The organism is Streptomyces sp. Tue6028 (assembly GCF_002300165.1).
Lineage (GTDB): Bacteria > Actinomycetota > Actinomycetes > Streptomycetales > Streptomycetaceae > Streptomyces > Streptomyces siamensis.
In genome coordinates this window covers 128,463-169,952 of record NZ_MLCE01000004.1, presented here as the reverse complement: position 1 = coordinate 169,952, position 41,490 = coordinate 128,463, and the positions used below count along the sequence as shown (strand labels likewise).

General features: G+C 71.1%; 33 protein-coding genes (1 of these 33 cut by a window edge). 19 read left to right on the top strand and 14 right to left on the bottom strand.

Annotated elements, in window-relative coordinates; translation table 11 throughout:
* Window positions 1-239: 239 nt before the first annotated feature.
* The 4 genes from BKI49_RS03750 to BKI49_RS03735 all read left to right on the top strand — a co-directional run bounded on the left by BKI49_RS03750 (window position 240) and on the right by BKI49_RS03735 (window position 3,397).
* Entirely contained in the window at window positions 240-911 is a 672-nt protein-coding gene (locus tag BKI49_RS03750) for an HdeD family acid-resistance protein (protein ID WP_095932733.1), read from the top strand.
* 143 nt (window positions 912-1,054) lie between these two features.
* Window positions 1,055-1,537: an SHOCT domain-containing protein gene (locus BKI49_RS03745; RefSeq protein WP_095932732.1), complete on the top strand. Its 483-nt coding sequence runs from the start codon at window positions 1,055-1,057 to the stop codon at window positions 1,535-1,537.
* Window positions 1,538-1,569: 32 nt separating this feature from the next.
* Window positions 1,570-1,992 (top strand): DUF7144 family membrane protein, encoded by a 423-nt coding sequence (locus BKI49_RS03740; RefSeq protein WP_028800339.1) that lies wholly within the window; start codon window positions 1,570-1,572, stop codon window positions 1,990-1,992.
* Window positions 1,993-2,071: 79 nt separating this feature from the next.
* Window positions 2,072-3,397 (top strand): diacylglycerol/lipid kinase family protein, encoded by a 1,326-nt coding sequence (locus BKI49_RS03735; RefSeq protein ID WP_257004606.1) that lies wholly within the window; start codon window positions 2,072-2,074, stop codon window positions 3,395-3,397.
* A 19-nt stretch (window positions 3,398-3,416) separates the two neighbouring features.
* Here BKI49_RS03735 and BKI49_RS03730 read toward each other — a convergent pair whose 3' ends face one another.
* From BKI49_RS03730 to BKI49_RS03715, 4 genes are all read right to left on the bottom strand, one after another.
* Window positions 3,417-5,177 carry a SulP family inorganic anion transporter gene (locus BKI49_RS03730; protein WP_095932731.1) on the bottom strand — a complete coding sequence of 587 codons (1,761 nt, stop codon included), beginning with the start codon at window positions 5,175-5,177 and terminating at the stop codon, window positions 3,417-3,419.
* A 179-nt stretch (window positions 5,178-5,356) separates the two neighbouring features.
* A complete protein-coding gene (locus tag BKI49_RS03725; protein WP_095932730.1) occupies window positions 5,357-6,163 on the bottom strand; it encodes a thioesterase family protein in 807 nt (268 codons plus the stop codon).
* Between the two features lie 22 nt (window positions 6,164-6,185).
* The gene (locus BKI49_RS03720; RefSeq protein ID WP_095932729.1) at window positions 6,186-6,512 is read right to left on the bottom strand and encodes a branched-chain amino acid transporter permease; all 327 of its coding nucleotides are present in this window, start codon (window positions 6,510-6,512) and stop codon (window positions 6,186-6,188) included.
* A complete protein-coding gene (locus BKI49_RS03715) occupies window positions 6,505-7,260 on the bottom strand; it encodes an AzlC family ABC transporter permease (protein WP_095932728.1) in 756 nt (251 codons plus the stop codon). The genes BKI49_RS03720 and BKI49_RS03715 overlap by 8 nt, the downstream gene beginning before the upstream one ends.
* A gap of 79 nt (window positions 7,261-7,339) precedes the next feature.
* Here BKI49_RS03715 and BKI49_RS03710 point away from each other — a divergent pair, with 79 nt between their 5' ends.
* Window positions 7,340-7,780 carry an Lrp/AsnC family transcriptional regulator gene (locus BKI49_RS03710; RefSeq protein WP_095932727.1) on the top strand — a complete coding sequence of 147 codons (441 nt, stop codon included), beginning with the start codon at window positions 7,340-7,342 and terminating at the stop codon, window positions 7,778-7,780.
* 88 nt (window positions 7,781-7,868) lie between these two features.
* Here BKI49_RS03710 and BKI49_RS03705 read toward each other — a convergent pair whose 3' ends face one another.
* On the bottom strand, window positions 7,869-9,242 hold the full coding sequence (locus BKI49_RS03705; RefSeq protein WP_257004602.1) for a carboxypeptidase regulatory-like domain-containing protein: 1,374 nt from the start codon (window positions 9,240-9,242) through the stop codon (window positions 7,869-7,871).
* Window positions 9,243-9,473: 231 nt separating this feature from the next.
* On the bottom strand, window positions 9,474-9,896 hold the full coding sequence (locus BKI49_RS03700) for an SRPBCC family protein (protein ID WP_095932725.1): 423 nt from the start codon (window positions 9,894-9,896) through the stop codon (window positions 9,474-9,476).
* A gap of 172 nt (window positions 9,897-10,068) precedes the next feature.
* Between BKI49_RS03700 and BKI49_RS03695 the strand changes: the two genes are divergently transcribed.
* Together BKI49_RS03695 and BKI49_RS03690 are read left to right on the top strand one after the other, a co-directional pair.
* A complete protein-coding gene (locus tag BKI49_RS03695) occupies window positions 10,069-10,827 on the top strand; it encodes an IclR family transcriptional regulator (RefSeq protein ID WP_095932724.1) in 759 nt (252 codons plus the stop codon).
* 99 nt (window positions 10,828-10,926) lie between these two features.
* Complete coding sequence (locus BKI49_RS03690) at window positions 10,927-12,171, top strand: PP2C family protein-serine/threonine phosphatase (protein WP_179332326.1); 1,245 nt, start codon at window positions 10,927-10,929, stop codon at window positions 12,169-12,171.
* 54 nt (window positions 12,172-12,225) lie between these two features.
* Here BKI49_RS03690 and BKI49_RS03685 read toward each other — a convergent pair whose 3' ends face one another.
* Window positions 12,226-12,651, bottom strand: coding sequence for an ATP-binding protein (locus BKI49_RS03685; protein ID WP_095932723.1), 426 nt, complete (start codon window positions 12,649-12,651; stop codon window positions 12,226-12,228).
* Between the two features lie 197 nt (window positions 12,652-12,848).
* Between BKI49_RS03685 and BKI49_RS03680 the strand changes: the two genes are divergently transcribed.
* The 11 genes from BKI49_RS03680 (at window position 12,849) to BKI49_RS03630 (ending at window position 29,140) form a co-directional block, all read left to right on the top strand.
* A complete protein-coding gene (locus BKI49_RS03680; protein WP_095932722.1) occupies window positions 12,849-13,616 on the top strand; it encodes an IclR family transcriptional regulator in 768 nt (255 codons plus the stop codon).
* Between the two features lie 77 nt (window positions 13,617-13,693).
* A complete protein-coding gene (gene glpK, locus BKI49_RS03675; RefSeq protein ID WP_257004601.1) occupies window positions 13,694-15,190 on the top strand; it encodes a glycerol kinase GlpK in 1,497 nt (498 codons plus the stop codon).
* 81 nt (window positions 15,191-15,271) lie between these two features.
* Window positions 15,272-16,444, top strand: a complete 1,173-nt coding sequence (locus BKI49_RS03670; RefSeq protein WP_095932720.1) for an AI-2E family transporter — start codon at window positions 15,272-15,274, stop codon at window positions 16,442-16,444.
* A gap of 98 nt (window positions 16,445-16,542) precedes the next feature.
* Window positions 16,543-17,109, top strand: a complete 567-nt coding sequence (locus tag BKI49_RS03665) for a PadR family transcriptional regulator (RefSeq protein ID WP_095932719.1) — start codon at window positions 16,543-16,545, stop codon at window positions 17,107-17,109.
* 51 nt (window positions 17,110-17,160) lie between these two features.
* Complete coding sequence (locus BKI49_RS03660; RefSeq protein ID WP_095932718.1) at window positions 17,161-18,879, top strand: acyl-CoA dehydrogenase family protein; 1,719 nt, start codon at window positions 17,161-17,163, stop codon at window positions 18,877-18,879.
* A gap of 182 nt (window positions 18,880-19,061) precedes the next feature.
* Window positions 19,062-20,669, top strand: a complete 1,608-nt coding sequence (locus tag BKI49_RS03655; protein WP_257004599.1) for a sialidase/neuraminidase family protein — start codon at window positions 19,062-19,064, stop codon at window positions 20,667-20,669.
* Window positions 20,670-20,926: 257 nt separating this feature from the next.
* Complete coding sequence (locus tag BKI49_RS03650) at window positions 20,927-21,577, top strand: hypothetical protein (protein ID WP_143658378.1); 651 nt, start codon at window positions 20,927-20,929, stop codon at window positions 21,575-21,577.
* A 5-nt stretch (window positions 21,578-21,582) separates the two neighbouring features.
* Complete coding sequence (locus BKI49_RS03645; RefSeq protein WP_218835026.1) at window positions 21,583-22,236, top strand: DUF5987 family protein; 654 nt, start codon at window positions 21,583-21,585, stop codon at window positions 22,234-22,236.
* Window positions 22,233-23,822 carry a GMC family oxidoreductase N-terminal domain-containing protein gene (locus BKI49_RS03640; protein ID WP_095932716.1) on the top strand — a complete coding sequence of 530 codons (1,590 nt, stop codon included), beginning with the start codon at window positions 22,233-22,235 and terminating at the stop codon, window positions 23,820-23,822. Before BKI49_RS03645 ends, BKI49_RS03640 begins: the two co-directional genes overlap by 4 nt.
* A gap of 125 nt (window positions 23,823-23,947) precedes the next feature.
* Window positions 23,948-26,752, top strand: a complete 2,805-nt coding sequence (locus tag BKI49_RS03635) for a TIGR03767 family metallophosphoesterase (protein WP_218835025.1) — start codon at window positions 23,948-23,950, stop codon at window positions 26,750-26,752.
* A 165-nt stretch (window positions 26,753-26,917) separates the two neighbouring features.
* Entirely contained in the window at window positions 26,918-29,140 is a 2,223-nt protein-coding gene (locus tag BKI49_RS03630) for a TIGR03767 family metallophosphoesterase (protein WP_179332325.1), read from the top strand.
* Between the two features lie 353 nt (window positions 29,141-29,493).
* On the opposite strand, the gene BKI49_RS03625 is transcribed toward BKI49_RS03630, so the two are convergent.
* Window positions 29,494-31,461 (bottom strand): hypothetical protein, encoded by a 1,968-nt coding sequence (locus BKI49_RS03625; protein ID WP_107469313.1) that lies wholly within the window; start codon window positions 31,459-31,461, stop codon window positions 29,494-29,496.
* 293 nt (window positions 31,462-31,754) lie between these two features.
* Between BKI49_RS03625 and BKI49_RS03620 the strand changes: the two genes are divergently transcribed.
* Complete coding sequence (locus tag BKI49_RS03620) at window positions 31,755-33,089, top strand: FG-GAP repeat domain-containing protein (RefSeq protein ID WP_143658374.1); 1,335 nt, start codon at window positions 31,755-31,757, stop codon at window positions 33,087-33,089.
* A gap of 309 nt (window positions 33,090-33,398) precedes the next feature.
* Here the strand turns inward: BKI49_RS03620 and exaC are convergent, their stop codons facing one another.
* The 6 genes from exaC to BKI49_RS03590 all read right to left on the bottom strand — a co-directional run.
* Entirely contained in the window at window positions 33,399-34,922 is a 1,524-nt protein-coding gene (exaC, locus tag BKI49_RS03615; protein WP_095932712.1) for an acetaldehyde dehydrogenase ExaC, read from the bottom strand.
* Between the two features lie 56 nt (window positions 34,923-34,978).
* Window positions 34,979-36,283: a helix-turn-helix domain-containing protein gene (locus BKI49_RS03610; RefSeq protein ID WP_179332324.1), complete on the bottom strand. Its 1,305-nt coding sequence runs from the start codon at window positions 36,281-36,283 to the stop codon at window positions 34,979-34,981.
* A gap of 544 nt (window positions 36,284-36,827) precedes the next feature.
* Window positions 36,828-37,424, bottom strand: a complete 597-nt coding sequence (locus BKI49_RS03605) for an N-acetylmuramoyl-L-alanine amidase (protein WP_095932711.1) — start codon at window positions 37,422-37,424, stop codon at window positions 36,828-36,830.
* Window positions 37,425-37,507: 83 nt separating this feature from the next.
* Window positions 37,508-38,521 (bottom strand): acetamidase/formamidase family protein, encoded by a 1,014-nt coding sequence (locus tag BKI49_RS03600; RefSeq protein WP_095932710.1) that lies wholly within the window; start codon window positions 38,519-38,521, stop codon window positions 37,508-37,510.
* Entirely contained in the window at window positions 38,518-40,002 is a 1,485-nt protein-coding gene (locus BKI49_RS03595) for an APC family permease (protein ID WP_095932709.1), read from the bottom strand. Before BKI49_RS03595 ends, BKI49_RS03600 begins: the two co-directional genes overlap by 4 nt.
* A gap of 388 nt (window positions 40,003-40,390) precedes the next feature.
* On the bottom strand, window positions 40,391-41,490 hold the 3' portion of the coding sequence (locus tag BKI49_RS03590) for an ROK family transcriptional regulator (protein WP_095932708.1). 109 nt of this gene lie beyond the right edge of the window; the window shows 1,100 of its 1,209 coding nt (coding positions 110-1,209); the start codon falls outside the window, past its right edge; its stop codon occupies window positions 40,391-40,393.

Below are 41,490 nucleotides of genomic sequence, written 5' to 3'. Positions count from 1 at the left end.
CTCCAGCCCCGGAGGACCCGGGAGCAGGGCGGTGATTCCGGGCTCGGACCCGGAAACCCGGCGGTGGTTCGCGCCCGGGCACCGGGAGCGGGCAGTGCCCCTCTTCGGTGCCTCCCACAGATCACCCGTCGAGGGTGATCCGGAAGCCGGTGGCCCGCGGGACGCTGGCTCGGCGAGGTCTCCGCACACCGCCCCGTCGGCGGTCCGGAACGACCCGTTCGATCGCGCGAGGAGGAGCCATGACCGTTTCGCGTGGCCCGGCACCGCAGACCGGACCGGAACACATGCCCGACGGGGCGGAGTCCGACTCGACCGCGGACGCGGCGGAACTGCTTGCGGGACTGGGCAGTTCGTGGACCTGGATCCTGGGCTCGGCGATCACCACGCTGGTGCCGGGCGTCCTGATCCTCGTCTGGCCCGAGGAGACCCTGCACATCCTGGCGGTGCTCCTCGGTCTCTACCTGCTCGTCACCGGAGGGTTCCGCTTCGTGTCGGCCTTCTCCCGGCACGAACACGGCGAACGGCTCCCGGGACTGCTCCTGGCGGTGCTGTTCGTGCTCGCCGGAGTGCTCTGTCTGCGGAACCCGATGCAGACCATCGCCGCGCTCTCGCTGATCGTCGGGATCGTCTGGCTGGTGTCCGGCATGCTGACCGCGTACACGGCCATCGCCACCAAGGACCTGCCGCACCGCGGGTTCGTCATCGGCGCCGCGGTCCTCGGCATCGTCGCGGGCATCGTCGTCCTCGCCCTGCCGACCGAGTCGGCCCGCGCCCTGACCCGGCTGCTCGGACTGTGGATGGTGCTGCTCGGCGTGGCCGAGCTGATCCTCGCCTTCGCCTGGCGGGCGGCGCTGCGCAAGACGCTCACCGACTACCCGACCGGACCCACCGGTCCGACCGCGACGGTCTGAGACCCCGGAGCGACGCACCCCCCGTCACCCGTCGTGGAACCCAAGATCACCCGCCTGGGGTGAGGCCGCCCGGTCCTGCCCTCGGCACGCTGAGAACGGCACAGAACGCCTGCCGGGCGAACGCCCGGGACGGAGGAGAGACCATGACCGCCCAGACGTATCTCGCGTACGACTACCCGCTGCTGAGCGCCTTCTGGACCATGCTCTGGTTCTTCCTGTGGATCATGTGGTTCATCCTGCTCTTCAGGATCATCGGCGACATCTTCCGCGACGACACCCTGGGCGGCTGGGGCAAGGCCGGCTGGCTGGTGGGCGTCATCATCGTGCCGTTCCTGGGCGTCCTGGTCTATCTGATCGCCCGCGGCAAGAGCATGGGCCATCGGGAGCTGGAGTCGGCGAAGGCCCAGCAGGGCGCCTTCGACGCCTACATCCGTGAGACCGCCGGCGGCGGCACCAGCAGCGTCGACGAACTCGCCAAGCTGTCCGAGATCCGCGCCCGCGGCGACATCACGGACGAGGAGTTCCGCCGCGCCAAGGAACTGGTCCTCAGCGGCCACGGCGCATCCGCCGGTACGGGTTCGGCAACCCCCACCTCCACCTCCTCCACCTCCGCCTCCGGCCGCTGAGCGGGCCGGACGAGACGAAACGAGGCAGCAGGATGACCGCCACACACACCGCACACGTACACACGGCCAAGCATCAGTGGGCCACGGGGCTCGTGGTCTTCGGAGCCGTCCTGCTGGCGATCGCCGGGATCCTCGACATCCTCCGGGGCATCAGCGCGATCGCCGAGGACGACGTCTACCTCACCACGCGCAACTACGTGTTCCAGTTCGACCTGACCGGATGGGGCTGGATCCACGTCATCCTCGGAGCGATCGCCGTGATCGTCAGCATCGGGCTCTTCCAGGACGCGATGTGGGGACGTGTCCTGGGCGTGGCCGTCGCCGGGCTGATCATCATCTCCAACTTCCTGTCCCTGCCGTACTTCCCTGTGTGGTCGATCGTGATGATCGCCTTCTCGGGGTTCATCATCTGGGCCCTGTGCGTGGCACGCCCCGACGAGAGCGCGAAGGTCTGAGGGACCGGAGTGCCGTCGGCGCGCCGCGGTGAGCGGAGCGGACGGACAGGTGCGACGACACCGAAGGAACGCGAGCGCGCTGGACGCGTGCTCCACCACGGCCGTCCGCAGAGGGCGTGCCGGGTGGGCGCGTCTGGCGCTGCTCGCTCTGACGGCCGGCGTGCTGATCCCGCTCGTCGCGGCGGGCCTGCGGAGCGTGTTCTGGGTACTGATCGGCGTCGCCGGGCTGGCCCTGGCCGCCGTCGGTGTGTGGTGGACCCTCGCCCACACCGGCGTCGTGCGCGTCCTCGGAGTCGCCCTGTCCGTCCTGGCGCCGCTGACCGTCCTGGTGCTCTACGCCGTCTTCGGACTGCTGGCCCCGGCCTTCGTCGCCCTGGCCCTGTGGGTGCTGGCCGTCACGGCGGCCCGTACGGCGCTGGCACCGCTGCACACCGCCCATGTCCGCGAACGCACCCGCGTCGAGCCGCCGCGGCGCCCCTGGATCCTCATGAACCCCCGCTCCGGCGGCGGCAAGGTGGACCGGTTCCAGCTGGCGGAGAAGGCGCGGGCGGCGGGTGCCCACGTCGTCCTGCTCGGTGCCGGACACGAGGACGTGAGCGAACTGGCCCGGCAGGCCGTGTCCGACGGAGCCGACCTCCTCGCCGTCGCGGGCGGCGACGGCACCCAGGCCCTGGTGGCCGAGGTGGCGGCGCGGCACGGCCTGCCCTTCCTGGTGATCCCGGCCGGTACCCGCAACCACTTCGCCCTCGACCTCGGCCTCGACCGCGACGATCCCGCGGCCGCCCTGGACGCCCTGACCGACGGCGTCGAGATCCGCGCCGACCTGGGGTTCGCCGCCGACCGCGTCTTCGTCAACAACGCGTCCTTCGGGACGTACGCGGCCGTCGTCGGCGACCCCGCCTACCGGGACGCGAAGACGCAGACGATCCTGGAGACGCTGCCGGGTCTCCTCACGGGCGACGACGCACCCCGGCTGCGGATGCGCGCCGGCGACACCCGGGCCGAGGGACTCCAGGCGCTGCTCGTCAGCAACAACCCCTACCGGCGCGCCGTCGACGCGGCGCGTCCGGGGCGCCGGGAGCGCCTGGACTCCGGACTGCTCGGGGTGCTGGGCGTGTGCGTCGAGAACTCCGCGCAGGCGGCACGGATGGTGAGCGGGGCGCGTTCCCCGAGCTTCCTGCGGCTGACGGCCCCGGAGGTCGTCGTCGAGGCCGACACCGACACCGTCCCGGCGGGCATCGACGGCGAGCACGTCGTGCTGCCCGCACCCGTGGTGTGCCGGATCGCTCCGGGGGCACTGCGGGTCCGGGTGCCGCGCCACCGCCCCGGCACACCGGTGAACAGACCGGCGGTCGACTGGCCGCGGGTGGTCCGCATCGCCCTGCGACCGCTGCTTCCCGGCTGACCGGGCCCGCTGTGCCCGCTCACCGGTCCCGGATCCGTCCGGCGGAGGGGACGGAGGCCCACTCCGCGCCCGTGCGCCGGCGATAGGCGGCGAGTGCGGCCTCCACCGTGGGGAAGAAATGGCGCGGATCGATCGTGCGGGTGAGTCCGTATCGTTCGATCTTGCGCCGCACCGGGTCCTTGAGCTCCGCGAACACCAGATGGACGTCTTCGGAGTTGAGGGCCTCGTCGAGCTCTTCGAGGATGTCGGCGGCAGTCGTGTCGACATCGGTCACGGGCTCGGCCGCGATCACGATCCAGCTCGGCCGCGGCTCCGTGCGGGCCATGCGCAGGACCTCGTCGCGGAAGGTCTTGGCGTTGGCGAAGAAGAGCGGTGCGTCGAACCGGTACATCACCAGTCCGGGCAGCTGCCGGGCGGCGGGGTAGGAGCGGATGTCGTGGTAGCCCTCCAGCCCCTCCACCCGTCCGAGCACGGTGTCGTAGGGCCACCACGCGCGCCGGAAGACGTTCAGCACGGACAGTCCGACGGCGACGGCGATGCCGGGCAGCACGCCGAGCAGGGCGACTCCGGCGAAGGCGGCGATCGACAGCAGGAACTCGACGCGGCGCTGGCGCCACAGCCGTACGGTCCCGGGCAGGTCGGCGAGGGAGAGCGACGCCGTGATCACCACCGCGGCGAGCGCGGGCTGCGGGAGGTTGCGGAACAGCCCCGGGACCAGCACGAGCATGAGCACGATCAGCAGCGCGCCCACCACGCCCGTCAGCTGGCTCCGGGCGCCCGCGCGCTCCGCGACCGCCGTACGGGATCCGCTGGTGCTGACCGGGAAGCCCTGGAAGAGCCCGGCCGCCAGATTCGCCACGCCGACGCCCAGCATCTCCTGGTTGCCCCGGATCTCCTGTCCGCTGCGGGCGGCGAACGCCGAGGCGTTGGAGATCGTGTCGGCCAGCGACACCACGGCGATGCCCAGCGCCCCCGCGAACAGCGGCGCCAGGTCGTCGAACCGCACATCGGGGATCGTCAGCGGCGGGAAGCCCTCGGGCAGCACACCGACCAGACCGACCCCGTGCGCACCCAGGTCGAAGACCGTGGCCGCGGCGATGGCCAGCACCACCATCACGAGCACCGCGGGGACCTTCGGCAGCAGGCGCTGGAGCACCACGATCAGGACGATCCCGCTGATGCCGACAGCGGCCGAGGCGGGCACCACGGCTCCCTCGGCCAGCTTCCGGACCACCTCGACGCATTCGCCGATCAGGTGGTCCGCGTCGACCTTGAAGCCGAGCAGCTTGGGCAATTGGCCGACGAAGATGGTCAGGGCCAGACCGTTCATGTAGCCGATCATGGTCGGCTTGGAGATCAGGTCGGCGACGAAGCCGAGCTTGGCCACCGACGCCAGGATCATGACGGCCGCGACCATGATCGAGAGCATCGACGCCAGGGCGACCGCACGCGCCGGATCGCCCTCCGCCGCGATCAGGGGCAGGACGGTGGCGGCGATCATCGGTCCGAGCGAGGAGTCCGGACCCAGCACCAGGATCCGGGACGGGCCGCACACCGCGTAGCCGAGAAGGCAGAGGATCGTCGTGTAGAGCCCGGTGATCGGCGGCAGGCCCGCGAGCTCGGCGTACGCCATGCCCTGCGGTACCAGCAGCGTGGTCAGGACGACCCCGGCCACCACGTCCTTGGCCAGCCACTCCCGCCGGTAGGACGCCACCGCGCGGACCCCGGGGACGGCCCGCAGCCAGGCGGACGCTCTCGTGGTGCGGTGCCGGATCGTCATGGACCACACTCCCGCCGCGCTCGGCCGCCCCGGCTCGCAGCATCCGCCCGGCGCGCCCGCGACGGTTCACCCTCCGCGGGTGACTGTCGGCCCGGGCCCCGCACGCCGGACGGCGCCCGCCCCGACCCGAGGGACCGGGCGAGCGCTGCCGGGGCCTGGCCGGCTGTTCACGGGCGTGATCAGCCGGCGGTGATCGGCCGGACGGTGAGGATCTGCTGGGCGTGACCCACCGGCCCCCGCACGTCGTGCAGGACGGTGCTGGTGACCCCCTGGCCCGTCGGCCCGAACGTGACGGTGGTGTCCAGACCGGTCCAGCCGCCCTCGGGACGGCGGTGGAGGTGGACGGTCAGGTCGACGTTGGGGTACATCCAGGCCGTGGGCGGCTGCCGTACGGCGATGCCGTTGGCCGTGTCCACCAGCGCGAGGTAGGAGGCGAGCGGGCTGCTGGGCTCGCCGGCGACGAGGTCGAGGGGCGTGGAGATCCAGGCGGTCGCCCGGCCCGGCCGGGGCGTGGTGACCGCGCGCACGTCGAGGGAGGCGATGTAGCCGCCCGGCCACATGCCGGACAGCCGCCGCCGGGGGAGGCTCTCGGGCGGGGCGAGGCGCTCGTCGGCACCGCCCGCGACGCCGCCGGTGTCGAGGGCCGCGAGGAGCCAGGCGCGGGCACGGACCACCGGGCGGTCGGCGATCAGCACGACGGCTTCGAGCAGTTCGATGGTGCGGCCGGGCCGGACCGTCTCCACGCGGATCTCGCACTCGTCGAGAGCGAGCCGCCCGAGGATGTCGTAGCTGATCCGGGACAGCAGCAGTCCGGAGTCCGCACGCGTGGCCGTGTGGCGGTCCAGGGCGTGCGCGACGAGACCGCCGAGCGGGCTGAAGTGCAGCTCGTCGGGGTCCCAGGCGCCGCCCGCGTGGGCGGTGGGCTTGTAGCGGTGCTCGTCGATGCGCTCGTAGTAGCTGCCGGGGGCCGGGGTGCCGGTGGTCAACGGACGTCTCTCCTTGTACGGGTCACAGGGTGTTGAGCAGGACGACGTAGAGGGCGGTGCCGATGCCGACGCTCAGGACGGTGCGGCGGCCGAACGCCAGATGGACGCCGACGGTGACGGCGACCGCGAGCAGCGCGTACCCCGCGCCGTGCCGGTCGGTCGCCATGGTGCCGTGCAGAGCCGTCACCGCGAGGATCACGAGGATGCCCACGGGCATCCACACCGCCAGCTGCCGCACCATTGCCGAGCCGCGCAGCCGGCCGAGCACCGCGAAGGGCAGGGCGCGCAGCGCCAGCGTGATGCCGAAGACGATGGCCAGGACGGCCACGAGATACGAGGTGCTAGGCACCGGCGGCCTCCTGGGCGGGACGGCGGGCGGTCACGGCGTGGCGCGCCAGCAGCAGGGCGACGAACAGCAGCAGCGCGGTGAACATCGCGAGGCCCGGGGTGAGCACGAGGGCGACGGCGACGCTCGCGCCCGCGAGGAGGACCGAGGGGACCTCCCTGCGGGACCGGAACGCGTCCAGGGTCAGCACGGTGAACAGGGCGCACAGGGCGAACTCCAGGCCCTCGACCGGTGCGGGCAGGGCCGCGCCGAGAGCGACGCCGACCAGGCCGCCGCCGACCCAGTAGGTCTCGCAGGCGATCTGCAGGGCGAGGAGCCGCGGCCCCGAGCGCTCCGCCTCGGGAAGCGAGGCGTTGACGGCGTAGGCCTCGTCGATCATCGCGTAGACGGCGTACGCCTTCCCGACCGGGTGCCTGACCAGGTGGAGGGGGAAGGAGAAGGCGTAGAAGACATGCCGGAAGTTGACCACGAGCACGGTCAGCGCGATCGCGGCGAGCGGGGTGACGGCGGCCATCATGCCCACCAGCAGCAGTTCCAGGGAGCCGGCGAAGGCGGCCAGGGACAGGGCGGGGGTCAGCCACCAGGGCAGGCCGGCCTGGAGGATCAGCAGTCCGAGGGCTATGCCGAGGGGGAAGATCCCGAGGCCCGCGGAGAAGGAGTCGCGGAAGCCCTGGCGGATCTGCTGACGCCGGGAGGCCGGGGCCGGGACGGCTTCCGGTGCTGCCGGGAGGGTCGGAACATCTCGTTGCACGGTTCAATCATCCCGGAAAACGCGCGACACATGGTTGCGAAAATTGCTCGTTCGCCAGGGCAGGGTGCAATATTTTCGCGTGGATACGATCGACCGAGCAATCATCGCCGAGCTGGAGCGGGACGGGCGGATCAGCAACGTGGATCTGGCCCAGCGCGTGGGGCTGACCACCGGACCGTGCCTGCGGCGCGTGCAGCGCCTCGAGAACGAGGGGGTGATCCAGGGCTATCGCGCCGTCGTCGACCCCGCCGCCGTGGGCCGCTCCTTCGAGGTCCTGATCGATCTCGGCCTGGAATCGCAGGACGCCGAGACCGTCGAACACTTCGAGCGCACGCTGGCGCAGGCCGACGAGGTCGTCGAGTTGCGCAGGCTCTTCGGCAACCCGGACTACTTCGTGCGGGTGGCGGTCGCCGACCTGGCTGCCTACGAGGAGTTCCTCAGCCGCCATGTGATGGCCATCCCCCGCATCAAGAACATCACCTCCCACTTCACGATGAAGACCCTGAAGGCGAGCCCCTAGGACCCGTGGACTCCAGGCGGCGGGCCGACGGCTCGCGCGGGCGGGTCCATGAGCGGGAGTCCGCACGTCGCTGCCCGTCCGCCGACGACTACTCGCCGACCGTCCGCCGCGGAGCCGTCTCGCGCTCGTGCAACGCGAAGTCGGTGCGGAGGACGGCGCCGGCGCCGAGCAGATCCCGGTGGACCACCGGCCCGCGGCCCGCCGAGGACGCGACGACGCTGAGACACCCCTCGGGCAGCCCGGCCACGGCGTACTCGCCCTGCGCGTTCGTCGTCGTGGACACCAGCCTCCGGCCGCGGGCGTCCATGACGGTCACCACGGCACGGTGCACGGGCCGCTGCAGGGAGTCCAGGACGGTGCCCACCAGGACGGGCTCAGGATCACCGAAGTGGTGGGCGTGCACGGGAAGCGCGGTGGGCAGCGGCACCTCCAGCGACGCGTCCTCCCGCGGCGGCTCCTCGACGTCCGAGGGCTCGCCGTCCGCACCCCGTCGCGCCGCTCGGCGGTGCCGCAGGGCGTCGAGGCCCAGCAGCGCGGCGCCCGCCGCGGTCCACGCGCACAGCACCAGCACGGGCTTGAGCACGCCGGCCCCGTCGAAGTAGAGCGCTCCGCGCAGGGCGTCCACCGCGTTGGCGAGGGGCATGACGGCGTGCACGTACTGGAAGAACGTCGGCAGCAGCGGTGCCGGTGCCACGCCGCCGCTGGTCGGGATGCTCAGCACGATGAACAGACCCATGCCGGCGGCGGGGAAGTACTGCTTGGCGAACGGCGCCAGTCCGGAGGCGAACGTGGCGACGGCCGCGGTGAGCAGGAACGCGATCGCCATGGTCGAGGGGGCGTGCGGGAGGTACCCGAGTCCCACCCCGACCGCGTAGCCGATCACGCTGAACAGCGCCGCGGTGCCCGCGATCGTCGACAGCTTCCTGCGCCGGTCGAAGGCCACCGCCCGCAGCAGGGTCGTCGAGAGGATGTAGCCGGGGATGCTCCAGGCGATGCCGAAGTAGACCAGGGTCGTGCCCATCAGGTCCTTGTGCGTGGTCGCAGCCACGTCCACGACCGTCAGCTTCTCCCTGTGCCCGTGCTTCGCCGCGACCGGGGTGAAGGCCCTGGTCAGCGCCTGTTCGAGGGACATGCCGTTGGCCTTGGCCACGTAGAGGACCGGCCGGTCGCCCTCGGCGTACCCGGCCACGGCCTCCCGGTCCAGCACGGCCTCGCGGGCCTTTCGGGCATCGGTCACGGAGGTGACGTCGAACCCGCCGGGCTGCTGCCGCCGCAGTGCGGCGTCGACCCGGCTCTCCGTGGCCGCGCCCGCCACCACGACCTTCGCGTGGTGCGGCTGCGGCGCGTGCAGTGCCGGGGCGAAGCAGAACAGGAAGCCGAGGAAGAGGGCCGCCGGGAACCAGAGCGCTTCGGCGAGGGCGGTGGCGAGCGGTGCTCTGGAAAGCGTCGTCGAGGCCGTCACCGGGCCGCCTCGGCGGAGGGGCGGACGGCTGATCGGCACATGTGCATTGATGTGCGGTACATCTAACCGGTCGGTGGTCATACCCGGGCCCGGCGCCCCGCTGCCGGCGTGCGTCCGCCGGGCCCGTCACCGCGACCGGCGCCTCAGAGCGCCGACGAGAACCGACGACCACGGCCGCCGCGGGGGCGACGGCCTTCCGCAGCAGCACCGGCAGGACGGCCGCGCCCAGGTTCACCGCGTCGCCCTCGACGGCTGCCGGGAGCGGCGTCGCGGAGATCCCGCCGGTCGCGGTCGAACGGTTCGGGGAGCGCAGCGGCTCCTCCCGCCGGGCGGCGAACTGCTGGACGGTACGGTCGCCGATCTCCGCCATGACGCCCCGGCCGAACTGGCGGGCCTGCCGGTGACGTCGAGCTCCGTGGGGATCCGGGCCAAGGTCCCGGCCGGATCGGCGGCGAGTGCGGCGACGACGCGGGCCGCCGCCGTGCCGGCGCCGCGTGTCTCGCTGCCGGTGAGGTCGAGGATCATCGAACGGTCCGCCTCGTCGCGCGTGACGGTGCCCTCGCACCGGTAACTCATCTGCACCGCGCCGACCTTGGCCTTCACCCGGCCGGTGAACGCGTCGCCGTCGAGGGTGTCGAGTGTCGCGCCCGGCATGGAGGGAGCGACGTGGCGCAGGTCTGGAGGAGCTTCCAGGCCTTGGGGGAAGCGGAAAGGGGCCGGAGGCGCTGTCCGGGGGCCGTCGCCACGCGGTGCCGCGAGGTCGCCCGGCACGGCGCGGGCCGTGCACACGTTTGCCTGCGCGAGGGACCCGGCGCACGCTGGTCTCATGGGTGCTCAGGACGGCCCCACGCTCATCGCCTCGGTGCAGCGGGCCTTTCGCCTGCTGGAAGCGGTGGGGGCGCACGAGAACGGCGCGCCCGCGAAGCAGTTGGCGCGCGAGACGGGTCTGCCCCTGGCCACCGCCTATCACCTGCTCCGCACGCTGACCCACGACGGATACGTGCGCAAGCTCGCCGACGGAGGGTTCGTCCTCGGCGACAAGGTGCAGGCGCTGAACACCCGGGGCCGCGAACAGGCGCTCCTCAGCCGTGTCCGTCCCACGCTCGCCGCGCTGCGCGACGGCCTCGCGGCAGCCACCTACCTCACCTTCTACGAGGAGGGCGAGATCCGGGTCGCCGAGATCGTCGACGGCCCCCGCGCGCCGCGTGTCGACCTCTGGGTGGGCTTCGAGGACGCGGGACACGCCACCGCGCTGGGCAAGTCCGTCCTGCGCGAACTGGACGAGGAGTCCCGCAACGACTACCTCGCCCGGCACCACCTCGCCGACCTCACGCCGCGGACCATCACCAGCACCCCGGAACTGCTCCGGCAGATCGACTCCTCGCCGATGGCCCCCGCCGTCACGGACCTGGAGGAGTACGCCCTCGGCACGGTCTGTGTCGCGGTGCCCGTCTACTGCGGCGAGATGCTCGGCTCGCTCGGTGTGTCGCTCCCGGCGGACCGGCTCTCCCGGCTCGCCGAGGCCCGGGAGCGGCTGATCCCGACCGCCGACCGCGTCACCAGGAGCCTGTCGCTCACTATCTGAAATCCGAGTCCTTGTGGCACCCCCGCCTGAACGTATTACCTAGATAAAACGGACATGTCGGGAGTGTGCCTGCCTACGGAAGAGGACTGCGGACGGAACATGAGACATTCCCGAGACCACGGAGGTGGGCACGGACCGGTGCGGCCGATCAGCAACCCGGGGCCTTGGCTGCGAGCCACGTCCCGCAGGAGCGCCGCCCTGCAGGTGGCCGCCGGCACGCCGGTGTTGCCCCTGATGCTCGTCTGCGTCGTCGCGCTCGTCGACCTGCTCGGCGGGGCAGGCGTGATCTGGCTGCCGCTGCTCGCGGCGGGGCCCGCGCTGGCGGCGACCACGAACGGACCCCGCGGGGTCCTGTGCGTCGGTCTGGTCGCCGCGCTGGTGGGCGCGACGCTCGGCGTCCGGGACGGCGTTCCGGGGCGTGAACTGGCGGTCGTCCTGTCCGCGGTCGGCGCCGTCACCGTGGCGAACGGCCTCACGAGCGCCCTGCGCGGGCGTCGTGAACGAGTGCTCGCCGCCGTCCGCTCGGTCGCGGAGGCCGCGCAGCACGCGCTGCTCAAGCCCGTGCCGGAGACCGTCGGCCCCTTCCGGGTGGCGGTCCGCTACAGCGCGGCGGCCGCGGAGGCCCGTATCGGCGGGGACCTCTACGCCCTGGTGCCGACCCCGTACGGGATCCGGCTGATCGTCGGCGACGTGCGCGGCAAGGGTCTGCCGGCCGTGTCGACGGCCGCCCTGGTGCTCGGTGTCTTCCGTGAGGCCGCCTACGACGAGCCCGACCTCCTCGATGTCGTCGGCAGGATCGAGCGGAGCCTGGCGCGCAACCTCGGACACGACGACTTCGTCACCGCCGTCGTCGCCGGATATCCGCGGTCGGGTCATCTGGAGCTGGTCAACTGCGGACACGCGCCCCCGCTGCTGGCACGCGAATCCGGGGATGTCGTGGCGGTGGAGCCCACGAACCCGGCGCCGCCCCTCGGGCTGCGCGCGTTCTCCGGAGAGGACCCCAGCCTCCAGGTGATGCCCTTCGCCGACGGAGACCAGCTGCTGCTCTACACCGACGGCGTCACCGAGGCGCGCAACCAGAGCCGGGAGTTCTATCCGCTGGCCGAGGGGCTGGCCCGCCACCTGTCCGACGAGCCGGCACGCACGCTGACCGCCCTCCACGACGAGCTGCTGGACCACGTGGGCGGCAGGTTGCACGACGACGCGGCGCTGCTGCTGCTCCGCAAACCGGCCCTGTCCGAGCCGATGGCCGACGGCCCGGAGATCTCCGGGCCGGGGGAGTCGGTGTCGGGCGGTCCCGGGTCGGGGCTGTCCCGAACGGTGGTCACGGAGGTGAATGCGTGATGACCCGGTACCAGGCGTGGGAGGTGGATGGACGTCAGGTGGGGCCGTGCCTCGTCACACGGCGACGAGCTCGGCCCAGCGGGCGATCCGGCCCTGATGGACGCGCATGCCGTGCCGGGCCGCCAGCGCGTGCACGATCTCCTCGCCTCGTCCGTGCTCGTCCGGGTCGCTTCCCGCCTGGCGCTGTCCCGGCGGGCGCGCCGGTCCGGCGTCGCTGACCTCGATGTGCAGGGTGTCGAGACCGCAGCCCCGGCTCCAGGAGAGCCGCAGCTCCGCCGGAGGCAGCGCGTGCATGATCGCGTTGGTGAGCAGTTCCGACACCACGAGGAGGCAGTCGTCGACGATCGCCGGGTCTATGTTCCACTCGGCGAGCACCGTGCCCACCTGTCGGCGCAGGGCGGGAACGGCCCCGGGGACGGGCGGCAGCGGACATACGTGTTCCAGAGTTTCCGGAAGCATCGTGTTGAGCTGTAGTGCCATCTGCTCTCCTCCCGCGGGCGCAGTCGGCCGGACGCCGGATCCCGGCGCGCGTTGCCGGGCCTGAAAGCAAGGTAAGGAGCAGGACAAAGCAGGTCAATGAACACGGGTCGGCATTACCGAACGGGGACGTCCGGCGCATACCGGACCGGCGACCTGCACGAAAAGCGGACCGCCCACAGCGGGACTACGCTCGATTCATGGCCGGCCCAGTCCAGTCGATCGAACGGGCGGCGGCGATCCTGCGTCTGCTCGCCGGCGGGCCCCGCCGACTCGGTCTGGGGGAGGTTGCTTCCTCACTCGGGTTGGCGAAGGGCACCGCCCACGGCATCCTGCGCACCCTTCAGCACGTGGATTTCGTCGAGCAGGACGAGGCGACCGGAAAGTACCAGCTCGGGGCCGCTCTGCTGCACCTCGGCACCAGTTATCTCGATGTCAACGATCTGCGGTCCCGTTCGATCAACTGGGCCGACGCCCTGGCCGCCCGCAGTGGTGAAGCGGTCCGCCTCGGCACGCCTCTGGAGGGCAGGGTTCTTGTCATCCACCATGTGTTCCGCCCGGACGACACCCTTCAGACCCTCGACGTGGGTTCGCTGCTGCCCCTGCACGCCTCCTCGCTCGGCAAGGTGCTGCTGGCCTACGGGACCGCCGCCCTGGAACCGGTGCTGGAGTCCGAACTCGAGGCGTACACCCGGCACACCCTGGTCACCGCGGAGCAGCTCACCCGCGCGCTCGGCGAGGTCCGTGAGCTCGGCTGGGCCGCGGAGGTCCAGGAGATGAGCATGGGCGAAGCCGGCGTGGCCGCGCCGATCCGGGGCCACGGCGGTCTCGTGGTGGGTGCCATCGGGCTCTCCGGACCCGTCGAGAGGATCTGCGACAGCCAGGGCCGCCCCCGGCCGAGCCTGATCACCCTGCTCCGCGAGGCCGCACGGGCGATCTCCAGAGACCTGGGCGCGACCCGCTGGTGAACCCGCCTCGGCACACCGGAAGGCAGACCCGATCATGACATCGGAAGGCAGACCCGATCATGGCTGAACGGTACGTAATGTCCATCGATCAGGGGACCAACTCCACCCGATGCATTCTGTTCGACAACCACGGGCGGCTGGTGTCGGTCGTCCAGCGGGAGCACGAGCAGCACTTTCCCAAGCCGGGGTGGGTCGAGCACGATGCCGTCGAGATCTGGCGGAATCTTCAGCGGATCGTGCCCGAGGCCCTGTCCGACGTGGGGGTCGGAGCCGAGAACATCGCCGCGATCGGGCTCGCGAACCAGCGGGAGACGACGGTGCTCTGGGACCGCCGCACCGGTGAGCCCCTCGGCAGGGCGATCGTCTGGCAGGACACCCGTACGGCACCGCTCGTGGACGAGCTCAATCTCCGGCCCGGCGAGACCTTCTTTCTCGACCGGTGCGCCCTGCCGCCGTCGACCTACTTCTCCGCGCTGCGCATCCGCTGGCTGTTCGACCACGTCAGCGGACTGGAGCAGCGCGCCATCGACGGCGAGGTGCTGTTCGGCACGATCGAGACCTGGCTGATCTGGAACATGACGGGTGGAGCGGACGGCGGCCTGCACATCACCGACGCCACCAACGCCAGCCGCACCATGCTGATGAACATCCACACGCTGGCCTGGGACGACGAACTGCTGTCGTTCTTCGGAGTGCCCCGCGTGATGCTTCCCGAGATCCGCTCCTCCGCCGAGGACTACGGCGAGGCCGGCGGCCTGCTGCCGGGCGTCCGCATCACGGCCGCCCTCGGCGACCAGCAGGCCGCCCTGTTCGGCCAGACCTGCTTCTCCCCGGGCGAGGCGAAGTGCACGTACGGGACGGGCAGCTTCCTCCTCCTCAACACCGGCAACGAGGTCGTGCGGTCGCGGCACGGACTCCTCGCGACCGTGGCCTACAAGATCGGGGAGCAGCCCCCCGTCTACGCCCTGGAAGGATCGATCGCCGTCACCGGCTCCCTGGTCCAGTGGTTCCGCGACCGGCTGGGCCTGATCAACAACGCTCCGGAGATCGAGACGCTGGCGCGGACGGTGGAGGACAACGGCGGCTGCTACATCGTTCCCGCGTTCTCCGGTCTCTTCGCGCCCCGCTGGCGCAGCGACGCACGCGGGGTCATCGTCGGCCTCACCTCGTACATCACCAAGGGGCACCTGGCCCGCGCCGTCCTGGAAGCCACCGGATGGCAGACGCGGGAGGTCGTCGACGCCATGAACGCCGACTTCCCGGTCCCCTTGAAGCAGCTCAAGGTGGACGGCGGCATGACGGCGGACAACCTGCTCATGCAGTTCGTCGCCGACGTGCTGGACGTGCCGGTGGTGCGGCCCATGGTCGCCGAGACGGTCTCCCTCGGCGCGGCCTACGCCGCCGGACTCGCCGCCGGCTACTGGTCGGACCTGGAAGTCCTGCGCCGCCACTGGCACCGGGCCGGACAGTGGATGCCGGACATGGACCCCGAGCACCGCGAGTCGGAGTACGACAACTGGCAGCGCGCCGTCGAACGTTCGCTGGGCTGGATCAGGCCGCCCGCGACCTCCTGACGCGGAACGCCACACCAGGCCGGTTGCCCGGAATGCGCCTAATGTTCTCGACGTGACGGGCAGTCGGCAGCGGGAGGCGCAGTGGCGGACGGGGGCGCATCGGCGGCGGGCCGCGGCCGAGGTCCACGGACGCCCGGCGTCACGTCCGGCAGCCGGCCGGCGCCGGCCGCGCGGCCCCCACGACGCTCCCGCGGCCGATACCCCGTCCCGGCCCACGAGCGGGTGGTGCCCTGGCTCCGTGTCTCCGCCGCCTACGCCTGGCGCCTCATCCTGGTCGGCGTCGTCGTCTACGGCGTCTTCACCATCCTGGGCCGCTTCCAGCTCATCGCCGTCGCGCTCTTCCTGGCCCTGGTCATCACCACGGTCCTGCGTCCGCTCGCCGATCTGCTCGGCCGGTGGCTGCCGAGGGCGCTGGCGGTCACCGTCTCCGTCGTAGGCAGCGCGTTCGCGGTACTCGGCCTGTTGGCCCTCGTCGGCACTGCCGTGGCGGGTGAGTCGGGCAAGCTGGCCGGCGAGTTCCGCGGCGGCGTTCACCGGATCGAACTCTGGCTCCAGCAACCTCCGTTCAGGCTCGGCCCGGGCGCGCTGTCCCGACTTCAGGAACAGATCGTCGCCTACTTCACCGCACATCGCGGCAGCCTGCTCAGCAGCGCCCTCAGCGGCTTCGGCCGGTTCGTGGAGATCGTCGCGGGGGCCGCGCTCGCGCTCTTCGCCTCCGTCTTCTTCATCCACTCCGGGGAACGCCTGTGGGCCTGGGCACGCGACCAGCTGCTGCCCAAGGGGGCCCGCCCGGCGTGGGACCGGGCGGGACGCGCGGCATGGCGGACGTTCGCGGGCTACACGCGCGGCATCATCATCGTGGCCGCCACCAACGCCGTACTCGTCGGCATCGCCCTGTACGTGCTGCGGGTGCCGCTCGCGCTGCCGCTGACCCTGCTGGAGTTCTTCGCCGCGTTCGTGCCGCTGGTGGGATCGCCGGTGGCACTCGGTGTGGCCACCGTGGTCGCCCTGGCCGGTCGCGGGCCGCTGACGGCGGCGGCCGTCGTCGTCCTCATCGTCGTCATCGGCCAACTCGAAGGCCACGTCCTGCACCCGCTCGTGATGAGCTGGGCGGTCCGGCTCCATCCGCTCGTCGTCGCCGTCTCCGTCATCGCGGGCAGCATCGTCGCGGGCGTGATCGGCGCCGTCGTGGCCGTCCCCTTCGTCTCGGTCGTCTGGGCGGTGCTCAACGTGCTGCGCCCCAGACCGCCGTAGCGGGCGAAGGCCCGCACATCCCCGCCGCCCGGGTGAGCCGTGTCTCACCCGGGCGGCGGCGCTTGTCTATGCAACGAGTTGCATAGCAAGATCGCGGCATGGCGCTCGACCACGCGATCCTCGTCTCCCTGCTGGAGAAGCCGGGCTCCGGCTATGAGCTGGCGCGCCGGTTCGAGCGGTCCATCGGCTACTTCTGGACCGCCACGCACCAACAGATCTACCGCGTGCTCAAGCGCATGGAGAGCGAGGGCCTGCTCGCCGTGCGCGACGTGCCGCAGCACGGCCGGCCGGACAAGAAGGAGTACTCCGTCGCCGCCCCCGGCCGCGCGGCCCTCTCCCTGTGGCTTCACGAGCCGATCGAACCGGAGAGCATGCGTCACGACCTCGCCGTGAAGATTCGCGGCGCGGCCTTCGACGACCCGGCCGCCCTCGTCCGCGAGGTCGAACGCCACCACCAGGTGCACAGCGACCGGCTCGCGCACTACCTCGCCGGAGAGCTGCGCGACTTCACCGGACCCGACGCCCCCGCACCGCTCGACGCCGGCCAGGAACTTCAGCACGTCGTGCTGCGCGGCGGCATCGCGTACGAGCGCATGACCATCGCCTGGCTCGACGACGTCCTCGCCACGCTCCACCGTCTCGGCGCGCCCCCGCCGTCCGCCTGAGGAACACCGCACCCCCTCCCGAACCCACCCACCGCCCAGAAGGTGAACGCCATGGCCGACCCCCTGCTGTTCCACCCGCACACCTACGACCCGGCGCACTTCGACCCCGAGACGCGCAGGCTCCTCCGCGCCACCGTCGACTGGTTCGAGGAGCGCGGCAAGCGGCGGCTGATCGAGGACTACCGCTCCCGCGCCTGGCTCGGGGACTTCCTCGAGTTCGCCGCCGAGGAGCGCCTGTTCGCCACCTTCCTCACCCCGGCGTCCGCCGCCGGACAGGAGGACCAGCGCTGGGACACCGCCCGGATCGCCGCCCTCAACGAGATATTCGGGTTCTACGGGCTCGACTACTGGTACGCGTGGCAGGTCACCATCCTCGGTCTCGGCCCGGTCTGGCAGAGCGACAACGCCGCCGCCCGCAGCCGCGCGGCGCAACTCCTCTCCCAGGGAGAGGTCTTCGCCTTCGGCCTGTCCGAGAAGACCCACGGCGCCGACATCTACTCCACCGACATGCTGCTGGAGCCCGACGGCGACGGCGGCTTCCGGGCCAACGGCTCCAAGTACTACATCGGCAACGGCAACGCCGCCGGACTCGTCTCGGTCTTCGGCCGCCGCACCGACGTCGAGGGCCCCGACGGGTACGTCTTCTTCGCGGCCGACAGCCGCCACCCCTCGTACCACCTCGTGAAGAACGTGGTCGACTCCTCCAAGTACGTCAGCGAGTTCCGCCTGGAGGACTACCCGGTCGCCCCCGAGGACGTCCTGCACACCGGCCGCGCCGCCTTCGACGCGGCCCTCAACACCGTCAACGTCGGCAAGTTCAACCTCTGCACCGCCTCCATCGGCATCTGCGAGCACGCGATGTACGAGGCCGTCACCCATGCGCACGGCCGCATCCTGTACGGCCGCCCGGTCACCGCCTTCCCGCACGTGCGCCGGGAACTGGCCGACGCGTACGTCCGCCTGGTCGGCATGAAGCTGTTCAGCGACCGCGCCGTCGACTACTTCCGTTCGGCCGGTCCCGAGGACCGCCGCTACCTCCTCTTCAACCCGATGACGAAGATGAAGGTGACCACCGAGGGCGAGAAGGTCATCGACCTCATGTGGGACGTCATCGCCGCCAAGGGCTTCGAGAAGGACAACTACTTCTCCCAGGCCGCCGTCGAGATCCGCGGACTGCCCAAGCTGGAGGGCACGGTCCACGTCAACCTCGCGCTGATCCTCAAGTTCATGCGCAACCACCTGCTGGAGCCGGTGGAGCACCCCGCCGTGCCGACCCGCCTCGACGCGGCCGACGACACCTTCCTGTTCCGGCAGGGACCCGCCCGCGGTCTGGGTTCCGTACGCTTCCACGACTGGCGCGCCGCCTACGACGCGTACGCCGAGCTGCCGAACGTCGCCCGCTTCCGCGAGCAGGCCGACGCCCTGTGCGCGTTCGTGGCCACCGTCGCCCCCGACGAGAAGCAGAGCCGCGACCTCGACTTCCTCCTCTCCGTCGGCCAGCTGTTCGCCCTGGTGGTGCACGGACAGCTGATCCTGGAACAGGCCCGCCTGACGGACCTGGACGAGTCCGTGCTCGACGAGCTGTTCTCCGTGCTCGTCCGCGACTTCTCCGGACACGCCGTCGAACTGCACGGCAAGGACTCCGCCACCGAGGAGCAGCAGCGCTGGGCGCTGGGCGCGGTCCGGCGTCCCGTGGTCGACGAAGCACGCTCGGCACGTGTCTGGGAACGCGTCGAGGCGCTGGCCGGGACCTATGAGATGAAGCCCTGATCCAGGCCTGAACGGGACCACCTCGGCGACTCCGCCGTCCGGCCCATCAAGGGGACCGGCCATGAGGCCGAAAAGGATCGAGCGGAGTCGTGCCCGGCCCCGGCCGGACGGCTCCGCGCCCCACGCAGCCCCGATGCCGCGGGTGCCGTGCCCCGGGCGCCGCGGCGCAGAGGAGATCCTTGATGCGCGTCCGCCTGCCCCTGACCGCCGCCACCGCCGCCGCGTTCCTGCTCACGGCGGGCGCCGGGGCCCCTCCCGCAGCGGCCGACCGGAATCCCGACGGCCGGCCGCTGCGCAAGGTGTCCTTCGGAGACCCGTACGCCGAGTGCACCATCGGCGCACGGTCCCCGGACAGCGTCGTGTACCCGGGTACGGAGGTCGAGCCCTACCTCTCCGTCGACCCTCGTCACCCGAAGCGCGTCGTCACCGTGTTCCAGCAGGACCGCTGGTCGGACGGTGCCGCGCGGGGTCTGGTGGCCAGCTGGACCGAGGACGGCCAGACCTTCCAGGAGAGCACGCTTCCCTTCAGCGCCTGCGCGCCGGGCGGCGCGGACTTCGAGCGGGCCTCCGACCCCTGGGTGAGCACCGGACCGGACGGCACCGTCTACGCGAGCGGGGAGGGCGTCGACTTCACCAGGAGCACCCGCAGCGCCCTGCTGGCCGCCACCTCCCGGGACGGCGGCCGTACCTGGCGGAACCTCACCACCACGCACGTCGATGAGCAGCCGTTCTTCAACGACAAGCCCTCGCTCACCGCCGACCCGACCCGCAAGGGCACCGCCTACCAGGTCTGGGACCGTCTGGACAACGACCCTCCCGGGCCGTCCTCCCTCGACGGCCCCGGCTACATCTCGCTCACCCGCGACGGGGGACGCACCTGGAGCGAGGCCCGGCTGTTCGTCGCCACCGACGACGTGCCGAACTCGCAGACCATCGGACACGTCATCGTCGTCGACCCGCGCAACGGCACCCTCTACGACTTCTTCGACCGGATCACCTACTCCGACGACCAGAGCACCGTCGTCGACGCCCACTTCGACGTGGTGACGTCGACCGACGCCGGCGAGACGTGGAGCGCCGCGACCACCGTGGCCCGGGACACCTCCGTACCCGAGGTCGACCCGAACGACCCCGCCAAGCTGCTCCGCGCCGCGGCCACCCTGCCCAGCCCGGCCATCGACCCGAAGAGCGGCACGCTCTACATGGCCTACCAGGGCTCGGACTTCTCCGGAGGCGCACACAACTCCGTCCAGCTGGTGCGCTCCGGCGACGGTGGACGCACCTGGAGCAGGACCCCGACGCTCATCAGCCCGAAGGACGTCCCCGCCTTCTCCCCGTCCATCGCCGTCGACAAGCGGGGCACGGTCGCGCTCACGTACTACGACCTGCGCTTCCTGCGTCCGGGCGACACCACCACGCTGCCCACCGCCTACCAGCTGGCCACCCTGACGCACGGCGATCCGCGACGCCTGACCGAACGGCGGATCTCCAGGGTCTTCGACTGGCTGCAGGCGCCGTACGCCGGAGGCTACTTCCTCGGCGACTACCAGGGCCTGGTCAGCGACGGCCAGGGGGTGCGGCCGGTGCTCACCGAGGCCGGCTCCGGCGCTCGCCGGAGCCGTACGGACGTGTACACCGGTGTCTTCCGCGTCCCGGTGACCGGCCCGGGCCGCCCGGGGCCCGACGGCCCCCGCGAGCCGAGGGCCTCGAAGAGCCGGCCGGGACACCCGCACCCGGTGAAGGTGCCGCAGCGCTTCCTCGACATGAACGCGCCGACGACCGGGCGCTGAGAACGGGGCCGGCGCGGCGGCGGGGGCGCCCACGTCAGGATGCGATGGGCGGTCGAGAGACCAACAACCTTGACGCACTGCCTAGTTGACGGCAGTTCATTTCACAGGATCAGTGGCTCAGTCACTGACCCACCTCTTGTACTGGCCGGTCGGTGTGCCCCATCCTCGGTATGCCGATCGCCCCGCCCAGCGCGCCGTGGCGGCCGGCCCTGCGTGACATTCACCCTGCTGCGTTTACGGGAGGTCCCGTGTTTCCCTTGCGCCTTCGTGTCTCGGCAGCCGGCTGCGTGCTGGCTCTGGGAGCGTCCGCGGCGCTGCTCGCGAGCAGCGCCGCCGTCGCAGCACCGTCGAAGCCGGTCGTCCGCGAGAGCCCGGCTCGGCAGCCGACCCGCTCCGCAGAGGTCGCCGACACGTCCGTCGGTCCGTTCACGGAACCGGGGTTCGCCGCCGACTGCACCTGGCACGAGTTCGGGGAGGGGGAGCAGCCGCCGTGGTGGCTGACGTTCGCCGACCCGCTGTGCGTGGAGTACAGCAAGCGGGACATCACCATCGACGACGGAGGGGCCCTGCGGTTCCTGGTGGCCGAGCCCTCCCGGTTCGCCATCGCCATGGTGACCTGCCACTACTACCAGAAGGACCACTGGAGCGTGCAGTCCACTCACGGCGCGACGCCGTGGGTGGCGTGGGACGGTCAGTACTGGTGGGACAAGGCCGCGAGACGGGCCGGAGCCCGCCTGGCCAACTTCCGCATCGACGGACACCCCGTGGGCGTCGGAGACGCGGTCACCGCCCTCGAACCGGTCTTCCCCGACGTCGCCCGCGCGCTGAGCGACTACGGTCAGGCCGCGGGTGAGACCGGACTGACCGTGTCACTGCCCTACGACCTGCGCTGCGCACTGGCCGGGTGATCACCATGACCGAGTCCGACCGGAGATCCATCCTCAAGGCACTGGTCGCCACGCTCGCAGGACTGTCCGTCGGCGGTCTGGACACACCTGAGGCCGCCGCGGCCGACGCCTCCGAGAGCTGGACGACACAGACGATCGAGGCGTTCGCCGACACCCTGATCCCGGGCCAGCGCCGCTTTCCCGGTGACGTGGTGGTCGCCGGGGCGGTCACCGGCCCCGGTGCGGTACAGGCCGGTGCCGTCGGCCTCCTCGAGTCGCCCGAACTGCCGGTGGCGCCGCTGCTGCCGGCGATCGCGGCGCTGCTGGACGCCCGCGCCGTCGCCTATGCCGCCCTCCGGCTGATCTGGCTGCCACCGACCCTCCCGCCTTTCGTGGGCCTGTCCTTCTCCGACCGCACCGCCCTGGTCGGCGGCCTGTTCGACCCCGACGACCTGGACCGGCCGATCTGGCAGGTGATGAGCCTGCTGGTGGGGCTGGCGTTCGACACCGCCGGACAGCAGGACACCGGCGAGGCCCTCGGCCAGGGCCATCCCGGACTGACGTGGCTGCGCTTCCCCGAGCCGGACCCGGACGGCCTCTGGCGCTTCCCCGATTTCTCCTACGGCCGCCCGCTCGCGGCACTCCATCCGAACACGACCGCTTCGGGGAGTCCGGCATGACGGCGCAGACCACGGACGTCCTGGTGATCGGCAGCGGCTTCGGCGGCGCGATCCCGGCCTACTACCTTGCGGCGGGCGGAGCCCGCGTCACTGTTCTGGAGCGCGGCCCCCGTGCGGCCGCCGCCGACTTCACCCAGTCGATGCGCCTGGGCACATACAACAAGATCGTGGATGTGATCCGCGGCGACGGAGTCGCGGTGGTCGCCGGCAACTGCGTCGGCGGCGGGAGCGTCGTCTACTTCGCCGCCTCACTGCGCGCACCGTCCTTCGTCTTCGAGCGCCACGGCAGCCTCGGCCGCCAGCTGTGGCCGGCCGCCCTGACCCGGGCTGCCCTCGACCCCTGGTACGACCGGGTCGAGGAGGCGCTGCCGGTCACCCGGACCGACTGGCCGGACGTGTCCTACGCGGGCGGGGTCCTGGCCGCAGCCTGCCGGCGGGCCGGACGCACCTGCAATCCCGTGCCGGTGGCGGTCGACACCAACGCCTGCACCAACTGCAACTGGATGCTCTCCGGCTGCCGCTTCGACGCCAAACGCTCCCTGCTGCTCAACTATCTGCCGGCGGCGGAGGCCCACGGCGCGGACATCCGCCCGCTGCACGAGGTGCAGACCGTCACCCCGTCGTCGCTGTCCGGCTATCGCTACGCCGTCGGCTACACAGTCCTGGACCCCGACGACTACAGCTGCACCGCGCAGGCCGGCGTCATCCACGCCAAGGTCGTCGTACTCGCCGCCGGTGCCGTGGGCACGCCCGTGATCCTCCAGCGCTCCGCTCTCCTCCTCGGGGGCATCCCGGCCGCTGTGGGGCGCTACTTCTCCGGCAACGGCGACCGCGTCAGTGTCGCCGACATCGTCGAGGACAAGGTGCGCTCACTGCTGGGGCTGTCACGTCCCGATGGTTCCGCCTACCAGGGGCTGCCCGTGGGCCGGCCCATCACTGCCGCCACCTACGACCACCTGGACCCGACCGCCCCGGAGTACAGCCGCTTCACCCTCCAGCAGATCTACTTCCCCCCGCTGACCAACCTGCTGGCCCAGGCCGCTGGGTCACCCGCCTGGTTCGGCATCGAGAAGCGGAACATGCGGGCCCGGTGGCGCTCCTGGCTCACCCTGCTGGCCATGGTCGAGGACGACAACGAAGGCACCTTCGGGGTCGTCCCGCTCACCGGCAGTTTCACCCGGCTGGCGCCAGGGCTCGGGCAGGGCACGATGACCTACCACCCCACCTCCCGTACCCGCCGGGCATTTGAGCGGGCCGACGCTGCACTGCGGGAAATCCTGGAGAAGGACGGCCTCTCCCGGGTCCGCCCGTGGAGCGAGGACGTCGCCGGCGCCGTCACGGCCCATCCGCTCGGCTCGGCGCGGATCGGCGACGATCCCGCCACCAGCGCGCTCACCGACGGCCATGAACTACGCGGCCACAGCGGACTGTTCGTCACCGACGGCGCCGCCGTCCCCACCTCCCTCACCGTCAACCCCTCACTGACCATCGCGGCCCTCGCCGAACGCGCCGTCGCCACGATCGTCACCCGTGCCGCCGACGCCGGGGTCACGCTCCGCCGCGACGTTCCGCTGCCCGGGCGCTGACGGGCCTGTGGAACGAGGCGGAACGGAATGGAACGCCGGAGGAGGAGACGAGTTCGACCTTTCCTGGGAGACATGGCGTGGGTATCTCGCGAAGAAGGTTACTGACGACGACCGGAGTGGGTGTGGTGGCGGCGGCCATCGACGCCGGCGGCTTCTGTGCCGCCGCCGAAGCCGCCACCTCGGTACGCGGCGGCAAGACGGCGGCGGCCTCCGCATCGGACGCGCGGATGGTCACCACGTGGGACCAGACGGTGCAGCGTGCGAGTTACGCACAAGGCGCGGGATATCAGCGGCTGGTCGCCGGGCCGGGGGAGCCGCACGCCATCCGCACCGACCTCTGGTCCCGTTTCGGCCCCCCGACGATGGCATTGGCCGCGTTCGCGCAGATGACCGACCTGCACATCGTGGACGACCAGTCGCCGGCCCGCCTGGAGTTCATGGACCGCTACGCCGACGCCGGCGCCCCGCACTACGCCTCGTATCCCACCGACTCGGCCTACCGGGGCCACGAGTTCCTGTCGACGCAGGTCGTCGACGCGATGTGTCAAGCCGTCGCCGGCGTCGGCAAGGGCCCGCGGAGCAACAAGCCGCTGCAGTTCACCATTGTCACCGGCGACGCGATCGACAACTGCCAGCACAACGAGAACCGCTGGTACATCGACTTGCTCGACGGTGGCCAGACCATCGTGCCGGACTCCGGCAACATCGGCCTGGACCAGAGTTTCTCCAGCGGTGCCCTGACCAACGGCGGCACCGGGGACAACCACTACTACTACCCGTCCGTACCTCCGCAGCAGGTGCCGGGCAACCAGTACACCGGCACCTCCGGCCTCGGATTCCCCTACGTCCCGGGACTGCTGGACGCGAGCGGCGTGGTCGGAGCGGCCCGCCGGCCGTTCGTCTCCCACGGCCTCGGCATGCCCTGGTACGCGGCGTACGGCAACCACGACGGCCTGTGGCAGGGCAACGAGCCCATCGACAACAACCTCGTCGACGTGCAGGGTATGACGGTCGGCTCGTCCAAGACCTCCGGCACCTCCGCGGACCTGCCGGACGACTACAGCGACCTCGGTACCTTCGGCAAGCTGATGGTCGCCTGGGAGCTGGAGGGGACCCGGGTCGTCGCAGACCCCAACCGGCGGCTGCTGTCGCGCAAGGCCTTCATCCAGGACCACTTCAACACCGCAGGCCTGCCGGTCGGTCACGGATTCCAGGGCGTCGGGATCGACAAGGCCTACTACGCGATCCCGTCCGGCTCCGGCGACCTGATCCGCTACATCACCCTGGACTCCACCAACACCAACACCGACGGCTTCGGCTCCGGCGCCGCGGGCGGCTCGATCGACACCGACCAGCTCAACTGGCTGGAACAGCAGCTCAGGGCCAACAGCTCACGGTACATCGACACCCACAACCGCATCGTCACGCGGAGCGGTGTGCAGGACAAGATGTACGTCCTCTTCTGCCACCACACGCTGGGCACCATGGACAACCTCGACGACGGCATCTTCGGCGGCATCTTCGGGGACCGGCACACCGGCGACGAACTCAAGGCGCTGCTGCTGCGCTACCCGAACGTCATCGCCATGGTCAACGGACACACTCACGCCAACAAGATCGTCCCCCATCCGACGCCGGCCTCCAGCCCGATCTCCGGTGGCTTCTGGGAGATCTCCACGGCCTCGCACATCGACTGGCCGATCCAGAGCCGCATCATCGAGATCATGGTGAGCCCCGACGCACAGAACGCAGGGGAGTTCGGCTCGGCCGCCGGGCCCGCCACCCTCTCGATCTTCACGACCATGGTGGACCCCGCCGTACCCCTCTCCTTCGGGGGCGACACCAGCACGCCCGCACAACTGGCGTCCCTGGCCAGGGAACTGGCCACCAACGACCCGCAGGAGGTGAGCCGCGGCATCACCAGACGCATGGGCGTCAACCAGGACCGCAACACGCAACTGCTCCTGCCGGCCCCCTTCCCGCTGCACGCCCCGCACCCGCTCGGCTCCCCGATCGCCGCGGCCCGCAACGAGGACGGGTGCCTTGAGCTGTTCGGCACGGACGCGCAGGGCAATCTGTGGAACACCGGCCAGCAGACCGTCGGCGGCAACCTACGGCCCTGGACGAAGCTCGCGAGTGGGCCGGGGTGGCAGTCCGTCACCGCCAGCAGCCACCAGGACGGCCGGGTCGAGGTGTTCGCCATCGATCAGAACGGCTACGTGACCCGTCGCGCGCAGACCAGCGCGGGTAGCAGCACCTACACGGCGCCCCAGCAGTTCGATTCCGGCTTCACCTCGGCGACCGCGGTCCAGGACCAGTGGGGCGGCATGCAGGTCTATGCGACCCGCGGCGACAACACCATCCGCCACCGCTGGCAGGACTTCCTGAACGACGACACCGCTTCGAACGGCTGGTTCACCCCCTGGACCCAGCTCGGCGGCACCGCGATCCAACTCGCCGTCGAGACCGGCTCCGACGGGCGCGCGATGTTGGTCGCCATCAAGGAGGACGGCCTCCTCATCCAGCGCAGGATGAACGTCGCCAACGCGCAGACGGAGAGCGAATGGGGCGGCGTGCTGCCGCTCGACGGCATCCTCGACTCCATCGACATGGCCCGCAACCTCGACGGACGCCTGGCGATCTTCGGCACCAATCCCGACGGGCAGCTCTTCCGCCGCTTCGAGACCGTCCCGGCCGGCGGCACGTGGCAGTCCTGGGTCCAGATGTCGACGCAGCTCAGTTCCACCACGCTGCGGATGCGCCACGTCTCCGCCGAGCGGAACGGGGCCGGCAAGATCGAACTGTTCGCCGTCGACGACACGGGCACGCTGTACCACTGCACGCAGACCGACCCCAGCGGCACCATCTGGTCGGCCTGGGAGTCCTACCAGTTCCAACTGCGCGCCACGCATACCTCCGCCGGTCTGTGACAGGCCCGGCGACACCTGATCCGTCCCGGCACCCGCGCGGGCTTCCGCCACCCCCCCGCATCCGTCCGTCATCGACCCCTCGGGACTCCACCGCGGTCAACGGGGGTGCAGGACGGGCGAACGACTCCTCGCAGCATGTCACGCCCCCACACCGAAGGAATCGACATGGCAATCTCCCGTCGCAGGATCCTGACAGCTGCCGGAGTGGCTGTGGTGGCCGCGGCCATCGATGTCGGAAGTCTGCGCGCCGCCGCCAGTGCAGCATCGCCGCCCCTCGGCACCGGTGCCGCATTCGGGCGCACCACTCTGGACCAGACGGTGCAGATCGGCCCCGACCTGGGCATGGGATACCACGGTGTGGCCGCCGGCCCCGGCGAACCGCACATCACCCGCAACGACTTCACCCTCGCCACCTCGCCACAGATCACCCGATCGCTGATCGCCTTCGCCCAGATGTCCGACCTGCACATCGTCGACGACCAGTCCCCGCTGCGCGTCGAGTGCCTCGACCGGCTCGCGGACTACGGACCTCCGCACTACAACTCGTACCCGACCGAATCGGCGTACCGCGCGCACGAATTCCTTTCGACACAGACGACCGACGCGATGTGCCGAGCCGTCCGGCAGGTCCTCCGGAGCCCGCGGACGAGCCAACCGCTGGCCTTCACCGTCGTCACGGGCGACGCGGTCGACAACTGCCAGTACAACGAGTCGCGGTGGTACATCGACCTGCTCGACGGCAACACGGTGCGCCCGGACTCCGGGGACCTCACCAAGGACGAGAGCGTGGCAAGCGGCCAGTTCGGGACGGAAACCCACTACTGGCATCCGGAAGCACGGCAGACTCCACCCGACAACAACACCCTCCACGGCTTTCCGGTCGTGAGCGGGCTGCTGAAGGGCGCCCGAAGACCGTTCACGGCGACCGGGCTGGGCATGCCCTGGTACGCGGCCTACGGCAACCACGACGCGCTCGTCCAGGGCAACGTCCCGATCGACATCCTCCCCTTCGACCCGCTCAAGAGCATCGCCACCGGCTCCACCAAGCTGACAGAGGTCGAGGGAGTCCCGGACGTCTTCGACAACACGGCGGCGTACTACGTGGAGCTGCTGAAGGACATACTGACGGGTGCTTTCACCCTCCAGACCGCCCACGTGACGGGGGACCCGTCCCGGCGGCTGCTCGCGCGCAGCGAATTCATCGGCGAGCACTTCAACACCACCGGAACCCCTCGCGGGCACGGCTTCACGTCCGGCGGCGACCAGGCCTACTATGCGATTCCCTCGGGACCGAACGACATATTCCAGTTTCTGGTGCTGGACACGACCAACATCAGCGGGGGTGCCGACGGCGCCATCGACCAGGACCAGTGGAACTGGCTGAACGCCCAGCTCAAGGCCAACAGTTCACGCTACGAACTCGACGACTCCGACGGCACCCGGGCCCGCACGGTCGTCAACCAGCCCGGCGTGACCGACAAACTCATCGTCATCTGCTGCCACCACACGCTCGACTCGATGGACAACACGGACAGCGAGTCCCCGTACGGCGGTACGGAACTGCGCAACCTTCTGCTGCGCTTCCCGAACGTGATCCTGATGGTCGACGGCCACACGCACACCAACAACATCTGGGCCCACAAGACTTCTTGGCCGTCCGTCATCGGCAACGGCTTCTGGGAGGTGAACACCGCCTCGCACATCGACTGGCCCATCCAGAGCCGGATCCTCGAGATCGCCGAAGGCGGCGGCATCCTGTCGATCTTCACGACCATGGTCGACTCCGACGCACCGCTGTCGTGCAACGGGGACACCAGCACCCCCGTCGCACTCGCCTCGTTGGGACGTGAGCTGGCGGCCAACGACCTTCAGGCGGTGGCGGCCGGCATCGGCAAGCGCCGTGGAACAGCCGACGCCCGCAACACACAACTGCTCCTTCCCGTTCCCTTCTCGCTGCCCGCCGGACGCGGCACGCCGCTGCCGAGCGCCGGCTGGCCGGTGGTTCAGCAGGGGGCGAGCGGTGAGCGGGTCAGGACCGCGCAGTACCTGCTCAACGCCCAGGGGGGCACGCTGAGCGTGGACGGCTCGTTCGGCCCGTCCACCAGTAGCGCGGTGCGGTCCTTCCAGTCCAGCCGCGGTCTGTCCGCCGACGGGATCGTCGGACCCGCGACCTGGCGGGCCCTCGCCGTTGTGGTGCAGCAGGGCAGCAGCGGGTTCGCGGTGACGGCGTTGCAGCGCCAGCTCAACGCCCACGGGACCGCGCTGAGCGTGGACGGCTCGTTCGGTTCGGCCACCGGCAGCGCGGTGCGGTCCTTCCAGTCCGCGCACAGCCTGTCGGCCGACGGAGTCGTCGCGTCCACGACCTGGCAGATGCTGACCGCCCTGTGAGGGGGCCGTCCACGGGACCGCCGACCCGCCGATGCCGACCCGCTGGTGCCGTGGCGTGCGAACGCGGCACCGCGCGGGCGTCTGACCGGGAGCGGTGCGGTACCGCCGGCGGGTCCAACGGGTTCGTCACCCGCGACAGGGCCGGCCGGCGGCCCGCACGACCGGGCCGAGCCGGCCCGTCCGCATGCGCACGGGACGGTGCCGGTGGTACGCCACGTGGGCCGGTAGGAGCACCGTAGCCCGGTCCGCCGCACCTGAAGCGCCCTGCTCGACTTCGCAGGCCCTGCCGGCGCCGCGGCGGGGTGCCGGGCGGGCGGCCCTTCGATCCGGGCGGAAGCGCGGCCTGACACGCGTCAGGCGGGCCAGTACGAGCACCGCACCCCGGTGTGCACCGCGTGCCGCAGGTGTTCACCGATCACCGGATCGGCTGCCGCGATCCGGTCCAGCGCCCGGCGGATGGCCTTGCTCACCGCGACCCGGGAGCGTTCCTCGCCCTCGGGGAAGCGGCGGGCGCGTCCGCTCAGGCCGGTGGCACCCGCCAGCTGGCTCATCAGCCAGTCGTGTTCGACCTGGGCCACGGCGGCGCGCTCATGGTCGTCGGCCGCCTGGAACTCGTCCAGTTCGGTGCGCAGCCGGGCCAGACGATTGCGGTACTCCTGCGCCGCCACCCGGTCCAGTACCGGCTGCCCGGACAGGGCCGTGTGCTCGGCGGCCTCGTTGAGCGCGGTCAGCCCCGCCACGAGGTCGACGGACCGGATCTCCTGGCGCGGGTTGGCGATCAGTACCACCAGATGCAGCATCCCCACGCTGTGCTCCACCAGGACGCTGCGCCCGCCGAACTCGATCCGCCACTTACGGCCCAGCCGGGTACAGAACGCCGCGGGCTGGCCCTGCCCGTCCTCGCCATGCGGATCCGCGCCGCCATGTCCGTCCTTCTGCGGCGGCGCCGCCGCGGCCTCCTCGGCGGCCGCGGCCATCTCGCGCCGGACGGCGTCGGCCTCCGCCTGCCGGCCTGCCCGTACGAGCGCCACCGCGAGACGGTCCCAGGAGGCCGTGACCGCGGGCCAGTGCGCGAGGGCGAGGTTTTGCTGTACCGCGTCCCGCAGATGGGTCACGGCCCGGTCGACGTCTCCCATGGTCAATGCGGCGACCCCCAGCGCGTGGTGGGCCGAGCCGAAGCAGGCGACGGCAAGACTGCCCACTATCGGCAGGTGACCGTACGGACTCAGCAGCTCGTAGACCCGCGCCGCCGTGGCGGTGTCGTCAAGGAGATAGGCGGCCTCCGCGACACCGTGCATCGTCACCATCCAACTGCTCGACCGAGGCAGGTCACCGAGGTCGCGGCCGCACAGCGTGGCCAGCGCGCTGACGGCTTTTCGCCGGTCCCCGGCCGTCACCGTGGCCACCGCCAGCGCGGCCAGGGCGTGATCGTCCACAGCGCTCAGCGTCGGGGAGTTGACCATTTCGCTGAGCAGCGGCACGAGCTCGACCACCCGGCCCTGGTACCAGCGGATGGTCACCAGCTGTGCGGCCTGCCACACCGTGGCGTTGACGTCACCGGCGGCGATCCCGCGCTCAGTACAGGCCCTGGCCAGCGCCTCTGCCTCGTCGAGGCGGCCGGCGCGGACGGCGAGCATGACCTCCATCGCGCTCACGACGAAGCCCACCGCGAGATGGTCCTGCTCGGCCAGCAGGCCGCGCAGCTCCGCCAGGCAGCGTTCCGCGTGCGGGTCGCCGTCCAGGAACATGTCGACCGTCTGCCACAGCAGGCCCATCAGCAGATCGCTGCGGCGGGAGGTACGGAAGCTCTCCGCGACCAGTTCGGCGGCCAGTTCCCGGCGCAGTGCGCCGTGCTCCGGGCCGATCAGGCAGTGATGGGCCAGGCTCAAGGCCTCCGCACGCGCCATCGGATTCTGTCGTGCCCTCGCCTGCTTGAGCAGCGCCAGTATCGCCGTGTTGTCGCTGTTGCGGTAGTCGCCCTCCCCGGCCAGCCGGATCCGCAGCCGCAGCGCCAACGAGGACTCGGGGTCCAGCAGCTCCAGCGCCCGTCGTAACTGCGATTCCAGGAGTACCGAGCCGGCGACCGTGCGGTGCTCGTGCACCCACAGGCCACCGAAGCCGAGGGCGGCCGCCGCCATTAACCGTTCCTCGCCCACCGACTCGGCGATCCGGTAGGCGCGTTCGAAGCGGTCCCGGCCGGTGCGCAGATCGCCGTCGTCGACGACGGCACGGGTGCCCTCGTCGAGCAGGGTCTGAAGTTCACCGGGCCGCCGGGCGTCCGACCCGGACGCGTCCCGAACGGGCGCATCGGCATTGTTCACGGCTGATTTCTCTCCTGGGTGCACTCGACAACGCCAGGTGAAGCCGGCCGGACCGCCGTGTGGGTCGTGATCGGTGGCCTTGCCACAGGCGGGGGACGACGAGTGAGCCTAGCGCAGAGGCCGCAGCGGGGGAACAGGCCCAAGTTGTAGGGCAGGTGGACAGCGCATGAGGCCCGGAGTCCGGGACCCGCGGCGGACGACGGGGGAACGGGAGGGCACGGGAGGGCACGGAGTGGAACGCTCACCTCGCAGTGACACATTCAATCGTCCACTCTTTCGAAGGGGGCTCAGTCGTGGGCTTTTTCGGGCATCGACGCTCGGCCCTGAGCGGCGCCGTGGCGTTCGCCTTCGGGTTGCTGCTCAGTGGAGGTCCGGCGGTGTCCGCCGCCCCCGCCGCGGGGCCGGTCTTCTCCATCACCTCCAACAGCCAGCAGGACCTGTTCGTGCAGGCGATCGACACCCCGGACGCGGTGGTGCGGATCGCCGGGAACGTGGATCTGGACCTGACCGGACGGGAGTATCTGCCGGTCGCCCCGGGCGTCCAGATCCTGGGTGACCGGACGCAGCGCCCGCAGGGCCCGCGGCTGTTCACGACGTCGTTCCCGCACATCCTCTTCAGGGTCGGGAACGACGGGGACGGTACGCACAGCGACAACGTGCGGTTCAGCGGAATCCGGTTGCAGGGCGCGGAGAGTGACGACCCCTATTCGGCGGTCGACACCAGCGACTCCGACGGAATTCGGGTGGACTCGAGCTTGAACGTGGAGATCGACCACAGCGAGATCGATCACTGGCGCGGCTCGGCGGTGAACATCCAGGACGGCCAGAGCCGGATCGGCCTGTGGAACGCCCAGACCGTGTGGGTGCACGACAACTACATCCACCACAACCAGCACCCCACCGGCATCATCTGCTGCGGTCACGGCGCGGGCTACGGCGTGGTGATGGGCCACGGCGCCTATGCGCTGGTCGAGCGGAACGTGTTCGACTACAACCGGCACGCGATCACCGGCGACGGTTCGGCCGGAGACGGCTATCTGGCGTACCGCAACCTGATCTGGGGCGGCGGCGGAGACAACTCCCATGTCTGGCACACCCATGAGATCGACATGCACGGCAACGACTCGTCCTGCAGCTACGAGTGCGGCTCCGCGGGCGAGTACATGGACGTGGAGTACAACACGGTCTGGTACACCAACGGCACGGGTGTCAAATTGCGAGGGACGCCCAGTGTCGGCATGACCGTGTCGCACAACGTTTTCCGGCATTCGAGCCTGTGGGTGGGTTCGATCCTGCCCATCCACGCCGCACTGGACCAGACCGAGACCGGGCTGCACCAGTCCGCCAACACCCTCGACTCCTACACCGGCGGCCAGCGCAAGTACTGCGACTTCGACGGCGACGGCGTCAACGACGCCTTCATCGCCACCGGCATCACCTGGTGGTACCAGTCCAGTTCGCTCGGCGGGCGCTGGAGCTACCTCAACCAGTCGACCACGCGGCTCGCCGACGTGACGCTCGGCGACGTCGACGGTGATGGTCTGTGCGATGTCAGCTACCCCGGCGGGGTGTTCGTCAACCCGGGCCAGGACGCCTCCTCGACCACGGCGGTCAGCAACGGCCCGTGATTTCCTCGCAGGGCGACGGCCGCCTCTCCCAGGACATCGCCGTGGCCGGGGACTTCCCCTGGGCCGGCCGCCACCAATGTCGTTGTTCTTTGGGCTGTGGGCTTGACGCCCAGCAGGCCCTGCGGTGCCTCGTCGAAGGCGGCGGGCGGGACCGTGCGCGGAGGACGCCGCTCGGCCCGTGGCTGGCCCGGGACGGATTCACTTGGAGCCCGTGCAGTGGCGTTGGGCGCTGTGTTGATCGTGGAGCGTAGCTCCGGCGTCGGATGGCCTGGAGGGCAACGAAGCCTCCAGGCCATCCGACTTCGGGCTCTAGAAGAAGCCCAGCTTCTTCGGGGAGTAGGACACCAGCAGGTTCTTCGTCTGCTGGTAGTGCTCCAGCATCATCTTGTGCGTCTCGCGGCCGATGCCGGACTGCTTGTAGCCGCCGAACGCGGCGTGCGCCGGGTAGGCGTGGTAGCAGTTGGTCCAGACGCGGCCCGCCTGGATCGAGCGGCCCGCGCGGTACGCGGTGTTGATGTCCCGCGTCCAGACACCGGCGCCCAGCCCGTAGAGCGTGTCGTTCGCGATCTTGATGGCGTCGTCGAAGTCGTCGAACGACGTGACCGAGACGACCGGCCCGAAGATCTCCTCCTGGAAGATCCGCATCCGGTTGTCGCCCTCGAAGATCGTCGGCTGGACGTAGTACCCGCCCTTCAACTCGCCGTCGTGCTCGATCCGTTCGCCACCGGTGAGGATCTTGGCACCCTCCTGCCGGCCGATGTCCAGGTAGGAGAGAATCTTCTCCAGCTGGTCGTTGGATGCCTGGGCGCCGATCATCGTGTCGGTGTCCAGCGGGTGGCCCGGCTTGATGAGCTCGGTGCGGGCGACGGCCGCCGCCATGAAGTCGCCGTACTGACCGCGCTGGACGAGCGCCCGCGACGGGCAGGTGCAGACCTCGCCCTGGTTGAGCGCGAACATGGTGAAGCCTTCGAGCGCCTTGTCCCGGAAGTCGTCGTCGGCGGCCCACACGTCGTCGAAGAAGATGTTCGGCGACTTGCCGCCCAGCTCCAGCGTGACCGGCTTGATGTTCTCCGAGGCGTACTGCATGATCAGCCGCCCCGTCGTGGTCTCACCGGTGAAGGCGACCTTCGCCACCCGGGGGCTGGACGCGAGCGGCTTGCCCGCCTCCACCCCGAAGCCGTTGACGATGTTCACCACGCCCGGGGGCAGCAGATCCGCGATCAGGCTCATCCAGTAGTGGATGGACGCCGGGGTCTGCTCCGCGGGCTTGATGACGACCGCGTTGCCCGCCGCCAGCGCGGGGGCGAGCTTCCAGACCGCCATCAGGATGGGGAAGTTCCACGGGATGATCTGCGCGACCACACCGAGCGGCTCGTGGAAGTGGTACGCCACGGTGTCGTCGTCCACCTCACCGAGCGAGCCCTCCTGGGCGCGGATCGCCCCGGCGAAGTAGCGGAAGTGGTCGATCGCGAGCGGGATGTCGGCCGCCAGGGTCTCCCGTACCGGCTTGCCGTTCTCCCAGCTCTCGGCGACCGCCAGCTTCTCCAGGTTCGCCTCCATCCGGTCCGCGATCTTGAGCAGGATGTCGGCGCGCGCTGTCACGGAGGTGCGTCCCCACGCGGGAGCCGCGGCGTGTGCCGCGTCCAGCGCGCGCTCCACGTCCTCCGCGGTGCCCCGCGCGACCTCGGTGAACGGCTGCCCGTTCACCGGACTCGGGTTCTCGAAGTACTGCCCGCGAGCCGGCGGCACGTACTCCCCGCCGATGAAGTGGTCGTAACGCGCCTGGTAGGAGACGATCGCGCCCTCGGTGCCGGGCGCCGCGTAACGGGTCATGCTGGTCTGCCTCCCGGAGAAGCGCTGCCCGCCGTTGGGCAGCTCTCGCCGCGAGGCTAGGAGTGCGGACGTTGCGAGGACGTTGCACCGCCCGGCGCCCGGCCCCGAGGCCATGCCGCCGTCAGCTCACGCTCCAGCGCGTCCAGCCGGGACCGGACGGCCGCCGTCGGGCGTACCGAAGCCAGCGCGCGCCACACGTCCAGGTCGTCCTCGCCCCAGGGCGCGCGCGCCCAGTCCGCCAGCAGATCGGGATCGCGGCGGGCGACGAGCGCCGTACGCAGACCGTCCGCGAGCCTGCGCCGCAGCCGGACCACCGCGGGCGCCCCCGAACTCGGCAGCAGCGGACCCGCGTACGCCGCCATGGCCGCCGTCACCGATCCGGTCCCGAGCCGCCGCTCCACGACCGCGACATCGGACTCGACCGGCACGGTGAGCCGATAGGGGCGCGACTCCAGCAGACCCGGTCCCAGCAGTCGGCGCAGCCTGGCCAGTTCGGCGCGCAGCGTCACCGGCGTCACCGACTCGTCCTCGTACAGCGCGCACAGCAACTCGTCACCCGTCAGACCCTCCGGATGCCGGGCCAGCAGCACCAGGATCTCGCTGTGCCGGCGACTGAGCCTGATCTTGCGGCCCCCCGCCAGCAGCTGGGCCTCGTCACGGCCCAGCGCGGTCAGCTCCAGGCCGTCGTTCCTGGTCTCGGGCGGTGCGAGCAACGCCAGGTGGGATTCGGCCGCCCGCGCCACCGCCTGCACGAAACCGAGACTGTGCGGATGCGCGAGCCCGTCCCCGCCGGTGATGTCCACCGCGCCGAGCACCCGCCCGGTGCGCGGGTCGTGCACCGGCGCCGCCGCACACGTCCACGGCTGGACGCGCCGGCTGAAGTGCTCGGCCGCGAACACCTGCACCGGCCGGTCGACGGCGACCGACGTGCCGGGCGCGTTCGTCCCCACGGCGGTCTCCGACCAGCGCGCTCCCGGTACGAAGTTCATCCGGTCCGCCTGCCGCCGCGTCACCGGATGGCCCTCCACCCACAGCAGCCGGCCCTGCGCGTCGCACACCGCGAGCAGATGCTCCCCGTCCGCCGCGAACGTCCCCATCAGTTCCCGGAACAGCGGCATCACCCTGGCCAGCGGATGCTCCGCCCGGTAGGAGCCGAGGTCCCCGTCGGTGAGCTCGACGCTCGCCGTACCGTCGGGGGCCACCCCGGCCCGCGCCGAACGCCGCCACGAGTCGGCCACGACGGACCGCACCGGCCGTGTCACCGTGCCCGCCTCGGTGAACGACTGATGCGCACGACGCAGGACCCGCATGCGCTGGACGGGGTCGGCTCCTGGCTCCAGGGCCACCCAGGGATCGGTCAACTCGGCCTCCCGGAAGGCGATGCGGCTGGGACCATCGTCACTCCCGGTGCGCGCCCGGACAAGCTGTGTGCCCGTCCTTGCACCGAATCCAACCGTGGGGGCGGCCACCGCACCGGCACGTCCGCGCTGCCGGACCGGCCCCCGGTGCCGGCACGTCCGTCCTGCCCGACGAGCCCGAGGTGCCCGCACGTCCGCGCTGCCGGCCGTGCCTGTGGTGCCCAACGTCCGTCCTGCCGGCCGAGTCCACCGCACCGGCACGTCCGCGCTGCCGGACCGGCCCCCGGTGCCCGCACGTCCGTCCTGCCCGACGAGCCCGAGGTGCCCGCACGTCCGCGCTGCCGGCCGTGCCTGTGGTGCCCAACGTCCGTCCTGCCGGCCGAACCCGCAGGGCCCGCACCACCGCGACGCCGGACCAGCCCGGAGCAGCTGTACATCCGCCGTGCCGGACCGGCCCGTGCCGGCTGACCTCCGCCTGCCGATCCTGTCGCGGTGTCGGCGTCGTCCTGCGGGCCTCGGCGTCCCTGAAGGCCCGGGAGCCAGGGTGTCAGGCGAAGTTGACCAGTCTTATGTAGCGCGTCCAGTCCCAGTTCGGTCCGGGGTCGGTGTGGTCGGTGCCCGGCACCTCGTAGTGCCCGATGATGTGGGCGCGGTCCTTCGGAATGCCGTACTTGGTGCAGATCGAGGCGGTGAGCTTGGCGGACTCCTCGTAGAGGGCGTTGGTGAAGTAGGCGGGTTGGTCCACCCAGCCCTCGTGCTCGATACCGATGCTGCGGGTGTTGTAGTCCCAGTTGCCCGCGTGCCAGGCGACGTCTCGCTCCCTGACGCACTGCGCGACATGTCCGTCGGCCGATCGCACCACGTAGTGGGCCGACACCTGCTTCTGCGGGTTCGCGAAGATGGACAGCGTGTCGCTGTACTTCTCCTGGGTGACATGGATGATCACGTAGTTGAGCCGATAGGTCGTCGGCCGGTTGGACGCCGTGTAGTTGGACTTGCTCGCCGCGGTCCACTCGGCGCTCGGATAGTCGACGGCCGTCTGTGCCGTGGCGCGTGTACCGGGGGCTAACGCGTAGGGGAGGGCGGCCAGGGCCGCGCCCTTGAGCAGCCGCCGGCGGCTCGGGAACGATCTCGCTCGCTCCATGGTGTGTACGCCTTTCACGTGTGGGGGGTACCTGTGGCGGATGGTCTCGATCGTGGTGGGCGTCCAGCCGGCGCTCGCGTGTCTCACCGCCGGAGGGTGGCGGCCTTCTCGCGGAGTTGCCGGTGCAGTCCGCGGTGAGTCTCTCGCGTCGGCAGCCACTCCTTGCGGAGCTTGGCCACGCACGTGTAGTTGGTGTCGCAGACATTGGCGAGCGGCGATTCGACGGCCTGGGTCGCGAACTGGTAGGCGTCCAGCTCGCTGAAGCCGTAGTCACGCACCAGCCACTGCACCAGGTCGAGCTGCGATATCCGGAACGCGTCCTCCAGAGGGCGCGCCGAACCGGTCGAGACGATGTGCGTGTCCGACTCGATGCGCGGCCACGGCGTGGCGACCTGCTTGAGGAGTTCGACGATCACCATCGTGTTCATCGCGCACTCGACGGCCACCCCGCAGGTCTCGCCCTCGCCCTGCCTGGCGTGCCCGTCGCCGAGACTCAGCAGGGCGCCCTCGACATTCACACCGAGATAACAGGTCACGCCCGCCCGCATCTCCGGTGTGTCCATGTTCCCGCCGTGAGCGTCGGGCACCAGCGCCGAACGCACCTCCAGGTTCGCCGGCGCCACCCCGACGGTGCCGTGCATCGGATCCATCGGGAGCTCGACCTCGATGTCGCTGTCACGCGCACTGAACAGGGCGGTGCGGCGCTCCCGGTCGAGCTGCCAGATCCACACGGTCTCCGGCAGCGGCGGCTGCAAGGTGGCCGTGGTGTGCGTGGAAGTGAGCGCCCCGAAGAGGGGAACCGTCGTCGATGCCGCCCAGTCACGAGCCGGCTCGATGGACACGAAATGCACCGCGACCGTGTCACCGGGCTCCGCACCCACCACGTGGAAGGGGCCGGTCTGCGGATTGAGATAGGGGAACTCGCAGACCTCGGACACCAGGTCCTTCTCGGACCGCACCCGTCCCGCGAAGCAGTCTTCCGTGTAGAGGTCGAGGACCGTGCCGGGCTCGATGCGTGCCACGGGCGGCGCACCGCCGAACGTCCACGCGTACTCGCCCGGGGCGGGCCGCACGGTCAGGATCCGGGGGTCGCTCATGACTGCACGGCTCCGCTCTGCCGGGGTTCGGCGGTGGGGGTCTCATCGAGGTGGACACGCGCGGTCTCGGCTATGCGCCCCGGATGACGGCGCAGCAGCACGATCAGCACAGCGACCCCGGCGAGCATCCAGACCCCGACCACCGGTCCGGCGTACGACACGGGAGCCGTCAGCTCGGAGACGAAGTCGAAGACCGGCAGCCCCGCCGCGGTCAGCAGCGCCGGAACGAACGCGGCGATCCCGAGCACGGGGAACAGGAGATGCCGCACCGGGCGGAACAACTCCCGCCTGCGCCGCAGGAAGTAGCCCGCGCAAGCCAGGTTCACCACGATGTACACGCCGATGACCACGGTGACGATCACCGTCGCGAGCAGGAGGAACGCCGTCACGGGGTCGTAGGCGAAACCGAGTCCCAGCATGGCCGCGAGTGCCACCGCACCCTGCACGACGACGCCGGCGACGGGGGAGCGGTGCCGGGGGTGCAGGCTCGCGAAGAGCGCGGGGAACACCCGGATCCGGGCCAGGGCGAAGGCCGTTCGCGTGGAGACGTTGGAACAGGCGTTGGCGTTGGCGATCGTAGAATTGACCACCGCAAGGAACACGAGCACCCAGAACAGGCCGAACGAGGCGCGTGCCACGCCCTCCCACGAGGCGGCCCCCGAGGCGCCGAACCCGGTGAAGCGGTCCGGGCCGAAGTAGACGGACATGGCGTAGGTCGTCACGACGTACACGAGGCCGATCGCGAGTGCCGCGCCGAGCACGGCCCGGTGCATCGTGCGGCGCGGGTCTTTTGTCTCCTCGGCGAGCGGGGCGGCCGCCTCGAACCCCGCGAAGGCGAGCACGGTGTACACCGATCCCGCGAACACGCCGCTGATGCCTTCATATCCGTCGGCCGTGTGGGACGTGCCGAACACCGACAGGGTGTTGTCGCCGCCGGCCTCGGCGATCAGCCATACCGCGAACACCAGGAAGACCAGTACCTCGAAGACGCCGAGGACGGTGCCGAAGCGTGCCGAGGCGCGCACTCCGAAGTAGCCCGCGACGGCGATGATCGCGGCTCCCGCGAGCGACCAGGGCCACCACAGGTCGTCCGGATACGACGACCACTCCTGGTGCAGTGTGCCCGCCGTGGTGAAGCCGAGCTGCAGGAGCAGCAGCGGCGGCACGAGTGCTTCGACGAACACGTAGCCCCAGCCCACGAGGAAGCCGACAGCCGGGTGCAGGCCCTGAGCCGCGTAGGTGGCCACGGAACCGGCCGAGGGCAGTTCCCTGGCCAGCTCGGCCACGCACGAGGCGGTGAACAGACATGCCACGAGCGCGATGAGCACGGACAGCGGCAGACTGCCGCCTGCGAAAGCCGCGCCCGACGGGATGGACGCGGCGACCGCTGCCGCCGGCGCCATGGCCGTGATGCTCTGGAACAGGACCTCGCGCAGCCCGATCGCCTCACGCCGCAGTCCTGGAACTGTCTCCCCCGACATGTGAACCCCCCCGATCCGCCCGGCGCGCAGCCACCCACCGGGCGGCTGCGCCTCGCGTGAATTACGGTACGGCGCTTGCCGGTTGGGCCGGAAGAGCGAGGCGTCAGTCCGTGGACAAGTCCGTGACTGTGGACAACTCGGCCACCCGAAAGGGGGAGTCCCACCTGTGCGCTGACGCCCGCGCACCGACGCCCGCGCACCGATGCCCGCGCACCGACGCCGGCGTGCAGACGGCTGCGTGCCGACGGCCGTGTACTGACGGGCGCGAAGCGCGTCCGGCTGAGCCTGTCCCGCGATGACCGGTGGATCGGGCCGGGCCTGCTTCGCGCGCCTTCGCAACCGCTGTCGTATCGGGCCGGGCGCGCTCCGCCACCACCGCGTGCCCGGGCTAGGCCCGCTCCGCCACCGCCGCCGGGTCGTCCAGCACACCTCGCACCACTGAATGCGCGGCGCCCAGCAAGGGTCCCTCGGGCCCCAGCCGGGAAACCGACACGGCGCAGGCGGGACCCGCGGTGCGGCGGGCCAGCTCCTCCTCCAGCGACGGCAGCAGCCAGGGTGCGAGACCGGACAGCGCACCTCCCAGCACGACCGTCTCGGGGTCCAGCAGATTGACCGCCCCCGTCAGCGCGATGCCGAGCGCGGTGCCCGCATCACGCAGGGCACGCCGTACGTGCGGGTCGCCCTGCGCGGCGCGCTCGGACAGCAGTCCCACCCGGTCTTCGCCCGGCTCCAGACCGGCGGCACGCAGGACGGCCTCCTCTCCCGCGTACTGTTCGAGGCAGCCGTGTCCACCGCACGGGCACTCCGGCCCGTCGGGATGCACCGGCACGTGCCCCAACTCGCCGGCGAAGCCACGGGTTCCGCGCAGCAGGTGCCCGTCGACGAGGACCGCGGCACCGATACCGATCTCCGCGGACACGTGCAGGAAGTCGCGCGGGGTCGCGTCGCCGAGCCACAGTTCGGCGAGGCCGCCGAAGTTGGCTTCGTTGTCCACGGTGAGCGGCAGATCCGCGGGAAGCAGCGCGCTCAGGTCCGTGTCCTGCCAGTGGAGGTTCGGGGCACGGACCACGGTCCGGGCGTCGCGCGCCACCAGACCGGGCACGGCCACCGCGAGGCCCGCGGGCCACAGCCCCTCGCGCTCCGCCTCGGCGACGACCTGCCGCACCATGGCCGACAGCTCCTCGACGACGGGTTCCGGCGACCGGCCGCGGTTCGTGCCGTGGCGCACCGCCCGGGCCCGTATGTCGCCGCGCAGGTCGACGGCGCACACCGCGAGGTGGTCGACGCCGACCTCGGCACCGATCCCGGCGGGACCGCGCCCGCTGACGGCCAGCGCCGAGCCCGGCCGCCCCACCCGGCCGGGCCGTTCGGGGCCCAGTTCTTCGAGGAGCCCCGAGCGGATCAATTCGTCGACGAGCGTCGACACGGCCGCCCGTGTCAGGCCGATCCGCGAGGCGACGGCAGCCCGCGACAGCGGCCCCTCGGCAC

Bases quoted from the DNA above. Each gene is read 5' to 3' on its own strand.
- exaC (WP_095932712.1), bottom strand. From the start codon at position 34,922: ATGACCCGTTACGCGGCGCCCGGCACCGAGGGCGCGATCGTCTCCTAC.
- BKI49_RS03605 (WP_095932711.1), bottom strand. From the start codon at position 37,424: ATGGAGCGAGCGAGATCGTTCCCGAGCCGCCGGCGGCTGCTCAAGGGC.
- BKI49_RS03730 (WP_095932731.1), bottom strand. From the start codon at position 5,177: ATGACGATCCGGCACCGCACCACGAGAGCGTCCGCCTGGCTGCGGGCC.
- BKI49_RS03600 (WP_095932710.1), bottom strand. From the start codon at position 38,521: ATGAGCGACCCCCGGATCCTGACCGTGCGGCCCGCCCCGGGCGAGTAC.
- BKI49_RS03680 (WP_095932722.1), top strand. From the start codon at position 12,849: ATGGCCGGCCCAGTCCAGTCGATCGAACGGGCGGCGGCGATCCTGCGT.
- BKI49_RS03630 (WP_179332325.1), top strand. From the start codon at position 26,918: ATGGCAATCTCCCGTCGCAGGATCCTGACAGCTGCCGGAGTGGCTGTG.
- BKI49_RS03660 (WP_095932718.1), top strand. From the start codon at position 17,161: ATGGCCGACCCCCTGCTGTTCCACCCGCACACCTACGACCCGGCGCAC.
- BKI49_RS03640 (WP_095932716.1), top strand. From the start codon at position 22,233: ATGACGGCGCAGACCACGGACGTCCTGGTGATCGGCAGCGGCTTCGGC.
- BKI49_RS03740 (WP_028800339.1), top strand. From the start codon at position 1,570: ATGACCGCCACACACACCGCACACGTACACACGGCCAAGCATCAGTGG.
- BKI49_RS03665 (WP_095932719.1), top strand. From the start codon at position 16,543: ATGGCGCTCGACCACGCGATCCTCGTCTCCCTGCTGGAGAAGCCGGGC.
- BKI49_RS03655 (WP_257004599.1), top strand. From the start codon at position 19,062: ATGCGCGTCCGCCTGCCCCTGACCGCCGCCACCGCCGCCGCGTTCCTG.
- BKI49_RS03750 (WP_095932733.1), top strand. From the start codon at position 240: ATGACCGTTTCGCGTGGCCCGGCACCGCAGACCGGACCGGAACACATG.
- BKI49_RS03700 (WP_095932725.1), bottom strand. From the start codon at position 9,896: ATGCCGGGCGCGACACTCGACACCCTCGACGGCGACGCGTTCACCGGC.
- BKI49_RS03685 (WP_095932723.1), bottom strand. From the start codon at position 12,651: ATGGCACTACAGCTCAACACGATGCTTCCGGAAACTCTGGAACACGTA.
- BKI49_RS03645 (WP_218835026.1), top strand. From the start codon at position 21,583: ATGACCGAGTCCGACCGGAGATCCATCCTCAAGGCACTGGTCGCCACG.
- BKI49_RS03695 (WP_095932724.1), top strand. From the start codon at position 10,069: ATGGGTGCTCAGGACGGCCCCACGCTCATCGCCTCGGTGCAGCGGGCC.
- glpK (WP_257004601.1), top strand. From the start codon at position 13,694: ATGTCCATCGATCAGGGGACCAACTCCACCCGATGCATTCTGTTCGAC.
- BKI49_RS03745 (WP_095932732.1), top strand. From the start codon at position 1,055: ATGACCGCCCAGACGTATCTCGCGTACGACTACCCGCTGCTGAGCGCC.
- BKI49_RS03690 (WP_179332326.1), top strand. From the start codon at position 10,927: ATGAGACATTCCCGAGACCACGGAGGTGGGCACGGACCGGTGCGGCCG.
- BKI49_RS03595 (WP_095932709.1), bottom strand. From the start codon at position 40,002: ATGTCGGGGGAGACAGTTCCAGGACTGCGGCGTGAGGCGATCGGGCTG.